Annotated in this window: 46 protein-coding genes (2 of these 46 cut by a window edge); 15 read left to right on the top strand and 31 right to left on the bottom strand. The window is 64.8% G+C overall.

What is annotated here, in order from left to right; all coding sequences use genetic code 11:
- Together NCS02_RS24660 and NCS02_RS24655 are read right to left on the bottom strand one after the other, a co-directional pair.
- On the bottom strand, positions 1-693 hold the 5' portion of the coding sequence (locus NCS02_RS24660) for a M20 aminoacylase family protein (RefSeq protein ID WP_008347674.1). It extends 501 nt beyond the left edge of the window; only the first 693 of its 1,194 coding nucleotides appear in the window; its start codon is at positions 691-693; its stop codon lies beyond the left edge, outside the window.
- A 95-nt stretch (positions 694-788) separates the two neighbouring features.
- Positions 789-1,685 carry a LysR substrate-binding domain-containing protein gene (locus NCS02_RS24655; RefSeq protein ID WP_008347672.1) on the bottom strand — a complete coding sequence of 299 codons (897 nt, stop codon included), beginning with the start codon at positions 1,683-1,685 and terminating at the stop codon, positions 789-791.
- Positions 1,686-1,865: 180 nt separating this feature from the next.
- On the opposite strand from NCS02_RS24655, the gene NCS02_RS24650 reads away from it, so the two are divergent.
- The 5 genes from NCS02_RS24650 to NCS02_RS24630 all read left to right on the top strand — a co-directional run bounded on the left by NCS02_RS24650 (position 1,866) and on the right by NCS02_RS24630 (position 9,985).
- Positions 1,866-3,182 (top strand): MFS transporter, encoded by a 1,317-nt coding sequence (locus NCS02_RS24650; protein ID WP_008347670.1) that lies wholly within the window; start codon positions 1,866-1,868, stop codon positions 3,180-3,182.
- A 657-nt stretch (positions 3,183-3,839) separates the two neighbouring features.
- Positions 3,840-4,298: a (2Fe-2S)-binding protein gene (locus NCS02_RS24645; protein ID WP_008347667.1), complete on the top strand. Its 459-nt coding sequence runs from the start codon at positions 3,840-3,842 to the stop codon at positions 4,296-4,298.
- 10 nt (positions 4,299-4,308) lie between these two features.
- Positions 4,309-5,316, top strand: coding sequence for an FAD binding domain-containing protein (locus NCS02_RS24640; protein ID WP_284504386.1), 1,008 nt, complete (start codon positions 4,309-4,311; stop codon positions 5,314-5,316).
- A 10-nt stretch (positions 5,317-5,326) separates the two neighbouring features.
- Positions 5,327-7,558, top strand: a complete 2,232-nt coding sequence (locus NCS02_RS24635) for a xanthine dehydrogenase family protein molybdopterin-binding subunit (protein WP_250503576.1) — start codon at positions 5,327-5,329, stop codon at positions 7,556-7,558.
- 249 nt (positions 7,559-7,807) lie between these two features.
- Complete coding sequence (locus NCS02_RS24630; protein ID WP_250503575.1) at positions 7,808-9,985, top strand: malate synthase G; 2,178 nt, start codon at positions 7,808-7,810, stop codon at positions 9,983-9,985.
- Positions 9,986-10,027: 42 nt separating this feature from the next.
- Here NCS02_RS24630 and NCS02_RS24625 read toward each other — a convergent pair whose 3' ends face one another.
- The 10 genes from NCS02_RS24625 to NCS02_RS24580 form a co-directional block, all read right to left on the bottom strand.
- Positions 10,028-10,213, bottom strand: a complete 186-nt coding sequence (locus tag NCS02_RS24625) for a 4-oxalocrotonate tautomerase (RefSeq protein WP_008347661.1) — start codon at positions 10,211-10,213, stop codon at positions 10,028-10,030.
- Positions 10,214-10,240: 27 nt separating this feature from the next.
- Positions 10,241-11,017, bottom strand: coding sequence for a class II aldolase/adducin family protein (locus NCS02_RS24620; protein ID WP_250503574.1), 777 nt, complete (start codon positions 11,015-11,017; stop codon positions 10,241-10,243).
- Positions 10,995-11,906, bottom strand: coding sequence for an urea transporter (locus NCS02_RS24615; RefSeq protein WP_250440861.1), 912 nt, complete (start codon positions 11,904-11,906; stop codon positions 10,995-10,997). The genes NCS02_RS24620 and NCS02_RS24615 overlap by 23 nt, the downstream gene beginning before the upstream one ends.
- 132 nt (positions 11,907-12,038) lie before the next feature.
- The gene (locus NCS02_RS24610; RefSeq protein WP_008347655.1) at positions 12,039-12,245 is read right to left on the bottom strand and encodes a hypothetical protein; all 207 of its coding nucleotides are present in this window, start codon (positions 12,243-12,245) and stop codon (positions 12,039-12,041) included.
- Between the two features lie 112 nt (positions 12,246-12,357).
- Positions 12,358-13,497, bottom strand: coding sequence for a 4-hydroxybutyrate dehydrogenase (gene gbd, locus NCS02_RS24605; RefSeq protein ID WP_250520032.1), 1,140 nt, complete (start codon positions 13,495-13,497; stop codon positions 12,358-12,360).
- Positions 13,498-13,588: 91 nt separating this feature from the next.
- Positions 13,589-14,536, bottom strand: coding sequence for a GNAT family N-acetyltransferase (locus NCS02_RS24600; protein ID WP_250503572.1), 948 nt, complete (start codon positions 14,534-14,536; stop codon positions 13,589-13,591).
- A gap of 786 nt (positions 14,537-15,322) precedes the next feature.
- Entirely contained in the window at positions 15,323-16,183 is an 861-nt protein-coding gene (locus NCS02_RS24595; RefSeq protein ID WP_008347648.1) for a formyl transferase, read from the bottom strand.
- Positions 16,184-16,221: 38 nt separating this feature from the next.
- Complete coding sequence (locus tag NCS02_RS24590; RefSeq protein WP_250503571.1) at positions 16,222-17,568, bottom strand: lysine N(6)-hydroxylase/L-ornithine N(5)-oxygenase family protein; 1,347 nt, start codon at positions 17,566-17,568, stop codon at positions 16,222-16,224.
- A gap of 13 nt (positions 17,569-17,581) precedes the next feature.
- On the bottom strand, positions 17,582-22,543 hold the full coding sequence (locus NCS02_RS24585) for a non-ribosomal peptide synthetase (RefSeq protein ID WP_250523319.1): 4,962 nt from the start codon (positions 22,541-22,543) through the stop codon (positions 17,582-17,584).
- A gap of 25 nt (positions 22,544-22,568) precedes the next feature.
- The gene (locus NCS02_RS24580) at positions 22,569-32,111 is read right to left on the bottom strand and encodes a non-ribosomal peptide synthetase (protein ID WP_250523318.1); all 9,543 of its coding nucleotides are present in this window, start codon (positions 32,109-32,111) and stop codon (positions 22,569-22,571) included.
- A gap of 209 nt (positions 32,112-32,320) precedes the next feature.
- Here NCS02_RS24580 and NCS02_RS24575 point away from each other — a divergent pair, with 209 nt between their 5' ends.
- Complete coding sequence (locus tag NCS02_RS24575; protein WP_250520029.1) at positions 32,321-34,063, top strand: cyclic peptide export ABC transporter; 1,743 nt, start codon at positions 32,321-32,323, stop codon at positions 34,061-34,063.
- Positions 34,064-34,093: 30 nt separating this feature from the next.
- Here NCS02_RS24575 and NCS02_RS24570 read toward each other — a convergent pair whose 3' ends face one another.
- The 7 genes from NCS02_RS24570 to NCS02_RS24540 all read right to left on the bottom strand — a co-directional run bounded on the left by NCS02_RS24570 (position 34,094) and on the right by NCS02_RS24540 (position 40,763).
- Entirely contained in the window at positions 34,094-35,047 is a 954-nt protein-coding gene (locus NCS02_RS24570; RefSeq protein ID WP_502800900.1) for an ABC transporter substrate-binding protein, read from the bottom strand.
- Positions 35,044-35,802: a siderophore-iron reductase FhuF gene (fhuF, locus tag NCS02_RS24565; protein WP_250503567.1), complete on the bottom strand. Its 759-nt coding sequence runs from the start codon at positions 35,800-35,802 to the stop codon at positions 35,044-35,046. The genes NCS02_RS24570 and fhuF overlap by 4 nt, the downstream gene beginning before the upstream one ends.
- Positions 35,799-37,880 carry a Fe(3+)-hydroxamate ABC transporter permease FhuB gene (gene fhuB / locus NCS02_RS24560; RefSeq protein WP_250523317.1) on the bottom strand — a complete coding sequence of 694 codons (2,082 nt, stop codon included), beginning with the start codon at positions 37,878-37,880 and terminating at the stop codon, positions 35,799-35,801. The genes fhuF and fhuB overlap by 4 nt, the downstream gene beginning before the upstream one ends.
- Positions 37,881-37,974: 94 nt before the next feature.
- A complete protein-coding gene (locus NCS02_RS24555) occupies positions 37,975-38,790 on the bottom strand; it encodes an ABC transporter ATP-binding protein (protein WP_250437156.1) in 816 nt (271 codons plus the stop codon).
- Positions 38,787-39,785 (bottom strand): TauD/TfdA family dioxygenase, encoded by a 999-nt coding sequence (locus NCS02_RS24550; RefSeq protein WP_008347633.1) that lies wholly within the window; start codon positions 39,783-39,785, stop codon positions 38,787-38,789. Before NCS02_RS24550 ends, NCS02_RS24555 begins: the two co-directional genes overlap by 4 nt.
- A complete protein-coding gene (locus tag NCS02_RS24545; RefSeq protein ID WP_008347630.1) occupies positions 39,785-40,030 on the bottom strand; it encodes an MbtH family protein in 246 nt (81 codons plus the stop codon). The genes NCS02_RS24550 and NCS02_RS24545 overlap by 1 nt, the downstream gene beginning before the upstream one ends.
- A gap of 37 nt (positions 40,031-40,067) precedes the next feature.
- The gene (locus NCS02_RS24540) at positions 40,068-40,763 is read right to left on the bottom strand and encodes an RNA polymerase factor sigma-70 (protein WP_008347629.1); all 696 of its coding nucleotides are present in this window, start codon (positions 40,761-40,763) and stop codon (positions 40,068-40,070) included.
- Between the two features lie 297 nt (positions 40,764-41,060).
- On the opposite strand from NCS02_RS24540, the gene NCS02_RS24535 reads away from it, so the two are divergent.
- Entirely contained in the window at positions 41,061-42,206 is a 1,146-nt protein-coding gene (locus tag NCS02_RS24535; RefSeq protein WP_250523316.1) for a GGDEF domain-containing protein, read from the top strand.
- A gap of 3 nt (positions 42,207-42,209) precedes the next feature.
- On the opposite strand, the gene NCS02_RS24530 is transcribed toward NCS02_RS24535, so the two are convergent.
- The 6 genes from NCS02_RS24530 to NCS02_RS24505 form a co-directional block, all read right to left on the bottom strand.
- The gene (locus tag NCS02_RS24530; protein WP_250503565.1) at positions 42,210-43,187 is read right to left on the bottom strand and encodes a M23 family metallopeptidase; all 978 of its coding nucleotides are present in this window, start codon (positions 43,185-43,187) and stop codon (positions 42,210-42,212) included.
- 287 nt (positions 43,188-43,474) lie between these two features.
- A complete protein-coding gene (locus NCS02_RS24525; protein ID WP_250503564.1) occupies positions 43,475-44,560 on the bottom strand; it encodes a lipocalin-like domain-containing protein in 1,086 nt (361 codons plus the stop codon).
- Positions 44,560-47,103: an FtsX-like permease family protein gene (locus tag NCS02_RS24520; protein WP_250503563.1), complete on the bottom strand. Its 2,544-nt coding sequence runs from the start codon at positions 47,101-47,103 to the stop codon at positions 44,560-44,562. The genes NCS02_RS24525 and NCS02_RS24520 overlap by 1 nt, the downstream gene beginning before the upstream one ends.
- Positions 47,100-47,789: an ABC transporter ATP-binding protein gene (locus NCS02_RS24515; protein WP_008347621.1), complete on the bottom strand. Its 690-nt coding sequence runs from the start codon at positions 47,787-47,789 to the stop codon at positions 47,100-47,102. The genes NCS02_RS24520 and NCS02_RS24515 overlap by 4 nt, the downstream gene beginning before the upstream one ends.
- 54 nt (positions 47,790-47,843) lie before the next feature.
- Positions 47,844-48,419, bottom strand: coding sequence for a DUF1993 domain-containing protein (locus NCS02_RS24510; RefSeq protein WP_008347619.1), 576 nt, complete (start codon positions 48,417-48,419; stop codon positions 47,844-47,846).
- Between the two features lie 61 nt (positions 48,420-48,480).
- On the bottom strand, positions 48,481-50,001 hold the full coding sequence (locus tag NCS02_RS24505) for an outer membrane protein assembly factor BamB family protein (RefSeq protein ID WP_250503562.1): 1,521 nt from the start codon (positions 49,999-50,001) through the stop codon (positions 48,481-48,483).
- Here NCS02_RS24505 and NCS02_RS24500 point away from each other — a divergent pair.
- The gene (locus NCS02_RS24500; protein WP_250503561.1) at positions 49,988-50,335 is read left to right on the top strand and encodes a hypothetical protein; all 348 of its coding nucleotides are present in this window, start codon (positions 49,988-49,990) and stop codon (positions 50,333-50,335) included. The two genes, NCS02_RS24505 and NCS02_RS24500, sit on opposite strands and share 14 nt — an antisense overlap.
- A gap of 250 nt (positions 50,336-50,585) precedes the next feature.
- Here the strand turns inward: NCS02_RS24500 and NCS02_RS24495 are convergent, their stop codons facing one another.
- Positions 50,586-50,768 carry a hypothetical protein gene (locus NCS02_RS24495; protein ID WP_144403708.1) on the bottom strand — a complete coding sequence of 61 codons (183 nt, stop codon included), beginning with the start codon at positions 50,766-50,768 and terminating at the stop codon, positions 50,586-50,588.
- Positions 50,769-50,899: 131 nt separating this feature from the next.
- Between NCS02_RS24495 and NCS02_RS24490 the strand changes: the two genes are divergently transcribed.
- The 6 genes from NCS02_RS24490 to fnr all read left to right on the top strand — a co-directional run bounded on the left by NCS02_RS24490 (position 50,900) and on the right by fnr (position 54,663).
- A complete protein-coding gene (locus NCS02_RS24490) occupies positions 50,900-51,127 on the top strand; it encodes a hypothetical protein (protein WP_008347615.1) in 228 nt (75 codons plus the stop codon).
- A gap of 84 nt (positions 51,128-51,211) precedes the next feature.
- The gene (locus NCS02_RS24485) at positions 51,212-51,442 is read left to right on the top strand and encodes a hypothetical protein (protein WP_008347614.1); all 231 of its coding nucleotides are present in this window, start codon (positions 51,212-51,214) and stop codon (positions 51,440-51,442) included.
- A gap of 45 nt (positions 51,443-51,487) precedes the next feature.
- Complete coding sequence (locus tag NCS02_RS24480; protein ID WP_250458650.1) at positions 51,488-52,570, top strand: PAS domain-containing sensor histidine kinase; 1,083 nt, start codon at positions 51,488-51,490, stop codon at positions 52,568-52,570.
- Positions 52,571-52,654: 84 nt separating this feature from the next.
- Positions 52,655-53,122, top strand: a complete 468-nt coding sequence (locus NCS02_RS24475; protein WP_008347612.1) for a universal stress protein — start codon at positions 52,655-52,657, stop codon at positions 53,120-53,122.
- Positions 53,119-53,766 carry a response regulator gene (locus tag NCS02_RS24470; RefSeq protein WP_008347611.1) on the top strand — a complete coding sequence of 216 codons (648 nt, stop codon included), beginning with the start codon at positions 53,119-53,121 and terminating at the stop codon, positions 53,764-53,766. The genes NCS02_RS24475 and NCS02_RS24470 overlap by 4 nt, the downstream gene beginning before the upstream one ends.
- 162 nt (positions 53,767-53,928) lie before the next feature.
- Positions 53,929-54,663 (top strand): fumarate/nitrate reduction transcriptional regulator Fnr, encoded by a 735-nt coding sequence (fnr, locus tag NCS02_RS24465; protein WP_051078981.1) that lies wholly within the window; start codon positions 53,929-53,931, stop codon positions 54,661-54,663.
- Here the strand turns inward: fnr and NCS02_RS24460 are convergent.
- The 4 genes from NCS02_RS24460 to NCS02_RS24445 form a co-directional block, all read right to left on the bottom strand.
- Positions 54,639-54,944: a DUF1488 family protein gene (locus tag NCS02_RS24460; RefSeq protein WP_008347608.1), complete on the bottom strand. Its 306-nt coding sequence runs from the start codon at positions 54,942-54,944 to the stop codon at positions 54,639-54,641. The two genes, fnr and NCS02_RS24460, sit on opposite strands and share 25 nt — an antisense overlap.
- A 94-nt stretch (positions 54,945-55,038) precedes the next feature.
- Complete coding sequence (locus tag NCS02_RS24455) at positions 55,039-55,350, bottom strand: hypothetical protein (protein ID WP_250503560.1); 312 nt, start codon at positions 55,348-55,350, stop codon at positions 55,039-55,041.
- 52 nt (positions 55,351-55,402) lie between these two features.
- Positions 55,403-55,849, bottom strand: a complete 447-nt coding sequence (locus NCS02_RS24450; RefSeq protein WP_008347606.1) for a universal stress protein — start codon at positions 55,847-55,849, stop codon at positions 55,403-55,405.
- A 42-nt stretch (positions 55,850-55,891) separates the two neighbouring features.
- Positions 55,892-56,929 (bottom strand): zinc-dependent alcohol dehydrogenase family protein, encoded by a 1,038-nt coding sequence (locus tag NCS02_RS24445; protein ID WP_250503559.1) that lies wholly within the window; start codon positions 56,927-56,929, stop codon positions 55,892-55,894.
- A 153-nt stretch (positions 56,930-57,082) separates the two neighbouring features.
- On the opposite strand from NCS02_RS24445, the gene NCS02_RS24440 reads away from it, so the two are divergent.
- Positions 57,083-57,277 carry a hypothetical protein gene (locus NCS02_RS24440; RefSeq protein WP_008347602.1) on the top strand — a complete coding sequence of 65 codons (195 nt, stop codon included), beginning with the start codon at positions 57,083-57,085 and terminating at the stop codon, positions 57,275-57,277.
- Between the two features lie 19 nt (positions 57,278-57,296).
- Here NCS02_RS24440 and NCS02_RS24435 read toward each other — a convergent pair whose 3' ends face one another.
- Positions 57,297-57,671: the 3' end of an MFS transporter gene (locus NCS02_RS24435; RefSeq protein ID WP_008347599.1), read on the bottom strand. 966 nt of this gene lie beyond the right edge of the window; only the last 375 of its 1,341 coding nucleotides appear in the window; the start codon falls outside the window, past its right edge — the gene reads right to left on this strand; it ends in the stop codon at positions 57,297-57,299.

Genomic DNA, 57,671 nt, shown 5'->3' with positions numbered 1-57,671 from the left:
GGCGGCGTCGATCGGCCGCTTGTTGCGCGTCACGATGCTCTGCAGGCCCGTGCCGATCTGCAGCGCGGTGAACACGGGATCGACGCCATCGTGCGGAATCGCCGCATGCGCGCCCACGCCTTCGATACGAATCTCGAACTCGTTGCTCGATGCCTGCGTCGCGCCGACGCGCGCACCGAATCCGCCCGCCGGCATGCCCGGCCAGTTGTGCAGCGCGAACACGGCATCGACCGGAAAGCGCTCGAACAAGCCATCTTCGATCATCGCTTTCGCGCCGCCGCCGCCTTCTTCGGCAGGCTGAAAGATGAAGACGACGGTGCCGTCGAAGTCGCGATGCTTCGCGAGATATTGCGCCGCGCCGAGCAGCATCGCGGTGTGTCCGTCGTGACCGCACGCATGCATCTTGTTCTCGTGGCGCGATGCGTGCGCGAACGTGTTCAGCTCGGGAATGGGCAACGCGTCCATGTCGGCGCGCAGGCCGATCGCACGTTTGCTCGCGCCTTTCCTCAACACGCCGACGACGCCCGTCTTGCCGAGTCCGCACGTCACTTCGATATCCCAGCTTTCGAGCTTCCGAGCGACGAGTTCCGCCGTGCGCGCTTCTTCATAGCAGAGTTCGGGATGCGCGTGGATATCGCGGCGAATGGCCTGAATCTCGTCGCGCGACTGCGCGATCTCGGGAATGATCGACATGCTTTCCTCTTGCGTTGTTGAGTGACCGAAGCATTGTCGATGGCCGCAATTCACAGGGAAAGCTGATATTCCTTGTCCGTGACTTAAGGAAAGCTTTAGCTTTCACTCGGCTCGATCGCGCCGTGCGAACGCATCCGTATGCGTTCCTGCACGATGCTCATCACCGCGTGACGATCGTGGATCTTGCGCTCCAGCATGCCGACGACACGGCGCGGCGTGTTCTTCGCAAGCGATATCACGCGCAATGCGGGATCGCTCGCCCACGAGCCGTATTCGAGCAACGGCACGACCGAGACGCCCGCATCCTGCCGCACGAGCTCGACGATCACTTCGAGGGAATTGAGTTCGAGGAACTCGTTCACCGCGAGGCGATTGTGCTTCAACGCGCGATCGATCAGCGCGCCGGTGCGCTGCGCGCGATCGAAGCGCAGAAACGGACGGCTCGCCAGCATCTCGGCGGCATTCGCGGCCACGGCGCCCGGCGAACCGATCGCGACGAGCGGTTCCGAATAGAGCGGCGTCCAGTTGAGGCTCGCCGGCGTCTTGCCCGCCATCTCGACGATCACCGCCGCATCGATCTCGCCCGCCTCGACTTGCGGCGCGAGCGCGAGCGCCTTGCCGGTGAAGAGCCGCACATCGAGCCGTGGATACTGACCTTTCAATTCGGTGACGACGGATGCGAGCGCGCCCATCGCCGAATCGACCGCGCCGATGGAAACCGATCCGGCGATTTCATCATCGAGACCGGTGAGACGCATGCTGTCGTACAGCGCGACGATGCGCTCCGCTTGCGGCAACACCTGCTTGCCGATGCTCGTCAGCCGGTTCGTGCGCCCGACGCGATCGAACAGCGGCCGCTTCAGATCGTCTTCGAGCGACTGCATCTGCATGCTGACGGCGGCCTGCGTGAGCGCGACTTTTTCCGCGGCGGCGGCGAAAGAACCGTAACGCGCGACAGCGATAAACGTGCGCAAAAAGCGGATATTGCTCATCGTGCGTGAGGGTTATCCCGGATCGTTCGATCAGGTTTGCTTGTGTGTCAGTTCAGAAATTCTATATTTTCTTATTTCAACTCGGCGTAATGTTTGCGTGTTGCAGCGGCTCGCTCCGTTCGAAGCGAGTCATCCGAGAAGCGGATGTCGTCAACGAGAAAACCTCATGGAGTACATTCGATGAGCACCGTACTACCTGCAGCGCACGCGGCCGAACAAAACGCCGCATCGAATCTTTCCGGCCGACGAGCGATCGTCGTATCGACCATCGGCAACGCGCTCGAATGGTTCGACTTCATGGTTTACGGCTTCTTCGCCGTCATCATCGCCAAGCTGTACTTTCCCGCAACGAATCCCACTATTTCGCTACTCGCGACTTGGGCGACTTTCGGCGTCGGCTTTCTGACGCGTCCGCTCGGCGGCATCGTCTTGGGCGCGGTCGCGGATCGCGTCGGACGCAAATCAGCGCTCACGCTCACGATTTCGCTGATGGCGGTCGGCATCGCGATCATCGCGTTCGCGCCGACTTATGCGGCAATCGGCATCGCCGCGCCCTTGCTGATGCTGCTCGGCCGCCTGATTCAGGGCTTCTCCGCAGGCGGCGAAGTCGGCTGCGCGACGGCGTTTCTCGTCGAATACGCGCCCGCCAACAAGCGCGGTTATTTCGGCAGCTTCCAGATGGTCGCGCAGGCCGCCGCGAGTCTCGCCGGCTCGTTTTTCGGCGCCGTGCTCACGCGCACGCTGAGTCCCGAACATCTGAATAGCTGGGGCTGGCGCATTCCGTTCGTGATCGGTCTTCTGATCGTGCCCGTCGGCCTGTATCTGCGCTCGAAGCTCGATGAATCGCCGGTCTTCGTCGAGAAGGCGCAAAAGAACGAACTGAGCACACGCCCGATCCGCGATACCGCCACGAAACACTGGATGTCCGTGCTCGCTGGCTTCGGCCTGACGGTGTTCGGCACCATCGGCACGTACATCTTCCTGCTGTATCTGCCGACGCACGCTACGCGCGTGCTGCACATGGCGCTCACCGACGGCCTCATCAGCTCGACGATCGGCGCGCTCGTCTATCTCGTCTGCTGTCCGATATTCGGCCGGCTCTCGGACCGTATCGGCCGCAAGAAGCTGATGGCGACCGCGCTCACGCTGTCGCTCGTCACCGCATATCCGATCTTCGCCGTGCTCACCGCGCATCCGAGCCTGCCGATGCTGATCGTGTGTCAGGCGCTTTTGATGACTTATCTCGGCATCTTTCAGGGCTGCTATCCCGCGTTCATCTCCGAGTTGCTTCCTTCGAGCGTGCGTTCGACCGGCATCTCGGTGAGCTACAACGTCGCGGTGATGATCTTCGGCGGCTTCGCGCCCGCGATCGTGCAATGGCTCACGATGACCACGGGCGATCCGCTGTCGATCTGCTACTACGTGATCTTCGGCAGCGCGGTCGCGCTCGTGACGATCTTCCCGCTGCGCGACCGATACAGCGAGGCGCTGCGGTAAGTTCGCTGCATCCCGTTCCCAAAGGAAGGAGAATGGACGGCCCGCATGGAAGTCGCGCACGCTTAAGTCTGATTTAAGGAAGCGCGCTTAATCTGAAGTCTGACCGACCCACCCTCCTTCCGGCCGCGCAAGCGGCCATTTTTTTTGGAGCGACGCGATGCAGATGATTCTCCGCATGATCGTGATCCTCGTCGTGCTCGTTCTCTTCACGACGGTCGGCGTGTCCATCCTTTCCGTTTTCGCGCGCGGCCTGATTTCGCACTGAAGGCTTTCATCGGCTGCGGGCATGCTTCGTGCCCCTTCAGAATCTCGCGGCCCGCGCGGGCTTTCGATCGAGAAAGTTTCGCGGCGGATGCCTATACTGGCTGAGTGTCGTCTTTCGCCGCATTGCCGGCGCACGAAAGTCCTGCGCCGCCGCGCAGACCCTTTTCGCCGCCGTTCCTCCGCGCCACCGGCGCGCGACACGCTTCGCCGCATCTTCGCCTCTCTCATGTTCCGCCGCTTCATCGCCGCATTCGTGCAGCAGCTTGCTGCGCAATTCCAGGAGATTGCCCGATGCCACAACGTCCCATCCCCCAATCGAAAACCACGCACGCCGATACACCGAACAAGACGCTTCAAGCCGCACCCGCAGGCGACTCGACCGTCAGCTTCACCATGACCGTCAACGGCCGCAGCGAAACGCTTTCCCTCGACCCCCGCACCACGCTTTTAGATGCATTGCGCGAGCATCTTCATTTGACCGGCACGAAGAAAGGCTGCGATCACGGCCAATGCGGCGCATGCACCGTTCATGTGAACGGACGCCGCGTGAACTCGTGTCTGTGCTTCGCCGCCGCGTGCGAGGGCGACACCGTCACGACCATCGAAGGCATCGGCGAAATCGAGGCACTGCATCCGTTGCAGGCCGCGTTCGTCGAATGCGACGGCTATCAGTGCGGCTACTGCACGGCCGGCCAGTTGATGTCGGCGGTCGCGCTGCTCGATGAACCGATCGGCCCGAGCGACGACGACGTGCGCGAAGCGATGAGCGGCAACCTGTGCCGCTGCGGCGCGTATCAGAACATCGTCAGCGCGATCCAGTCGGTGCGCGCGAACAAGCCGTCGTCGAAATAAGGAGAGCGACATGGATATGTTCCAGCTCTCTCGCGCGCGCGACATGCGCGACGCGATTAATGCGGGCGCGCTCGCGCATACCGCGCAGCAAGGCGCCGAAGTGCGCTTTCTCGCGGGCGGCACGACGCTGCTCGATCTCATGAAGCTCAACGTCGAGCGGCCGATGCGCGTCGTCGATATCAGCCGTTTGCCGCTCGACAAGATCGAGGAAACGAAGGACGGCGGCGTGCGTATCGGCGCGACTTCGCGCAACTCCGATCTCGCGCATCACCCGCTGATCCGCGATCGTTATGCGGTGCTGTCGCAAGCGGTGCTCGCGGGCGCGTCGGTGCAGTTGCGCAACATGGCGACGACGGGCGGCAACATCCTGCAGCGCACGCGTTGCGTGTACTTCCGCGATACGACCTCGCCGTGCAACAAGCGCGAGCCCGGCAGCGGCTGCTCCGCGATTCAGGGCTTCAATCGCATGATGGCGATCATGGGCACGAGCGAATCGTGCATCGCGAGCAATCCGTCGGACATGTGCGTCGCGTTGCAGGCGCTCGAAGCGACGATCCACGTCGAAGGCACGGGCGGCAAGCGCGCGATCCCCATCGACGAGTTCTTCCTGTTGCCGGGCACGACGCCCGATCGCGAGAACGTGCTCGATGCCGGCGATCTCGTCACGCATGTCACGTTGCCGCCGCCGGTCGACGGCGCGCGCTCGGCTTATCTGAAGCTGCGCGATCGCGCATCGTACGAGTTCGCGCTGGCGTCGGCGGGTGTCGTGATCGGCGTGAAGGACGGGCGCATCGAGCATGCGCGCGTCGCGCTCGGCGGCGTCGGCACGAAGCCGTGGCGCTCGCGCGAAGCGGAGAAGGAGCTGATGAACGCGACGCCCGATGAAGCCACGTTCAAACGCGCTGCCGATGCTGCGCTCGCCGATGCGAAGCCGCAAAGCGAGAACGGCTTCAAGGTCGAGTTGTCCAGGCGCTGCATCGTTCATACGCTCAAGCTCGTTACCACGCAAACTTCCTGAGGATCGCGACATGTCCACGGCGCCCGATATCAAACCGTCCGCATTCATCGGACGGCCTCAGTCGCGCATCGACGGACCGCAGAAGGTTTGCGGCCGCGCGACCTATACGACCGACGTCGATCTGCCCGGCATGCTCCATGCCGTGCCGGTCGGCAGCACCATCGCGAGCGGCAGGATCACGTCGCTCGAATTCGCCGCCGCGCAAGCGATGCCCGGCGTGAAGCTGATTCTTCATCGCGGCAATATCGGCCGCTTCTATCGCATCGCCGGCAACTCGATCGATACCGGTTACGTCGATGAAAACCGTCCGCCTTTCGAAGACGACATCATTCGCTATTACGGGCAGTATGTCGCGCTCGTCGTTGCGGAGACGTTCGAAGCGGCAAGCGCCGCGGCTGCCGCGGTCAAGGTCAGTTACGACAAGACGCCGCACGATGTGAGCGCAAAGCTCGATGCCGGCGACAAGCTCGACACACACAGCGAACGCGGCGATCCCGACAAGGCGTTCGACGATGCGCCCGTGAAGATCGATGAAACGTACGTGACGCCCGTCGAAACGCATAATCCGATCGAGCTGCACGCGACCATCGCGCACTGGAACGGCGAGAGCTACACGTTCTACGAAACGAGCCAGGCGGTCGCGAATCATCAGGGCACGCTGATGCAGATGATGGGCCTGCCGAAAGAGAAAGTGCGCGTGATTTCGCGCTATCTCGGCTCGGGCTTCGGCGGCAAGCTGTGGATGTGGCCGCATTCGCTGCTCGCCGCGGCCGCGACGCGCCAACTGGAGCGCCCGGTCAAGCTCGTGCTCTCGCGCAAGATGATGTTCCAGAACGTCGGGCACAGGCCGACCACGCAGCAGCGCGTGCGGCTCGCGGCGACGCAGGACGGCAAGCTCGTGTCGCTACGGCATGACTTCGTGAATCACGCGGCCATCGCCGACGATTACACGGAAGATTGCGGCGAAGCGACGCCTTCGATGTACAGTACGCCCAATCTGCGCGTGACGGGCGGCACGGTGAAACGCAATGTCGGCTCGCCGACGTCGATGCGCGGACCCGGCGCGGTGCCCGGCCTCTTCGCGCTCGAATCGGCGATGGACGAGCTGGCCATTGCGTTGAAGATGGATCCGGTCGAACTGCGCCTGCGCAACGAGCCCGAAGTGGATGAAAGCAGCGGCTTGCCGTTTTCGTCGCGGCATTTCGTCGAATGCCTGAAGACCGGTGCGGAGAAATTCGGCTGGTCGAAGCGCACGCCGGACGTAGGCTCGATGAAGCGCGACGGCCTCACGCTCGGCTGGGGCGTGGGCGCGTGCAGTTGGCCGGGGCTGCGCTTCTCGGCGGACGCGACGGTCGATCTTCGTGCGGACGGCACCGCGCGCGTCGCGTGCGGCACGCAGGATATCGGCACGGGCACGTACACGATCCTCGCGCAGATCGTCGCGGAACATACGGGCATCCCGCTCGACAAGATCGAAGTCGGCCTCGGCGATACGGCGCTGCCGCTCGGTCCTGTTTCGGGCGGATCGGCGGCGACGGCATCGGTGATTCCGGCGGTATCGGATGCGGTGCGCGAGGCGATCAAGACGCTGCTGGCGCGCGCCGCGAAGATCGAGGGATCGCCATTCGCGGGCGCGAAGGCCGACGAGCTTGCGATGAGCAACGGACATGTGCATCGCAAGAACGAAGCGCCGGAAAGCGGCGTGCCGTTCGCGCGCATTCTCGACGCGGCGAAACTGCATGCGGCATCGGGCAGCGGCAGCGCGAAAGGCGGCTTCGACGATCCGCTCAAGAAGGACTGGTCGATCCATTCGTATGGCGCGCATTTCGCCGAGGTGACGTGGGAGCCGGCGACCGCGCGTCTGCGCGTGAGCCGCGTCGTGACCGTGATCGATGCGGGCAAGATCCTGAATCCGCGCGCGGGGCGTAATCAGATCGAAGGCGCGGTCGTGATGGGCGTCGGCATGGCGCTTTTCGAGCACACGGTATACGACGAGCGAAGCGGCGCGCCGGTGAACAGCAGCCTCGCGGATTACGTCGTCGCGACCAATGCGGATACGCCGAAGATGGACGTCACGTTTCTCGATTATCCCGATACGGTCTTCAACGAGCTGGGCGCGCGCGGCATCGCGGAGATCGGGCTGGCGGGCATCGCGGCGGCGATTACGGGTGCCGTGTATCACGCGACGGGCGTGCGTGTGCGAAAGCTGCCGGTGATGATCGAGGATTTGTTGAAGGCGTAGCGTCGGTCTCGTCGCGCTGTTCGAGCGGCCCGGTTTTTCGCGCGGTTTGTTTGCGCGAGGCCGGGCCGATGCACTGAGAACGCTATCCGTCGACGGCTACCCCGCCCTCACGGGACGCTAAACGGGCGGCCCGTCCAGGCACGCGCATTGCACCTCCCCCACGCTTCGCCCCTCCCCCAAGACGCGCTACCATAGGCACCAGCCCATTCCCCAAACCCCTGTGTAGCAGCCATCTCAGCCGGAGTGCCCATGAACGACATGATCAAACAACACGGCCTGCAGGTCGACGCGAATCTCGCGAAGTTCGTCGACGAAGAAGCCATCCCCGGCACGGGCGTCGATAGCGCGTCCTTCTGGAAGGGATTCGATGCCATCGTTCACGATCTCGCGCCGAAGAACCGCGCACTGCTCGCCGAACGCGACCGCCTCCAGACCGAGCTCGACAACTGGCATCGCAGCAACCCCGGCCCCGTGCGCGATCTACGCGCCTATCGCAAGTTTCTCGAAGAGATCGGCTATATCGTGCCCGCGCCCGCGCATGTGAAGGCCAGCACCGCCAATGTCGATCGCGAAATCGCCGAGCAGGCTGGCCCGCAACTCGTCGTGCCGCTCTCGAATCTGCGCTATGCGCTCAACGCGACCAACGCGCGTTGGGGCAGCCTCTACGATGCGCTCTACGGCACGGATGCCATCGACGAAAACGACGGCGCCGAGCGCGCGGCGCAGTTCAATCCGAAGCGCGGCGCGAAAGTGATCGCCTATGCGCGCGCGTTCCTCGACGACAACGCCCCGCTCGATCACGGCTCGCACGCCGACGCGACCAAATACAGCGTCGAGCAAGGCAAGCTCGTCGTCACGCTGAAGGACGGCGGCAAGACCGGCCTTGCGAACGCCGAGCAGTTCGCGGGCTTTCAGGGCGACGCGAAAGACCCGTCCGCGATTCTGCTCAAGCACAACGACCTGCACTTCGAGATTCAGATCGACGCGGACAACTTCATCGGCAAGACCGATGCGGCGCACGTGAAGGACGTGCTGATGGAAGCGGCCGTGAGCACGATCATCGATTGCGAAGATTCGGTCGCGGCCGTCGATGCCGCCGACAAGACGCAGCTCTATCGCAACTGGCTCGGCCTGATGCAAGGCAATCTCGCCGAGCAGGTCACGAAGAACGGCAAGACCTTCACGCGCGCGATGAACCCGGACCGCGAGTACGCCGCGCCGAACGGCGGAACCGTCAAGCTGCACGGACGTTCGCTGCTGTTCGTGCGCAACGTCGGCCATCTGATGACGAATCCCGCGGTGCTCGACCGAGATGGCAACGAGATTCCCGAAGGCATCCTCGATGCGGTGATGACCGTGCTCGGCTCGATGCACGATCTCAAGAACAAGATGAACTCGCGCACGGGGTCGATCTATATCGTGAAGCCGAAGATGCACGGCCCCGCCGAAGTGGCGTTCGCGGACGAGCTCTTCACGCGCGTCGAAGACCTGCTCGGCCTGCCGCGTCACACGATCAAGATGGGCATCATGGACGAGGAGCGACGCACGAGCGTGAACCTCAAGGCGTGTATCGCGGCGGCGGGCGCGCGCGTCGCATTCATCAATACGGGCTTCCTCGACCGCACCGGCGACGAAATGCATTCGTCGATGGAAGCCGGCCCGATGATGCGCAAGGGCGACATGAAGTCGTCGAAGTGGATTGCCGCGTACGAACGCAGCAATGTGCTCGTCGGCCTGAACACTGGCTTGCGCGGTCGCGCGCAGATCGGCAAGGGCATGTGGGCGATGCCCGATCTGATGCACGCGATGCTCGAACAGAAGATCGCGCATCCGAAGGCAGGCGCCAACACCGCATGGGTGCCCTCGCCCACCGCGGCCACGCTGCACGCGCTGCACTATCACATGGTCGACGTGCAACAGGTTCAGCAGGAACTCGAAAGCGTCGACTACGAAAGTCAGAAGAACGAGTTGCTCGATGGCTTGCTGACGATTCCCGTCGTCGACAAGCCGTCATGGTCGGAAGACGACATCAGGAACGAAATCGAAAACAACGCGCAGGGCATTCTGGGTTATGTGGTGCGCTGGGTCGATCAGGGCGTCGGTTGCTCGAAGGTGCCGGACATTCACGATGTCGGCCTGATGGAAGACCGCGCGACGCTGCGCATTTCGAGCCAGCATATCGCGAACTGGCTGCGTCACGGCATCGTCACGGAAGAGCAGGTTCGCGCGACGCTCGAACGCATGGCCGCCGTCGTCGACAAGCAGAATGAAGCCGATCCGTATTATCGCCCGATGTCGCCCGCGTTCGACAGTTCGTTCGCATTCAAGGCCGCGTGCGCGCTCGTCTTCGAAGGACGCACGCAACCGAGCGGCTATACGGAACCGCTGCTGCACAAGTTCCGTCTCGCCGCGAAGGAATCGATGTAACGGTCAAAGCGCGCGCACGAATCGGCGTGCGCGCGCTGTCTTTCACTGCTCCGACCAGAGTTTGCCCGCGGTCGCCCAGTTCTCGCGTTTCACGTCCGTCAGAATGATGTCCACCGAGCCCGGCTCGCAGCCGAGCGTTTCGCACGTCGTGCGCGTGATCGCTTCGACGAACTTGCGCTTCTCTTCCACCGTGCGGCCTTCGAACAGTTGAATGTTGAATGTCGGCATTGCGTTGATCTCCTTTTGAAAGCGGTATTAGTCGCGATACGACGCGTCGATGCGATCGAGCTTGCGCAATAGCGCCGGCCATTCGAGCGCGCCTTCGACGGCGTCATCGTCATGCAGTTGCGCCGCGGTGCGCGTGACGACTTCCGGCGTCGGCACGATCATCTTGCCCACGCCCGCAAGCGCGCGAAGCTGAATATCGCATGCCTTGACGAGCATATCCATCAGCACATAAGCCTCGGCGATCGTGCGCCCGAGCGTGAGCGGTCCATGATTGCGCAGCAACATCGCACGATGCGCGCCGAGACTTTTTACGAGCCGCTCGCCTTCCGCCGGCGAGAACGCGAGCCCTTCGTAATCGTGATACGCGAGATGTCTATGAAAGCGCATCGCGTGTTGCGATGCGGGCAGCAGGCCGTGCGGTTGCGTCGATACCGCGATCGCCTCGCGCACGTGAAGATGCATCACGCACACGGCGTCCTCCCGCGCGGCATGGACGGCGCCGTGCAGCGCGAAGCCCGTCGCGTTCACCGGATGCGCGCTCTCGCCGATTACGTTGCCGTCGATATCGATCTTCACGAGATTGCTCGCCGTGACTTCATCGAACGAAAGCCCGAACGGATTGATGAGAAAGCGCCCCGGCTCGCCCGGCACGCTCGCGGAAATGTGCGTGTAGACGACATCGTCCCAGCCGTTGAGCGCGACGAGCCGATACGCTGCCGCGAGATCGACGCGCGTGGCCTGTTCGGCTGCCGATCGCGGCCCGCTTTCCGCGATCCTGCGCTCAGGCGTGTGGGTGAACGACATGCGAGTCTCCTTGTTTGGATGATCCGGACAGACGCCGCTCGAGCAGAATCACCGCCCAGGACGCAAGCACGAACGGCGCGGTCAACGCAGCGATGCCGATGCAATCGATCACGCGCTCGATCAGCACCGCCGCGACGATCGCGACGAGCGCATAACGCGTGCCGAGCTTCGCGGCCGCGAGCGCCGCAAGCGCCGCATTGAAGCCGCACGCGCCCGAGAGCACGACGGCATCACTTGCACCGCCGAGTGCGTGCAACATGGCGCCGAGCGCACTGCCCGCGAGCGCCCAGCCCGCCTGCGCGGGCCGCGACGCGAACAATCCCGCCGCGATCAGCGCGCCGGCGAGCGCGCCGGTCGCGAAGGTGATCGGCGCGAGACCCGCGAACGCGGCCTGAAGCATTGGAATGAAACCGGCGGCGACTTGGGGAATCGCGCCCGTGTCGCCGCGCTCGCTCAAAAGCGGCAGCCAGCACCACGTCACGATGATGGCGGGGCTGGAGAAGATCGGCAACCGGTAGCGCGAGAGCACGCGCGAAAGCACGTTGGCGAGGAAAGTGGCGAACATCGCCGCGACGATCGCGACGGCCGCGGCGCGCGATGCATCGTCGAGAAACGTGAATGCGGCGAGCGCCGCAAGCGCGCCGTTGAAACCGTAGAGATCGTCGCGGAACGCGGGTGCGTCGTCGTTTTCGACGATCACGCTGATGACATTGCCCGTCAGCGTGCCGATCAGAAGCCCGCACGCGAGGCGCGGACTCGCGCTCAGCACCGCGAGGAACAGCAGCGCGCCGGTCGCGGCGTTGCGCTGAAGGACGATCTGTCCCATCGCGCGAGCGAAGCTGCGGAGTTGATCGCCGAAGGCGGCGTTCGATTGGAGAGCGGTGGACATGCTGGACGGCGACGGCATGGAAAGCCGCCAGCATAAAGCAGCCGGCGCGCGCCGTGCGGCGGCGGGCCGAATAACCTGTATGTGGCTTGACGCAGAAGGCGCGACGAGTGTCGCGCCGGGTAAAACCGAAACTTAGTTGAACGCCATCGGGACGAGCGGCGTCGAATCGCCTACACCCGGGTTCGCCAAAGACAGATCGGCGCTGATCTTCACGATCTCCGTGACGTTTTCGCGGAAATTCGGATGTTTTTCCCAGGTGATGTAGCTGGCGTCCATGACAGCGGAAAGTGTAAGCAAGGCGAAAGCGATTTTTTCGAGCACTTCGTAGCGGCGGCGCATGATTTGTTCCTCAAACTTTGCGACATTGTAACAGACTTAAGGGTTTTCCCCTATCTCACTGTTGCAATGCCGCAAATCACGCGCCGTTACTGTCGTTGCGCTCCGGCCCTTTTCACATCGACGTTTCGAGCATCGCCTCGTAATCCGCGCTCGACGCCTCGCGCGGATTCGTCTTATGACTGTGATCCTTGAGCGCGCCCGCGATGATGCGCGGAAACATCTCGCGCGTCACGCCGAGTTCAGCGAGGCCACGTGGCAGGCCGAGCGTCGCGGTCATCGAGCGCAGCGCACCGCCGACTTCATCGCCGGACTTCAGGCCCATTGCCTGCGCGATGCGGTCGAGCTTGCCTTCTTCGCGCATCGTCGGCGCGCTGCTGTTGAACGCGATCACCGCCGGCAAAAAGATTGCGTTGAGCGTGCCGTGATGCAGTTTCGGATTGATGCCGCCGAGCGAGTGGCTCAGGCTATGCACGCAACCGAGGCCCTTCTGGAACGCGAGCGCGCCCTGCATCGATGCGCTCATCATGTTCCAGCGCGCGGTGCGATCGGAGCCGTCCCGCGTCGCGCGCTCGATGTGCCGCCACGCGCGCCACAATCCGTCGAGCGCGATGCCATCGGCGGGTGCGTTGAACGCGGGCGCCATGAACGTTTCGAGGCAATGCGCGATGGCATCCATGCCGGTCGCGGCGGTAAGCATCGGCGGCAGGCCGAGCGTCAGTTCCGGATCGCAGATCGCGACCTTCGGCACGACGTGCGGCGAGATCACGCCGACCTTGCGGCCATCGTCGAGAATCAGGATCGCGCCGCGGCCCACTTCGCTGCCGGTGCCCGCGGTCGTCGGAATGGCGATGACGGGCGCTGTCTTCGCCGTGATGCGCGCGAGGCCGCCTTCGATGACCGCGAAGCCTTGTAGCGGACCGTCGTGCGTCGCGCACACGGCCACGCCCTTCGCGAGATCGATCGATGAACCGCCGCCCGCCGCGATCACGCCGTCGCATTGATTCTCCTTGTACATCGCGACGGCTTCGCGCACGGCGGCTTCGTTCGGATTGGGCGGCGTCGAATCGAACACGGGTACGGCCGACGATGAACCGAGCGCGTCGAGCACCTTGTCGAGCAGGCCGGCCGCGCGGATGCCGGCATCGGTCACGATCAGCGGACGATGAATGCCGATGCGTTCGCACTCGCCCGCAAGCAGGCGCACCGCGCCGAAATCGAATTGAATCTGCGTGATGTAGTTGATGAGGGGCATGGGTGTCTGAGGGAAAGTTAGGGTCGGAGGCAGCGCGGTGACGTCAGTATAAGAGCGCGCTGTTACCGGTACAACTTTCCCTCGACGCCGGTCAAAAGCGAAAATCGTCGAAGAACTTTTCGCGTTCCATCACGGTGAGCGCGGCGCGCTTGTGCGGAAAGTCGAATTCCTTCAGCGTATAAAAGCCCATGCGATGCATGTAAGCGATATGTCGCACATGATCGACGCGCGGTTCACCAACGAGGCGTTCCGTGCGCGGATCGTCGATGAACATGTAGTGCAGCACGCCGCTCCACCATGCCTTGAGCTTGCCTGCGCTCTGGAACTGCGCATCGCCGATCAGCAGATGCAGTCCGCGATCGAAGTCGCCTGCATCATAGAACGGGCCCAGGCGATCTTCTTTCGCCCAATAGAACTCGAAGTAGCCGAAGGGCTTGTCGTCGAAATAGCCGATCATCGGATGCATGTGCGGATCTTCGCGGCGTTCCGCGAGATAAGCGGCGTGTTCGGCGCGCGTGCCGCGCTGATCCCAGAAGTATGCGACGCGATCGAGATTCATCCATTCGCTGAAGACTTCGGAATCGGCGTCGGGGTCAGCTGTGCGCAGGCTGAAGGTCATGTCGATCTGCGGGAAGTGACGTTCGTAGATCGTGCCTTCGGCGTTCGTTGGTCTTTGCGGATGTGAGACGCCGTTGGTTTGTGTATAGCGCAGCAGCGTGTCGCTCGATGCGGGCGCCTTGAGCCATGGGCGCGCGATTTGCCAGAACGTTTTGCGTGATGTCGTCAGGAGAAGGTGATCTTCGTGCTGCTGTGCGATGTCGATCAGGTTCTCGTTTCGCGCTTGCGCGATGAAGGTTCTTGTGCGGTGGGCTTCGTTGGAAACGTGTGGAAGTGCGATCGTTGCCGTGCGGCGCTCAGGGTCGTTGCAGTAGATTTCGCATAGGGCCGTCAGTAACGCGTCGGTGTGACACGCTGTCAGCGTGCGGTCAGGCGATTGTTCGACAGTCGCCGCTACTTCGGGATCGAAACGTATGTTCATCGGTGAGTCTCCGGATTTGCTTCAAGTATTCGGCTTTCGCTTCTGGTTTCGCTTCTGGTTTCGCTTCTGGCTTCGCTTCTGGTTTCGCTTCTGGCTTCGCTTCTGCTTTCGTGGAATCCTGTAATCGCGTCGGTCTATTAGCACTGCCCCTGTGCGGGGCGGCACTCACTTTCTTTGCTGCTGCAAAGAAAGTAAGCAAAGAAAGCAGCTACTGATACGCCCGCGGTCACACGCAATTTGGGTAGTCCTCTCGTCCATCGTGGGCTGCCTAAAGAGTGCCCTCAAACACCTAATCGGGCTTGGCTCGCGCACGGTCCGTCTCATCGCACCACACACCAAACTGGTTCAGCACCAAATAGCTCCAGCCCGCTTCGCGGCCGACCGGTCAATCGGGTCTGCGTGTGCTTCGCTACTAACGTCTCAATCTCACTGCAATCGCCGCCCTTTGGTGTCCCTTGCATACCCGGCGGCAGCGCGTAGCGCTGTGCCGAAGCTCTTTCGTGCTGAACCAGCGCCCTCGAAGTTATTGGGCGGCAGACCGTGCGCGAGCCAAGCCCGATTAGGTGTTTGAGGGCACTCTTTAGGCGAGTGCCGCCTAGGACGAGAGGACTACCCAAATTGCGTGTGACCGCGGGCTTGAAAAGCTGCTTTCTTTGCCTACTTTCTTTGCAGCAGCAAAGAAAGTAGGTGCCGCCCCGCACAGGGGCAACGCTAATAGACCGACGCGAATACGGGATCCGGCGACTACAGCAAAGAAAGTAGGTGCCGCCCCGCAAAGGGGCAACGCTAACAAACCGACACGTAATCGGGATCCGGCGCCAACACCCCGGCCATAGCAAGCAGCCCGCCGTCCAAAGCAGGAAACAGACTCCGCTGAAAATTATTCCAGCGCAGTTCGAGAATGGAATCTAAAGGATCGATGCTAGTGCCAAGCACATCAAAGATGACTTCACCAGAATCGATCCCGTTATCGACGTAATGAAACGAAGCGCCTGTCCGGTCGATCACCGGCGCCGGTTCAACGCGCATCGCGTTCCAATCGACTACGCGCTCGCCACGCGCCCCATGCAAGGCATCGAGCGTCGCATAAGCCCCTCGCCGTTCAAACGGCGAACCAAGCCGCGTAATCCCAGGATGAATATTCGCAATACGCCGGCAAAATTCCGCACCGGGCCGAACGAGTTCATCGAGAATCACGAGCAGCCCGTCGAGCACGACGAAGTCCGCATCGAGCGCACGCAGCTTCTCCAGCAAACGCTTCTCGAACGCGCTCTTCTGCGCCGCCCGCTCGCTCACCGCATCCAAAGCCAACCGCCGATAAGAAGAAGGAATCGCATGAAGAAGACTCGTCACCGGCACGCCCCGCACCGCGAGCTCCGGCGGATGAATCCACTGCCCTCCCGGCGCATAACGAAAACCATATCCAGCCAGTTTTTCGCGATCCCGCGGCGAGCCTTCGTCATCGTCGTAGATCACGCCTTCGAGCGAATAGAGATCGCCCAACGGCGATCCATTGAGTTGCTCGACGAGATACTCCAGCGGCGACTTCATATACCGCGTGCCGCCCTTGTATTCGATATGCTGTCCCGCGCGATCCGCCGCCGCGTTGCGCAAGGACATGATGTAGACCAGTTTTAGCTTCGTCATTGATTGCCGCTCGTTTCAAACATCGCCAGTAATAGTTTTCAAAGCGCCACGGCCATGCGGCTGCCGCTCGTCTCCGCCGCTTGCTTCACGGCGTGTTCCTGTCCGGCATCGGCAAGCGATGCCGCGATCTCATCCGAGCGCACAGCCAACACCGAAAGCAAGGTATCGGAAAGACCGTGGCTGTCTTCGCAGCAGCCTTGCAAATAGATGCGCGGCCTGAAGTTCGAAGGCGTGACAAGCCGATAATCGCGGCCCACATTGCGCTGCGCGAGCGCGTCGCCCAGATGCGGCGCAAGGCCGTCGAGCAGCGCGAGATGCGTGTCGCGCCGATAACCCGTCGCGAGCACGAGCGCATCGAAGCGCTCGGCGCGCGCGTGACCTGTCAGCACGTCGCGCATCGTCAACTCGATCTCGCCATTCGCGCGACGCGCCGCATTTTCGATGAGCGTATTCGCCAGCAAACGATGTCGCGCTTCATCGGAAACCTTCTGCAAATAGAGCATTTCGTAGATCTGCTCGATCAACGGACGATCGACGACCGCGTAATTCGTATCGCGGAAACGCTCGATCAGCGAGCGCCGCCCATCTTCCGATTGCGCAAAGACGATATCGGTGAACTCCGGACTGAAGATCTCGTTGACGAAGGGCGTATCGTCGGCCGGTTTGAGCGCGCTCGCGCGAATCACGAGCGTCGCATCGACATGCGGAAAACGCCGCGTGACATCGGCGAAAACTTCGGCCGCGCTCTGCCCCGCACCGATGATCGCGATGCGCTTCTTGCCGTTGCGACCATCGCCCGCGACGCGCTCGATCGAACTCAGATACGCCGACGAATGAATCACGTTATGCGGCCCGAGCGATGCGAACGGCTCAGGCACACGCGCCGCGCCGCCGACGCCGACCGACAATGCCTTCGTCACGCGACGCCACTCGCGCCCATCCGCTTCCTGCGATACGACGCGCAGCGCGCTCACATCGCCATTCGCTTCGAGCACGGGTTCGATCGCCGTCACGCTCTGCCCGTAATGCACGCGATCATCGAAGGCTTGCGCGACCCAGCTCAGATAGTCGTGAAACTCGACGCGCGTCGGATAGAAGTTCTTCAGGTTCACGAATTCGTTCAGACGCCCGCGCTCGAACAAATAGTTGATGAACGTGAAGCGGCTCGTCGGATCGCGCTGCGTGACGAGATCCTTCAGGAAGGAAATCTGCATACGGCAATCGTCGAGCAGCATGTCGCGATGCCAGCCGAATTCCGCTTGCCGTTCGATATAGCAATGCGTCATGTTCGACGCGCCGCGCTCTTCGGCAAGACGCACGGCAAGCGACAGATTCGACGGCCCAAAGCCCACGCCGATCAGATCGAATACGGTTTCTTTTTTCATTTCCCTGTGTCTCTCAGATGTCATTGATCGATGCAAGCGAGACGCGGCGTGCGAGCGTCGCGCCGAGGCCTGCGAAATGCGGCGTGGCGAAAACGTCATGAATAACGATGTCGAAGCCCGCTTTGCGCGCCGCATCGACGAAGCGCACGACCGCGAACGACGTCGCGCCCGCCGCGAAGAGATCGTCGTGCAGCGCGGGCGTCTGGCCGTCGAAGAGTTCGCTCCATAGGCTCGCGAGCGCTCGCGCTTCATCGGTCTCTTCATCCGATGCCATCGATGCCGCGAGTCCTTCAGCCTTTTCGAACGCGGCGTCGCATGAGTCGAATACATCATGCGGCGCGTGCGCAAACAGCTCTACAGTCGCGAGAAAACGAGTACCGAGCGTTTCGACGAACGCCCCATCCACGCGCTCGTTCGCATAAGAGAACGCGCAACTCACGCGGCCATCCGGATACTCCGTCACGTCCAGTTCGAGGTCGAACACGACGCGATGACGCACATCGTCGAAACCTTCGATCGCGAGGCCGGCCCAGTCGCGCGTCGCCATCGCAGCGGGGCGCAGATAGTTGAACATCACCTGGAATAGCGGATTGCCCGCGCCGGAACGCTGCGCGTTCAACGCGGACACGACATCGGCGAACGGCACGTCGGCGTGTGCGTAGGCGGCGAGCGCCGCATCGCGCACGGTCGCGAGCAAGGTCGCGGGCGTATCGTCATGCGTCATGCGGGTGCGCACGACGACTGCGTTGATGAAGAGTCCGAGTGCATCGCGCGCGCTGTCGCCCGTCGATTCGCGTGTCGATGCGAGCACGCCGACCGGCTGATCGCGCACGCCGGTCACGCGATGCAACGCCGCGTTGAGTGCGGCGTGCAGCAGCATCGGCAGCGTGGCATGGCATTCCACGGCGAGCGCGCGGGCGCGTTCGATGAGCGCATCATCGAGATCGAATCCGATGCGGCTCGCGAGCCATTGCGGATTCTCGATACGGCCCGCTGACGGCGCGGGCAATGCAATCGCCGTCAGATCCTTCAGCGCATCGCGCCAGTACGCGAGCCGCGCGCCCGTCGCCGATGAAGGCAACACCAGCGCATTCGATGCGCGCTTTGCAACCGATGCGCCCTTGCGCAAAGCGACATACGTTGCGCGGATATCGTCGAGCCAGATATCGATCGAAGTGCCATCGGAGACGATGTGATGCACGACGAGCGAGAGCACATGATCGTCATCGGCGAGACGCACGAGACGCGCGCGCCAGAGTTGCTTCGCACTGGCGAGATCGAACGGCGTGAGCGCGTCTTCATCGGTGATGCGCTTCGCTTTGTCGATGCTGCCGGCAACATCGATCACAGGCAACTCGAAGCGCCACATCGGCACGATGCGCTGACCCGGCAACGCGCCATCGCGTTCGACCAGTCGTGTGCGCAACGCCGGATGACGCGCGGCGGCTTGCGCAAGCGCTTCGCGCAACGCATCGGAATCGAGCGATCCGTGCAGCCGCAACGCGACCGGAATGTTGTATGCGGCGCTTTTCGGCTGCGCGCGCCATAAGAACCAGAGGCCGAGTTGCGCCGCGGAAAGCGGCCACACGCCGTGTTCGTCGGCCTCGAATACGCTCTGGCCTGCATCGGATGCGCCCTCGCACAGCCCCGCCTGCAACACGCGTTTTGCGTACTGCGACAACACCGGCGTTTCGAACAATGCGCGCACGGGCACATCGCGCCCGAGCATTTCGGCGATGCGCGTCACCACACGCACGGCCGCGAGCGAATGCCCGCCCAGTTCGAAGAAGTGATCGCCGCGGCCCACGCGTTCGACATCGAGCACGTCGCGCCAGATCTTCGCGAGCGCGGCTTCCGTGCCCGCAGCGGGCGCTTCGTGGATGCGCTCCTTCTTCGGCGGTTCGGGAAGCACCGCACGATCGACCTTGCTGTTTGCGTTGCGCGGCAACGCATCGAGCACGACAATATGCGCCGGCACCATGTAATCGGGCAGCGTGCGGCGCAGATGCGCATCGAGTTCGGCGGCATCGGCGGCGCGGCCCAGCGCGGCGCGTTCGCGTGCATCGGCTTTCAATTCGACATAGGCAACGAGCGCGGTGTGCGCGCCCTTGCCACGCACGACCGCGCACGCTTCGCGCACATCGTCGTGTGCGGCGAGTTGCGCTTCGATCTCGCCGAGTTCGATACGCAAGCCGCGCAGCTTCACCTGATGATCGACGCGGCCGATGAAATCGAACACGCCATCGGCGCGACGCCGCACGAGATCGCCGGTGCGATACAGACGCGCGCCCGGCTCGCCATACGGATCGGGCACGAAGCGCTCGGCAGTCAATGCAGGACGATCGAGATAGCCGCGCGCGACGCCCACGCCTTCGCCGCCGAGATACAGTTCGCCGATCACGCCGACGGGCAGCGGATTCAAGCGCTCATCAAGCACATGCGCGGTGCGCGCGCCGACAAGCGTGCCGATCGGAAGATAGGCGCAATCCGCGAGCTTCGCGGGATCGTCGCCGGGATTGAACATCCACAGCATCGGCGTGATGACGGTCTCCGTCGGACCATATCCGTTGACGATGCGCGCATTAGGAAACGCGCGGCGCATCAACGCGAAGGCTTCACGCGATGTCGCTTCGCCGCCCACCGTGATCGACTTCAACGTCGGCGGCGCGCCGTGCACGAGCGCCCATTCCGCAAGCTGCGTCGCGCAACCGGGCGGCACGTAGGTCATCGTCACGCCCTCTCTGCGCATGAGCTTGCAGGTCAGCGCGGGTGGCCATAGCGTATCGGTGGTGATCGCGACCCCCGCGCCGCTGATGTACTGCGAGAACCAGCCTTCGTGCGCGCCGTCGAAATTAACCGACTGGAACAGCATGAACGTGTCGCGCTCGGTCGCGCCATAACGTTGCGCGATGGCGACGCAATGGCGCGCGAACGATCCGTGATCGACGATCACGCCCTTGGGCTTGCCCGTCGAACCCGATGTGTAGATCGCATACGCCGCTTGCTCCGCGACGACATCGGGCAATGCGATGCGCGATGTTGCATCGTCGGCGTAGAGGGTTTCATCGTCGAGAAGCAGGACGCGTGCGCTCGCTGGAAGGGGCAACGCATCGATGCTCGCGCGCTCGGTGATGATGTGCTCGATGCGCGCATCGTCGAGAATCTGCGCGAGACGTTCGCGCGGATGACTCGGATCGAGCGGCACGAATGCGCCGCCCGACTTGAGCGCCGCGATCAGGCCGACGAGCAGATCGACCGAACGGCTCAACGCGACGCCCACGCGCATTTCAGCGCGCACGCCCGCATCGATGAGACGCTGCGCGATGCGCGTCGCGCGTGCGTCGACTTCGCTACGCGTGAAGGCGCGCTCCATATCCGCGACGCCGCGCGCATCCGGTCGCGCACGCGCATGGCGTGCGATACGTTCATGCACCGAGACGAATTCGGGCGCATGTTCAGGCGCATGGCGATTCCATGCGTCGAGCTGCATGCGTTCGTCTTGCGGCAACCATTGCAGATCGCCGACGAGCGTTGGCGGTGCGTCGAGTGCATTGCTCAACAACTCGACGAAGCGGCGCGCGAGGCGTTCAATGGCATCCGCTTCGAAGAGATCGAGCGTATAGACGAAAGCGGCCGCAAGCGATCCGTCCGCGCGTTCCTCGAAGTTCGCGGTCAGATCGAACTTCGCGAACGGCGCGCCGGAAGGCAATTCGGTCACGCGCACATCGGCGAACGAAGGCAACATGCGGCGCGCGCCATATGCCGCCATGACCTGAAACAACGGATGATGACTCGCACTGCGCACGACGCCGAGCGCTTCCACGACCTGCTCGAACGGCACATCCTGATGCGACTGCGCATCGACGAGCGCGGCTTGCGTTGTATCGACGAGCATCGAGAACGACTGCGTTGCATCGACGCGCGAAGCGAGCGTCAGCGTGTTGACGAAGAAGCCGACCAGTCCTGCCGTTTCAGCACGCTCGCGGTTCGCCGCGGGCACGCCGATTTGTATATGCGCCTCGCCCGATGCGCGCGCGAAGAGCGCGCTCAACGCGGCGAGCAAAACGGCGAAAGGCGTCGCGCGATATTCGCTTGCGATGACGCGCAATCGCGCCGCAAGCGCTGCATCGAGCGTGAAAAGATGGCGCGCACCGCGCGCGCTGCGCTCGCCGGGACGCGCTGCCGCGCCGGGCAGCATCAATACGTCGCGCGATGGATCGAGCCGTGCGCGCCAGAAGTCCAGTTGACGTTCGCGCTCGCCCGCATCGAGCCAGCGACGCTGCCAAAGCGCGAAATCCGCGTATTGAATGGGCAACGGCGCAACTGACACCGCTTCGCCGCACGCATACGCGCGATAGAACGAAGCAAGCTCGGCAAGCGCGATATCGGCGGACCACCCGTCCGACACGATGTGATGCGTCGTCAGAGAAAGCCAGTGCGTGTTCGCATCGAGTCTGATCAGATGCGCGCGCACGAGCGGGGCGTGAGCGAGATCGAAGGGACGCGATTCATCGGTGAGCGCGAGCGCCGTGGCGCGTGCCTCACGCTCGGCGACCGGAAGATGCTCGAGGTTCACCGAATGCCACGGACAGCGCATGGGCGCGTGCACGGTTTGCAGCACGCCGTCCGCGCCCTCGCTGAACGTAGTACGCAGCGCTTCGTGACGCGCGATCAACGCATCGCATGAAAGGCGCAGCGCATTCGCATCGAGTGCGCCATCGAGCTGAAGGCGCTCGGTGATGTGATACGCCGCGGGCTCGTCGATCATGCGCGCATGCAGCCACAGACGCGTCTGCGCGAACGATGCCGGCACGCTCGCTTCGCACGCATCGCCTCGCGTGCGCGGCGGAATCGGCAGCGTGCGAAAGTCGATGCCTGCATCAGCGAGTCGCGCGACGAACACCTTGCGCTGCGCATCGGGCAACTGCGCGAAGCGCGTCGCGAGCGAAAGCAGATCGGGTTTGGCCTGCGTCATGCGTGTCCTCTTTGACTTGCGGTTTTCATTGCGTCTCCAGTTCATCGAGCAAGGCATCGATGACGCTCGCGGCTTCATGCGCGCCGCCCTTTTCATCGCGTGAAGCCAGCGCGGCGTCGATCGCGGCGGCGCAGCGCGCAAGCGTGCGTTCATCGAACAGCGTGCGCAGCGGCAACGTGAGCGACCAGTGCAGATTGGCCTGAGCGTTCGCTTGCGTCGCGAGCAGCGAGTGGCCGCCGAGCGTGAAGAAATCGTCGTCGCGGCCGATGGCCTCCACTCGCAGCACGCGCTGCCAGATTGCGGCGAGTTCGCGTTCCGTCTGCGTTCGCGCCGCCGTCACGATGCGTTGCGTTCGCGCCGGGGCCGGCAGCGCGTTGCGGTCGCATTTGCCATTCGGCGTGACCGGCAACGCGTCGAGTGCCATCACACGCGCGGGCACCATGTACGCAGGTAGTTGCGAACGCAACGAATTCAGCACGGCGCTTTCATCGAAGGTCTCCGATGCCGCGCATGAGACGTAGCCGATCAACTGCTCGTCGCGCACGATCACGACCGCATCGCGCACATCCGGCTCGGCGCGCAGCAGCGCTTCGATCTCGCCCGGCTCGATTCGTTGTCCGCGCAGCTTCACTTGCGTGTCGATGCGGCCGAGATAGTCGAGCGCGCCATCGTCGCGGCGGCGCGCAAGATCGCCCGTGCGATACAGTCGCGCGCCCGCGACGAACGGGTCGGGCACGAAGCGCTCCGCTGTCAGCGACGGCCGTCCGAGATAGCCGCGCGCGAGTCCCGCACCGCCGAGATAGAGTTCGCCGATGCCGCCCGCGGCCACCGGATGAAGCGCTGCATCGAGCACATGCAGTTGCAGGTTCGCGATCGGATGACCGATAGGTACGGAAGCGGATTCGATATCGTCCGCGCTGCACGTCCAGTGCGATACGTCGATGGCGGCTTCGGTCGGACCATAGAGGTTGTGGAGCCGCGCGTTCGGCAAGAGCCTCGCGACGCGCGCGACGAGCTCGGGCGCAAGCGCTTCACCGCTCGCGACGATTCGCTCGATGCTCGCGCAGCGCTTCGCATCGCCGAACTCGTCGATATGCGCGACGAACGCCGCGAGCATCGACGGCACGAAATGCAGCGTGCTCACGCGATGCGCCTCAATGGCTGCGACGAGCCGCGCCGGATCGCGATGATCGCCGGGCGCGGCGATAGCGAGCTTCGCGCCCGTCGCGAGCGGCCATACGAACTCCCATACGGAAACGTCGAAACCGAACGGCGTCTTGTGAAGCACGACGTCGTCGCGCGTCAGGCGATAGGCGTCCTGCATCCACGCAATACGGTTCGCCAGCGCGCCATGCGTGTTGCCCGCGCCTTTGGGCTTGCCGGTCGAGCCGGACGTGTAGATGAGATACGCGAGATGCGCATCGGTGACGTCGATGGACGCAGTGAGCGTCGCGTCGCCTTGCATGAGCGCATCGACATCGAACACGCGCGCCGTCGAAGCAACCGACTCCACGCGCGCACGCAAGTGCGTTTGCGTCAACACGACAGCGGGTTTTGCATCGTCGAGCAGATAGGCGATGCGATCCGCCGGGTAATCCGGATCGATCGGCAGATACGCCGCGCCCGCCTTCAACACGCCGAACAGTGCAACGACCATGTCGAACGAACGCTCGACGCACAGCGCGACCGCCGTGTCGTGCGCGACGCCCGCTGCAAGCAACGCAGCGGCAACGCGATTCGCGCGCTCGTTCAACTGCGCATACGTGATGCGATTCACAATGCCGTCGACCGCGATCATCTCAAGCGCGATGGCATCGGGCGCGGCGTTCGCCATGCGTTCGAATTGCCGATGCAGTGGCAGGCTTTCGATATCGCTCCATGCGCGCGCTGTCGCATTGAAACGCGCGACGTCATCCGCGAGCGCGATCGTGCCGAGCGGCACATCGGGGTTCGTCGCAAATGCGTCGAGACATGTGGATAGCGCGCGATGCAGTGCCGCCACACGCGATTCATCCAGACGCGCCGCGTCGTATCCATAGTCGATGACGATAGCTTCGCCCGCCTCCACGACGAGCGTCAACGCGAAGTCGGTCGCTTCGATGTTGCGCAACGCGCGCATTTTTAGCGCGCGTTCGTCGCGGCCGGCCCATGCTTCATCGACGGGATAGTTCTCGAATACGACGAGCGTGTCGAACAACGCACCGCCGCCTTGACCTGCCCAGCGTTGAATATCCGCGAGCGGCGTGTGAGCGTGTTCGTGGGCTGCGGCGTTATCCGCTTGCAATTCGCGCAGCCATGCGGACGCGGCGCGTTGCGGCAGCGGCTCGGCGATCACCGGCAACGTGTTGATGAAGAGTCCCAGTACGCCGTCGATATCGGCGAGCGAGTCCGGGCGGCCTGCGACCGTCGCGCCGTACGCCACGCTCGCCTGATGCGTCATGCGCTGCAACACTAGCGCCCACGCGCCTTGCACGAGCGTGTTGAGCGTCACGCGCAGACGGCGCGCGGCGTCGGTGAGACGCGCGGTCATCGCAGGGTCGAGCGACGCGCGCCACGAGCGATGATCGTCGAGTGTCGGCGCCTTGCTCGCTTCGCGCTGCGCGATGCGCGTCGGTTCGCCGAGGCGTGCGAGACGGTCGGTCCAGAACGCTTGGTCGGCTTGCGCATCGCGTGTCGCGAGCCATTCGATGAAGTCGCGATAACGCGTCTTCGCGTGCGCGACGAACGGCTGCGCGCGCGGCGGCTCGATGTAGTCGCGCAGGACATCCGCGAACATGCGGGCCGTGCTCCAGCCATCGAGCAGCAGATGATGACGCGTCCACACGATGCGCCATTCATCGTCGGTGACGCGAATCAGCGTGACGCGCATCAGGGGCGGCGCGGCAAGATCGAAGCCGCGCGCGCGATCGTCGGCGAGCCACGTTTCGAAGGCGGCCGATGCATCGCTACGTTCGCGCCAGTCGATCACATCGAAAGGCAAGCGCGCCTGGCGATGCACGATCTGCATCGGTGCGGCTTCATCGGCGGTAAAGCCTGTGCGCAGGATGTCGTGACGCGGCACGGAAGCCTCGAAGGCCGCGCGCAGGCGGTCTACATCGGGCGCGATCAACGTTGCGGCAAACTGATTCACATACGTCGACTGCTCAGGCGCGAACAGCGAGTGGAACAGGATGCCCTGCTGCATCGGCGAGAGGGGATAGATATCGGCGATGCTGCGCAGATCCACAGGCAGGCGTTCGAGCGCCGCTTGCGTCAAACCGCCGTCGCGGGCGAGCGGGAAATCGCCCGGCGTCGCGCCTGCGCCTTTCATCGCGATGCGCCCGGCGCATGCAGCGACGATATCGGCGAGCGTGCCCTCGAATCGCTGCGCAAGCGCCTCGATCGTCGCGCGTTCGAATTGCGTCGCGCCGTAAACCCAATGCAGCCTGAGCGTGCGCTCCGCTCCATCGGCGACATAAGCGTGAATCGCGAGCGCGTTGCCGAGCGGACCGGAAGGATCGCGCTCGCAACCCGCGCCGCCGAAGCGCGGCGTGAACGCTGCGTCGCGCGAATCGAGCGAATCGAACTGACCGAGGTAGTTGAAGGTCACGCGCGGCCGCGGCAATGCTTCGAGCGAAGCGCGCGTCGCATCGTCGCCGAAATGGCGCAGCACGCCGAAGCCGAGACCTTTGTTCGGCACTGCGCGCAGCGTGTCTTTCGCGGCTGCGAGCGTTTCGATCGGCGATGCCAGCACCGGAATCGAAACCGGATAGTGACTCGTCAGCCATCCGAGCGTGCGGCTTGCGTCGATATCGTCGAAGAGCGGTTCGCGGCCATGTCCTTCCAGCTCCATGCGGCACGTCGCGCCGGTCGCATGAGCAAGCGCCGCGATCAGCAGTTCGATCGTCTGCGTGCGATAGGCGAGGTTGGCATCGGCGAGCACGGCACGCGTGAGATCGACTTCGAGCGTCTGTTCGATGACCGCGGCGTCTGCGTTCGTTGCCTTCGCTTGCGGATGATCGAGACGCAGGTCATCGCCCGCAGCGAGTGTGGTGATCCAGTATTTCGCCTCGTCTGCGAAGGGAGAGTGTGTGTCACGCGCCGCTGCCGCAAGGCGCGCGGCCCATTGCGACGCCGTCGCGCCGGTACGCGCAAGACTCGCGGTGCCGCGCGACTGCGCCGCTTGATATGCGCTCGACAGATCGTCGAGCAGGATGCGCCACGACACGCCATCGACGATCAGATGATGAATTGCCAGATAGAGCTTCGTGCGTCCGTCCGCAAGCGATGCAACGAGCGCGCATGCGAGCGGCCCGTGCGAAATGTCGAGCGTGCGCTGAATCGCATCGAACTGCGCAAGCGCATCCGTTTCATCGTTCGCGGCGACGGCTGCGAGCGGCAGCGTATCGAATGCCTTCGATGCCCGCACGATGCGCCATGCGTTAGTCGTGCCATCGCGCTCGAAGCGTTGCCTGAAGATAGCGTGATGCGTAAGCAGCGCATCCAACGCGCGCGCAAAGGCGTCGAGATCGAACGATGCATTCGCGTCGAATTCCACCGATTGATTCCAATGCCCGCGCTGCGGAATGTCGAGTGCGAAGAAGCGCAATTGCGCGGGCGTCAACGCTGCGCTTCCATCCGCCTGTTTCGTCGCGACGACAGGCGCTTTCGCTTCGTTCGTGTCGACAGGCTTCGCGACTAGCGCGAGTTGCGCGACTGTCGCGTTATCGAAAACCTGTTTCGGCGTGACGCGAAGGCCTCGCTTGCGCAGACGCGCGATTACTTGCAGCACGAGAATCGAATCGCCGCCAAGCTCGAAGAAGTTGTCATCGCGCCCGACGTGCTTCGCCTTCAACACGTCCTGCCATACCGAGGCGATGGCTTCCTCGGTGTCGCCGCGCGGCGTATCGCTCGTTACGACGGATTCGACCGGCTTCGATGCGATGCTGCGCAATGCTGCACGATCGATCTTGCCGTTGGCGGTCATCGGCAACGCGCGGAGCATGACGATCGTCGCGGGCACCATGTAGTCGGGCAGGCGCGCGCCGAGCGCATCGCGCAACGTCGAATCGTCTTGCGCGGAACCGGTCACGAACGAGACAAGCTGAAGACGCCCATCGCGATCGACGGGCAATGTTTCGGCCTGAGCCACGCCTTCGATCGCGCCCAATGCCGCGCTCACTTCGCCCGGCTCGACACGATAGCCGCGAATTTTCACCTGATCGTCAAGACGGCCGAGGAAGGCGATACGTCCATCCGCGAGCAGACGAACGCGATCGCCGGTCCGATAAAGGCGTTCGCCGCGCACGAACGGATGCGGCATGAAGCGCTCCGCTGTCGCCGCGGCGCGTCCGAGATAACCGAGCGCAACGCCCGGCCCGCCGATATGCAACTCGCCGATGCCGCCCGGCGGCACGCACGCGCCGGATGTATCGAGAACATAAGCCTCGGCATTGGGCATTGGGCGTCCGAGCGGCACGCTCTGCGCATTGCGTTCATCGTCGGCGAATGCAGACGCTTCGCACGCAATGGCGCCGACAGTCGCTTCCGTCGGACCATAGTGATTGATGACGCGGCACGAAGGCTTCAACGCCTTCACGCGATCGACCAGCGCCCACGGCAACGACTCGCCGCCCGTCACGAGCGCATGCGACGGCAACACATCGGCAGGATGCTGCGCTTCGAGCAGCGCGTGCAGATGACTCGGCACGATCTTCAGCACGCCCACTTCGCGCACGCGCATTTCTGCGGCAAAGCGATCCGGATCGAACGCGCATCGAGCAGGCAACAGATGCAGCGTGCGTCCCGAACACAATGCGCCGAAGAGCGTCGTATGACCGAGATCGGCGGCGACCGTCGAGACCATCGCCATCGATGCGCCAGGCGCGAACGCGAGTTCATCGAGCATGCCTTGCACGTAGTCGGCGAGCGCGCGATGCGGCACCGCTACGCCCTTCGGCGCGCCCGTCGAGCCCGACGTGAAGATGACATAAGCGGTCTGCGCAGGCGCAAGCTGCACGCGCGGCACGGCGGCATTCGCGAGCGATGCATCGTGCGCGAGCGTATCGACATCGAGCAGTTGAGCATTGCCGAGCGCGCGCGGCGCGTTGTCGTCGTTCATCGCGACGAGCGCGAAACGCGCGCCGCATGCGTCGATCGCGGCATCGATGCGCGCGTGCGGCATCGACGGATCGAGCGGCACCGCATAGGCACCCGACTTCATCGCGCCGATCAACGCAACGACGAAGCGCACCGAACGTTCGATGCACACCGCGACCGCCTGCTCCGCCTTCGCGCCTTTATGACGCAACGCGAGCGCGATGCGGTTCGATGCGTCGTCGAGTTCGGCGTAACTGATCTGCGTATGCGCGTCCGCAAGCGCGATGCGATGAGGCGTCGCGCTCGCGTGATGCGCGATCAACGCGAGGATATCGTCGGCTTCGAAGTTCAGTGCGCGGCCTCGTTGCACGTCGCGCTGGGGCATGCAATCGAGCGATGCGATCGGGCGCGACGGATCGCGCACCGCATCCGCGACGAGCGTCGCGAAGCTCGCAAGCCATGCGCGCGCGGTGGCTTCATCGATGCAATCGCACGCGTAAGCCGCGACGAGTTCGATGCCGCGAACATCGTCGGTGAAGTCGAGCGCGAAATCGAAACGCGCCGCGAGATCGGGGCCGGGCGTTGCAATCGCCGATGCGTTCGGCAACGTCGATGTCAACGCTGCATCGAACTGCTGCGCGAGCTTCACGCGCAGCCACTCGTCGCCACGCGCGACGGGCGGCTTCACTGCATCGAGCACGCGATCGAACGGCACGTCCTGATGCGCGAACGCATCGAGCGCATGAATGCGCGTCGCTTCCATCAGATCGGAAAACGTTTGAGCCGCATCGACGCGCGCACGCAACGCCAGCGTGTTCAGGCACAGGCCGATGAGCGCCGCCGTCTCGGGCCGCTGCCGATGCGCGACCGGCGTCGCAACAACGAAATCGTTTGCGCCCGTAAGCCGATGAAGCCACGCGTCGAACGCGCTCAGCAACACGACGAACGGCGACGCGTGCTTCGTGCGTGCAAGCTGACGCAATGCGTTCGACGTTTCGGCGGACAAGCGCAACGTTACGCGTTGCCCGCGATGATCGCGTTCGGCTGGACGCGCGCGATCCAAAGGAAGCGCGAGCGGTTCAGGCGCGGCATCGAGCGCCTTGCGCCAGAAGCGAAGCTGACGCGCGCCCTCTTCACCCGCGACGAGTTCGCGCTGCCACTGCGCGTAATCCGCGTATTGAATCGGCAACGCGGCAAGCGAAGGCGTTTGGCCTTGCGCGTACGCGCTATAAACATGCGCGAGTTCATCGAAGACGATGCGCGAGCTATAGCCATCCGTGATCGCGTGGTGCGCCGCCAGCATCAGCCGGTGCGATTCATCGCCGGACGATACGAGCGTCGCGCGCAACAGCGGACCATTCGACAAGTCGAACGCTTCGCTCGCGTGACGTTCTTCATCAGCATTCGAACTGTGATTCACACGCTGAATCGTCACCGGTAAGGACTTGTGAATGCGCTGCATGACGACGCCGTCTTCGTTCTCGACGAGCGTCGTGCGCCATGCCTCGTGGCGTTCGATCAAATGATCCAGCGCGCGTTGCAATGCGTTTACATCGAGCCTGCCGCTGATGTCCCAACGACCCGCGACGTGATACGCCGCGCCCGCGTCGCGCGTTTGCGCGAGCACCCAGAAGCGCTGCTGCGCGAACGATGCCGCGCGATCGACATAAGGCGCATCCGACGAAACCACGCTTCTCACGATGACCGGGTCGCTCGCCTCCTTCTCGCTCGCATCGATCGATGCGGCCAGTGCTTGCAGCGGCGGATCGTCGAAGATCGTATCGAGCCGCAGATTCACGCGCCAGTCGATGCGGATCGCCGCCTGCAACTGCATCGCCGCGAGCGAATCGCCGCCGCGTTCGAAGAAGCGATCAGCACGTCCGATGGGCGCGGCATGGTCGAGAATGCGCTGCCAAGTTTGCGCGAGACGGCGTTCGGTATCGGTCGCCGGCTCGATGTAATCCGCGTCGCGCGACATCGACGTTGCGCGATCCGCCTGCTTCTTCAACGCATCGCGATCGAGCTTGCCGTTCAACGTATAGGGCAGGCGCGCGAGCCTCACATACCGATGCGGCTGCCAGGCTGCGGGCAAATGTTCCGCGAGATATGCCTTCAACGCGGCATCGCTTACAGCTTCATGTGCGGGCGTGAAACAGGCGGTTAGTTGCACGCGTCCGTTCGTCGAATCGGCGAGCACGGCTGCGTCGCGAATGGATGGATGCGCGCGCAAACACGCGGCGATTTCCGCAGGCTCGACGCGCACGCCGCGAATCTGCACTTGGTCATCGATGCGGCCGAGATAGTCGTAGGCGCCATCGGCACGTTCGCGCGCGAGGTCGCCCGTGCGATAGATGCGCGCGCCCGGCTCGCCCGAAGCATCGGGCACGAAACGCTCCGCCGTGAGCGCAGCGCGACCGTGATAGCCGCGCGCGATGCACGCGCCGCCGAGCAGCAACTCGCCATCGTCGATGCGCGCGACACGCGGACCGATCACGCGTCCGATGGGCAGCGACGCATACGCATCGGCATCGTCGAGATCGGGCGTGACGTGCGGCTCGACGGGCCAGAGCATCGGCGAGATGACGGCTTCCGTCGGACCATATCCGTTGATGAGGCGCTGCGCCGCGAATACACGACGCACGCGCGCGAACGCTTCACGCGACAGCGCCTCGCCGCCGAACGCGAGCACGCGCAACGAGGCCGGCACGCCTTTGCGCTCGGCAACGGAAGCGAATTCGCGCAGATAAGCAGGCGGAAACGCGGCCACATTCACGCGTTCACGTTCGATCAACGTATGCGCTGCTTCGGGCGCGAACGGCGGCGGCGCCGTGATGACGACGCGCGCCCCCACGGCCAGCGGCGCGAGCCAGCATTCGTGCGCCGCATCGAAGTTCACCGATGCGAAGTGCAGCAAGCTGTCGCCCTCGCCGATGCCGAGCGCCGCCACAAGTGCATCGCAATGCGCGGCGAGCGGGCCATGTTCGACGACGACGGCCTTCGGCGTGCCCGTCGATCCCGACGTGTAGATCATGTACGCGGCTGCGCGCGGATGCGCGGGCGCAGCGTCGTTGAGCGTGGGCGCATCGGCGATGTCTTGCTCTACGTCGAAGCATCGCGTGAAGCGCGCGCGCATCGCATCGTCGGCGTGTCGATCGACGATGCCGTGCGCGAGGCGCGCATCGTCCGCGATCCAGTCGAGACGCGCGGCAGGATGATGCGGATCGAGCGGCACGAATACGCCGCCCGCCTTCAACACGGCAAGCAGCGCGACGAACAATTCACAAGAACGCTCGACGCATACGCCGACGCGCACTTCAGCGCCGACGCCCGCAGCGCGCAGGCGCGCCGCGAGCCGCGACGCGCGGGCATCCAGTTCGCCGCGTGTGAGACGTGCGTCGTCATGTGCATTGAATGCGAGGGCGGGCGCATCCGGTTGAAGGCGCGCGAGTGCCTTGATACGAAGATGCAGCGCGGTCGGAAAACTCGTCATCGGCATGAATTCCTTCGGGTTCCGGCCGCATCGGGAAAAGCTGCGGCACGAACGTGGGCCGCTGAAAATGCGGCTTCATTCGGGATGACGATTCGCGCGAAAAAATTTTTACCGCTTTTCATGCGCTAAAGATTCGTCGTGCTGAAACGTCTCTATGTAGAGGTGCGTTCAGCGCCGCTTTCCGACTTCAGTTCAGTGATGCCCTGCCAATGACTGCTATCCACGAGCCTTTAGATTCTTCCGCCACGCAGAAGCCCGCTGCGCGCCTCATCCTCGCGTTGCTCAAGCGCTCGCGCGGCGCATTCGCGGTGGCGCTCGTCGCCTGCGTGATGAACGGCATCGCGAGCGTGATGCTCGTCGCGACGCTCAATCGCGCGCTATCGACGCCTTCATCCGCCGATGGCGCGCTCGCCTGGCGCTTTGCGTTGTGCGCGGTCATCGCGCTCTTCACGCGCGTCGTATCGGGCGTGCTGTTCGCGCGGCTCTCGCAGGACACGATGGCGCAACTGCGCGAGCATGTCGCGCGGCGCGTGGCGGCGGCGGAGTTGCGCGATGTCGAGCGCATCGGCGCGGCGCCCGTTCAGTCCGTATTGACCGACGACGCCACCAATGTCTCCATGCTCTTCTTCGCGTTGCCGAACATCGTGATGCACGGATCGATCGTGTTCGGCTGCCTCGGCTATCTCGCGTGGCTGTCGTGGCCGGTTTGCCTGCTCGCGCTCGCGGCGATCATCACGGGATCGCTCGGCTATCACCTCGGCGACAAGCGCGCGATCGCTTCGCTCGAAGCGGCCGGGCAATCGCAGGACAAGCTGTTCGGCTATCTCGGCGCGCTCTTTGCGGGCGCGAAGGAATTGAAGCTGCATCGCGCGCGCTCGCAGCAGTTCGTCGATGGACAACTCGGCGCGGCAATCGGCGAAGTGCGCGATCATCGGCGGCGCGCGTTCAGCGCCTATGCGATCGGCGTGGGCTGGATCATCTTTCTGTTCTACGGCTTTCTCGGTGCTGCGGCGTTCTGGCCATCGCTCGGCGTGCGCGCGGATGCGGGCGCGACAGCAGGCTACGTTGTCGTGTTTCTGTTCATGCTGGTGCCGCTCGATGGTCTGCTCAACAACATTCCCACGCTGAACGCGGCGCGCGTTTCGCTGGCGCGCATCGAGAACGTGATGGCGGAGTTCGGCAGTCTGCGCCTATCTTCTGTTTCTGTTTCCTCCGCCGATGATGCGGGCTTTCACACGCTCACCATGCGCGGCGTCGCGCACTCGTATTTCCATGAACGCGACGAGCGCATGTTCCGCATCGGTCCCGTCGATCTGACGTTCAGGCCGGGTGAACTCGTGTTCATCGTCGGCGGAAACGGCAGCGGCAAGACCACGCTTGCGAAAGTGCTTACAGGGCTTTATGAGCCTGAATCGGGCGTGATCGAAGTCGATGGCGTCGCGGTCGATGCAACGAATCGCGCTGCATATCGCGAGCGTTTCACTGCCGTGTTCAACGACTTCCATCTGTTCGATGCGCTGCTCGGCATCGTCGATCCGAACGATGCGTCGCGCGCGGCCGCGGATGCCCGCGCGAATGCGCTCGTCGCGAAGCTGTCGCTGGATCACAAGGTGAAGGTCGTCGATGGCGCGTTCTCGACGCGCTCGCTTTCCACAGGTCAGCGCAAACGGCTTGCGCTGGTGGTCGCGTATCTCGAAGACCGTCCGCTCTATCTCTTCGATGAATGGGCCGCCGATCAGGACCCGGCATTCAAAGCGGTGTTCTACGAGCAGTTGTTGCCGGAGTTGCGTGCGCGTGGCAAGACTGTCATCGTCGTGACGCATGACGACCGCTATTTCTCCATCGCGGATCGCGTGCTGAAGCTGGAGAACGGAATGGTCGTGAACGAGACGCGCGGCGGCGGCGTGAGAGCGGCAACGCTCGACGTTCAGGCGAATGGCACATCGGGTTGAACGATGAACGGGGCGCAAGGCCCCGTTTTTTCAATGCTTCGGCAACGCAAGCAGCTTTTCGGTAATCATGTCGCCGAGCTTCAACGCCGACATCGGCCCGCCGAATCCCCAGATATTCGGTTCGACGAGCGTCACGCGCTGTGCCTTCTTCGCGGGCACGAAGCGCCATATCGGCGAATCGAGTGTGGCATCGACGGACGTCGCCGCATTCGATGTCGTCACGAACAGCACGGCCACATCCGGCCGCTTCAGGAAGTCCGCCGACGTCACATACACCGTGCCTTCGCGCGTGGGCTTTTCAGGCCACAGATGAACGCCGAGCGCACGCGCGACGCCCGCCGCCGTGCTGTTACCCGTATAAGCCCAGTATCGGTCGGGCAGGCCGAGGTCTTGCAACAGCGCGAAGCGCGTGCCCGTCAAACCCGCTTCCTTCAGACGCGCGGCATCGCGAGCCAGTCCCGCATCGAGCTTGGCATCGGCGATGCGCGCCTGCTCTTCGCGTCCTGTCATGCACGCGATCGTGTGAAAGATGCTGCGCGTCCATTCGAGCTGCGTGCGCGCGCCATCGGCTTTGCCGTTCTGCACATCCGGGCTGAATTGAAACAGCACCGTCGGCGCGATGCGATCCAGCGCCGCGAAAATCGGCGCATGTCGATAACCCACGCCGATGATCAGATCCGGCCGCGTCGATGCGATCGCTTCCAGACTCGGTTCCTGACGCGTGCCGACCGTCGGCACGCCTTCGAAGCGCGCGCTGTCGTAGCCGATCCAGCCGTCGTAATACTCGGGATCGACGACACCGACGGGCGTCATTTCGATCGCGGCCACGTCTTCGGCGAACATGAATTCGAGCACGACGATGCGCAACGGGCGCGCAGGCATCGTCTTGCTGAATTGCGACACGGTCGGATTGCCGGCGAGCGGCGCGCAGGCGAGCGCGCGCTGACCGCAGAACGCGATGCACAGACACGCTCCAAGCGCTATCGAGAGATGGCGTCTTGCAAAGCGAGTTCTTCGTCGCGCATCGTCAAAAGCAGCGGGCAGCTTGCGCACAGTTGCGTCTCTCCGGGAATCTCATAGCGCACGCAGCATACGCGGCGCGCGCGAAACGGGTTGGGCAGAACCGTCGATCGCGGCGTCGCATCGCGGATCGGCGTGCGCAGCGGATTCGCATCGCCGGCGCGAAAGAGCCAGGCCGCGTCGATATCGGCATCGCTGAAAATCGACCGGCAATTCGCGAGCAAATAGTCCAGCACGTTGCCCGCGTTGCTCCACAGCACGCGCGGTGCGATCTTCGTCATGCCCGCGATCATGCCGATCACGCTGTCCAGATGCGCGACGAGACTCGCATAGCGGCGCGCGGGATCGGCATCGGGTGCGCGCAATGCATCGGCATCGAAATGAAGCGCGGCGGGCATGCCCTCTTTCAGCACGAGATGCGTGCGTTCGGGCGACATATCGAGCGGACGCCCGAGCAGCCTCGCCGCCGCCACGCCCGCGGGCGCCGCGAGGCCGAAGTAGTACTTGCTCCATTGCGACAGCAGCGCGCGCGCATGAAGCGCGGCATCGCCGCCATAGAGCGCGATCATCGCGGCGAGCAATGCATCGCGATGATCGGCGAGCGATGTCAGCGCGATGCGTTGTGCATCGTCGTCCGGCTTGCCGAGCCACACGTTCTGCAGATACGGCGCAAGCTCGGGCGGCGCGAATTCAGCGAAGGAACGCGCTTGCTCTGTCATCGCGCGCGGCCCTTCTCGCGACGCGTTTCGATGACGAGCAGCGCCAGCATGTAAGGCGCGCCGATCAGCGCGGTCAGAACGCCCGCCGGAATCTCACGCGGCGCGAGCAGGGTGCGCGCGGCGAGATCGGCGGCGGCGAGCACGAGCGCGCCCAGCAATGCCGCGAGCCAGAGCCGCGTGCCGTGCGTGCGCGCGCCGAGCATCGTCGCGAGATGCGGCGCCATCAGGCCGATGAAGCCGACCGGCCCGACCGCCGCCACCGCCGCGCACGCGGCGAGCGTCGCGACCGTGAGCACGAGCGGACGCAAGAGCGCGATCGGCAGGCCGAGCGCCAGCGCCTGTTCGTCGCCGAGCGCGAGCAGATCGAGCGGACGCGCGAGCAACGCCAGCACCGGCAGCGCGAGCGCGCACCACGGCAGAATCGTCGCGACTTCGCCCCAGCTCCGCCCATACGTGCCGCCGACGAGCCACACGACAAAACGCGCCGGCTGCACGCTCTGCTGCGTGATGAGCCATTGCGCGAGCGTCGTGCATAACGTGCCGATGACGATGCCCGTCAGCGCCACCGCGAGCGGCGCGTATCGATGCCGCCGATTGAAAAGCAGCGTGATGCCGAGCGTCGCGCCGCCGGTCAACGCGGCCGCCGCGAGAAAGAGATGCCCGGCGAGCGGCCAGATCATCAGCGCGGCGAGCGTCGCGAGACCCGCGCCTTGCGTCACGCCGAGCACTTCCGGTCCGGCGAGCGGATTGCGCACGATGCTCTGCATCAGCACGCCGCTCGATGCGAGCAGCGCGCCCGCGAGCAACGCGCACAAAAGACGCGGCACGCGCAGTTCGAGCAGCATGCGGGCGATGTCGTCGCGGTGCGCGAGCGCATCGATCCAGCGTGCGGGGCCGAGCATCGTCGGACCGATGGATGCGCCGATCGCGAGCACCGCGCATCCGATGGCGAGGAGCAAAGCGGCGAGCGCAGGCGACGGCCACGCGGACAACGCCCGCACCGCGCCCATGCCGCGCCGCGCCGATTCGCGCGCCTGGCCCGCGTGCAGCGCGCCGGACCACGCCGCGCCGCTCCTGATCATCGCGAGCATCAGCGGCGTGCCGACGAATGCGATCGCGACGCCCGTCGACAAGGTCGAATCGAGATCGAGCGCGAGCACGGCGCTGTCGGTCGCGAGTACGAGCGCGCCGCCCGCGAGCGCGGAGAGCGGCACGAGCGCCGCGAGCTTCGACGCTTTCGCGCCGCGCAGATGACGCAGCAGATTCGGCGCGATCAGCCCGACGTACGACAGCGGGCCCGCGATCGCCACCGCGACGCTCGCGAAGCCGACCGCGACCGTCATCGCGAAGAGACGCGTCGCATCGACGTTCACGCCGGCGGCGACAGCGGCATCGTCGCCGAGCGCGAACGGATCGAGCGGGCGCATCACGAACGGCAGCGCGAGAAGCGGCAACACGAGCCAGCGCAGCGCCGACATCAATCCCGTCGCGCCGGGCTGATACAGACTGCCGCTCGCCCACAGCGACGCGCCGACGACCGTCTGCTCGAAGAACGCGAGCAAGAGCGTCGAGACCGCGGAAAAAAGCAGCATGCACACGCTGCCCGCGAGCACGAGGCGCAAGGGCGTCGCGCGCCAGCCGCCCGCCGCGGCCGCGACGCAACCCGCCGCCGCGAGCCCGCAGACGAACAGCAACGGCACCGACGCCGCGCCGACGACCTCCGGCGCGATCATCGCCGCGAGCAGCCCGAGCTGCGCGCCGCCGGTGATGCCGAGCAGATCGGGCGCGGCGAGCGGGTTGCGCGTCAGCGCCTGAAAGAGCGTGCCCGCGACCGCGAGACAGCCGCCCGCGACGAGCGCGGCGGCCACGCGCGGCGCGCCCAGATCGAAGAGAAAGACATGCGCGAGACGCGCGGCATCCGTGCCCGATGGCGCATCGAGCCACGCGCGCAGTTCGGGATAGAGACGCAGCGCGGCCAGCGCGAGAATCAGCGCGATCAACGCACACGCGATCGCGCCCGCGCGATTCGGCGCGGCCACGCGATCCCGCGATGCGTTTGCCGTGGCGAGCGTCGTCATGTCGTTCGGCGTCCGGCGATCAGATCGATGACGAGCGACACGCGCGCCCAGAACGAATGCGCGCGATGCAGGCGGCGGCGAGTCGCGAGCGTCGTCATGCGGCGATGCTCCGTTCTTCGACGCCATCGTAAGCGGGCACGCACATCGGCGCGCCCGTCTGCGGATGCGTGACGCGCAGCATGCGAACGCCGAAAGTCTCCAGCAAATGACGCGGATCGATCATCGCTTCGGGCGAGCCTTGCGCGACGATACGCCCCGCGCGCATCAGCACGATTTCGTCGGAGAACGCCGCCGCCTGATTCAGGTCGTGCAGCACCCAGACGATCGTGAGTCCGCGCTCGCGATTGAGCCGCCGCAATTCCCGCAGGATGTCGAGCTGATGATGGATGTCGAGGTACGTCGTCGGCTCGTCGAGCAGCACGATCGGCGCTTCCTGCGCGAGCGCCATCGCGATCCACGCACGCTGACGCTCGCCGCCGGAAAGCGCGGCGACATCGCGCGCGGCATCGTCGACGAGTCCGCTCGCGTCGAGCGCCGCATCGATCGCCGCGTGGTCCGCGCGCGTGAGACCGCGCATCCAGCCGCCGTGCGCGTAGCGTCCGTAGGCGACGAGTTCGCGCACCGTGAGTCCCGCCGGAATCTGATTGAACTGCGCGAGCATGGTGAGCGTGCGGGCGAGCGCGCGGCGGCGCATCGATGCGAGCGGCTTGCCGTTCACGTCGACCGATCCCGCGCGCGCCGCCTGCAAACCGGCGAGCGTGCGCAACAACGTGCTCTTGCCGCAGCCGTTCGGTCCGCATAACGCGGTGACGCGCCCTTCGGCGATATCGATGTCGAGGTTTTCCAGCACGACGTCGTCGCGATAGGCGACCGTCAACGAACGCGCGCGCAGCGCCACGGGCAATGTCATCGCGCCTCGCGGTAACTCTGCGCCATCGCCACGACGACGCGGCGCGGTCCTTCGAACGGATCGCGCGCGTGCGCGGTCAGCATGTTGTCGAGCATCAGCACGTCGCCGGTGAGCCACGGAAATGCGATGCGCTTTTCGTCGAGCACCGCGCGGATCTCGGCGAGCGCATCGGCTTCGAGCGGCGCGCCGTCGCCGTAAAAGACGTTGCGCGGCACGTTTTCCAATCCGACGGCATCGACGAGCGCTTCCTGCATGTCGTCGTCGAGCGCGGAAAGATGAAAGAGATTCGCCTGATTGAACCAGACCATGTCGCCCGTGCGCGGATGCCGCGCGACCGCCTGACAACGCTCTTCCGTGCGCAGCAGCAGTTCGCCGTCGTCGCTGTCGCGCCACGCGCAGGCAATCCCGCGCGCCGCGCAGATGCGCTCGACCTCGCGCGGATCGTCCGTGCCGAACGCGTTCTGCCACGGCAGATCGAGTCCTTGCCCGAAGTTGCGCACGTACAGCAGCTCGCGCTTCGCGAAGCGTTCGACGAGCGCCGGACCGAGCGCGCGATACACCGCGCGGCTGTCGGCGATCGGCGTCGCGCCGCCCGCACGCGCCGCGAGCGCGCAGTGGAACCAGATGCGCATCGGCCATTCGCGCGTGTACGATTGCTCGTTGTGCAGCGGAATCGAGCGATGCGGCGGATATTCCGTCGACGTGTACACCGCGCCCTCGACCTGGCTGCGCGGCGTCGAGGCGAATTCGTAGCCGATCAGCGGATCGCCGAACGACGCGGCGAATTGCTGGAACGCCTCGATCGACTCGACGCGAAAGCCGGTGAAGCGCACGCCGCCCGCGCGTTCGAGCGATTCCGCGACGATCGAATGCAGCAGCGGCGCGGCATCGGCGAGCGACAGATCGACGCCCGCGCGCGGCGATACGACGACCGGCAAGCCCGGCTCGATCCGCAGATCGGCGAGCGCGGGCGCGGTCACGGAGAGCGCGCTCATCAGTTCAGGCTCGCGCGGGCTTGTGTGGCGATGGCGTCCATGTGACGGCGCAGGCTCGCGGGGCGCATGTCGGTCCAGACCTGTTCGATGTACGCGAGGCAATCGGCCTTCGCGCCGCGCTTGCCGGCTTCGCGCCATCCCGCGGGCACGTCGCGGAACGTCGGCCAGATCGAATACTGCTCTTCGTCGTTGATGACGACCGTGTAGACGAGATCGTCGGCTGCGTGGTTCTGCTGTTGCGACATGGTGATGTCTCTCTCTCTGCGAGTTGGCCTATATCGACTAGACGGATGAGCGGCGCGCTTTTTTACCGCCGACGAACGCCGGACACGCGACATTGCGTTCGCGCGCGTCGAGGCAAGCGGCGCAATGCTGCTGGGCGTCGCGCACCATGAAGTGCACGAGCGTCTGCGAGACGTTCAGCGCGCGCGCCGCGCTTTGCAGCGTCTCGTCGCGCAGCCGCACCATTTCGAAGGCGGCGCGATTGCGCTCGGGCAACTGCGCGAGCGCATCGCAGACGCGGTGCAGCGTGTCGCGGGCCTGCGCGCGCGCTTCGGGCGAGAGTTCGTGCGAGGGCACGTCGAGGCCGTCCTCCTCGTCCGCGCGATAGATGTTTTCGAGGCTTTGCCGCCTGCACGCGTCGATCGACGCATTGCGCACCATGCGCGCGATGTAGCCCATCGGCTGACGCACGGCGTCCTGCTGCGGCAAGTCGATGAGACTGACGAAGACGTCATGCACCACGTCCTCGGCACGGCTCGCGCAACCGACGACGCCGCGCGCCATGTTCACGAGCATCTGCCGGTTGGCGATGGCGAGATCGAGCAGGCTGCGCCCGGTGGCTTCGCGCTCGGGCGGCGCCGGACGCGCGACGGCGGGTTCGCGCCGATGCCAGTAAGCATCGAGAGGCAGATTCGAAGGCGGCGGCGAGGTCGAAGAACGCTTCGACGATGCCGGCTGTATGTGCATGTAAGCCATAAATCGTGCTCCACTTCCGTAGGAGTCGCGAAGCTAACGTAAACGCGAATCGTTCTCAATAAAGCCCTACATGACAGCAGGTCGTAAGGTTTCGCGCGATTCGGACGGATTCCCCGAGCGGATATGGGCGCGCGCGAAGCGGACAAAAAGTCAAGAACACGCCGCGAATAACTATTTTTTATCGCCTGTTCCCAACCGATTGCACGCCGTTGTTAAGCGGCGGCCTACTAAAGTTTCGATGCGAACGACCGTTATCCGCAGTGTGGTCCGGCCCGACCGTGACGCGAAAAGCCCGATATGGAACAACAAACTGAGGTGTTCACCCTGCCGCGCGGACGTGCGGCGACGTGGTTGCTGCACGCGGGAGCCGACATTCCCCGCGCGATCCGCGTCGCCCTCGTCGGAAGCCTGTTCGGCACGCTGCCGATATTCGCGGGCGGCGTGCTGAACACGGTCGCCGTCGCGTGGGTGCTGGACGGCCGCCATCCGACGCCCGCTTTCCACATCTGGCTCGCGCTCGAAATCGCCGTGTGTCTCGTGCGGCTCGTCGTGCTCGTCGTCGCGCGACGCCGCGCGCGCGAGCGCAAATCGACGCTGACGGATACCTACGTGCTTCTCGCGCCGCTTTGGGGCGCAACCGTCGGCTACGGCGCGCTGGTCTCCGTGCTGTCGGGCGACTGGGTCGCCGCGACGCTGTCGTTTCTGTCCGCCGCCGCGATGGTCGGCGGCATCTGCTTCCGCAATTTCGGCGCGCCGCGTCTCGTCGCGGTGATGATCTTTTTGTCGCTCGGGCCGTGCTGCATCGGCGCGGTGCTCTCGGGCGAGCCGACGCTCTGGCTCACGCTTTTGCAAATCCCGTTTAATCTTTTTGCGATGAGCGCCGCCGCGTGGCGTCTGAACGGCATGCTCGTCTCCACGATGAAAGCCGAACAGGAAAACGATCGCCGCGCGCGCCACGACGAACTGACCGGGCTCCTCAACCGCGCGGGTCTTTTCCGGGCGGTCCGGTCGAGCGCGCCAGAGCACACCGCCCTGCTCTATCTCGATCTCGACGGCTTCAAGGCCATCAACGACGCCCACGGCCACGAAATCGGCGATACGCTGCTCGCGCTGGTCGCGCGCCGTTTGCGGCATCTGTCGGGCGAAGGATCGCTGGTCGCGCGGCTCGGCGGCGACGAGTTCGTGATCGTCACGCCGCCGCAGGCCGATCCGCTCGCGCTCGCGGATGTCATCGTGCGCGAGTTGTCGAAGCCCTTCGTCACCGATGCCGGCGCGATGCTGGAGATCGGCGTGAGCATCGGCGTCGCGATGTTCGATCATCATCACGACGAACTCGACGGCGTGCTGCGCGACGCCGACAACGCGCTCTACGAAGCCAAGCGCGCAGGCAAGAGCCGCCGCGTTCTGGCGGCCGTGCGGGAATCGGCCGGTCTCGCCGTCTGAACGTCAGCCGTTGAGCTCGGCGCTCAGCGCTTCCGCTTCCCTCGCGAATCGCTGGCGTTCTTCGCCGTGCAGACGATCGTCGCCGGGAAGATCGACGGTGAGCGGGTCCATCGCGACGTCATCCACGTGCACTTCGTAGTGCAGATGCGGTCCGGTCGCCCAACCCGTTTCGCCGACATAGCCGATCACCTGCCCGCGCTGCACCGTTCCGCCAGTCCTGATGCCTTTCGCGAAACGCGAAAGATGCGCGTAGACGGTCGAATACGGCGGCGGATTTTCCAGCATGACGACCTTGCCGTAACCCGTCTGCCTGCCGACAAACGTCACCTTGCCCTGCGCCGTCGCGTGCACCGGCGTCCCGATGGGCGCGGCGAGATCGACGCCGTCGTGACTTTGCCAGCGATGCACGACCGGATCGAACCTTCGCAGCGAGAAGTCCGACGATACCCGCGTGAACGCAACCGGATAGCGCGATAACGCGGGTTTTGTGCTCTTGCCGTCCTTCGCGTAATAGCGCGTTTCGCCGTTCGGATCGCGATAAAGGAACACGTCGTGCGATGACGATCCGGTCGTCAGACGCACGGCGAGCGGCGGGTCATCGGCGGTTGCGCTGCCTTGCGGACGGTCATAGACCACGCTGAGCGTGTCGCCCTTTCTGAGATCGCGCCGCATGTCGACGTTGCTCGCGAACGCTTCGGTGAGCGTCGCGATCGTCCCTTGGTCGATGCCGAGGCTTTGCGCGGCATCGGAGAACGTCTCGTCGACGGTCGCGCTTTCAGTGGTGCGTGTCGGCGCGGGCGGCGTTTTCGGCGCGGCGCGCTGGGGCAGCGATACGGCGGGCGTGTAGTCCTCATCGGCCGAAGGCGCGGTCGGACGATGCAGCGCGTTGCAGACCACGACCGTACAGATAGAACCGATCGCGCAAGTGAAAAGCAGTCGGCCTGCCTTGCCGGGCAAGGCGTTGGAAGAAGATAAAGGCATCGGCGGGAGGCGGATCGAGCGACGCGCGCTTAGGGCGCATCGGTCGAAGGATCAGAAGGCGCGGCGCGGGCCGCGAGTGTCGGGAAAACGCGCGTGTCATTCGATCTGCCGCGAAAGCGGGCAAATCGTCGGGGAACTTCGGACAAAAAGGCGCGCTGACATGGAAAGGCGAGACGGCGGAGGCGTGTCGAGCGAGACTATGAGACTTTTCTTAAACGAAGCTTAAGCTGCCCCTTTTTACGCTTTTGTACGAAGTTTCGCTGCAGTTGCACGAGGATGCCGCCACTTCACCGCTTTTCGATCTCGATCGTCTTTGCGTATCCCGTCAGTTCGAGATATCCGCGTCCTTTTCCGCCGTCGCCGTCGAGCGTGACCGCGCCTTCCCAGTACAGCGCGCCGGTCGAATCGCGCGAGTCGAGTTCCTGATCGTCCATGAGCGGAGTCAGCCGCCAGCGCATTCCGCCGACGCGCAGGTTCATCGCCACCGGATACGTCGTGTTCGTGCGTGGCGAGCGCCACTCGCGCTCGGGCGTGAATTCCACATCGCCGGGGCCGAATTGTCGGGTGCGGCCGTCGCGATCGCGCAAAGCGGCGTGCGCCCAGACCGAATGGCCGTCGCGGGCGCGGACCTTGAAGGCCATCAGCGCGGAGCCGTCGTCGAGATTCGCGCCGAGCCAGTCCCAGCCGGCCGCATCGGATGGCAGCAACGTGCTCGACCATTCGTGGTCGAGCCAGGCACGGCCCGTCACGGCGACGCCCGCGCTCTCCTTCCCCGATGCCGATGGCCGCACGACGCTGCCCGTCACCTTGAGCTGCGGCTCGCTGTAGTAATAGCTCGCCTGCTCCGGCGACGGCCCTTTGCGCGAGTAGCCGCCTTCGCCCTGGAACATCGGCGGCTGCGTCGGCGTGAAGGTGAGATGGAGCGCGAATCCGGCGGCATCGGCGATGACCGTGTAGCTGCCGTGCGCCGCGCGCGACATGCGCCATGCGTCGAGCTTGACGTCGGTGTTGCCTTCCTTCGCGTACGCCAGACCGAAGCCCTGCCGCGCGATGTTCTGATCGTGCGCGAGCCGCCCGTACGCGGGATCGGACAACGCCGCATGCGCGATGACGAGTTGCGACGGATCGAACGCGCTCTTGCCGTGCTTCTTGCCGGTGTTCGAGCGAAAGAACGTGATCTGAAACCCGAGCGGCTGGTGCTCCGCCGTCTCGAGCCAGCCGGTCGCGTACCACCATTCCGTGCGATACGGCGGATGCGCGCCGCTGTCCTTCGGCCAGTCGATGACGTGGCCGGGCGCGACGGGCGCGAACTTCGGCTCGCCGGCGAATGCGGTCATCGACATGAGCATCAACGCGAAAAGCAGCGCGCGCATCACCAGTCCTCCCGCACGGCGCGCACCGCATCGACCGACACGGCGCGCCGGCCCGACAGCACCGCCGTCGCGCACGACGACACCATCATCACGCACGCGATCGCCGCGATCATCGTCGACGGAATGTGCAGCGACATGCTCCAGTGAAACGACTGCGGATTCACGACGAACACGAGAATCAGGCTGATCGCGAAGCCGAGCACGCAGCCCATCGCGATGCCGAGCAGCGTGAGCCAGCCCGCCTCCGAAGCGAGCAGCCCGAGAATCTGCGCGCGCGTCACGCCGACGTGCCGCAGCATGCCGAATTCGCGCGAGCGCGCGAGCGTCTGCATCGAAAACGTCGCGCCGACGCCGAACAGCCCGATGACGATCGCGACCGCTTCGAGCAGATACGTCACGGCGAAACTGCGGTCGAAAATGGTCAGCGTGCGCGCGCGGATCTCGCCCGGTTGCGAGAATTCGAGCGCGCCGCCGAAGGGCAGCTTTTTGATCGCGTCGATGACCTGCGCCGCGCCCGAACCCGCGCGCAAGGTAATGGCGATGTCGGTGGCGGCCGTGTCGCCGGTCAGCCGCCGATAGTCCGCGATACGCATTTGCAGCGCGCCCGTCTGCCGCACGTAGTCGCGCCATATGCCCGCGACGACGAAACGCTCGCCCGCGCCGCCGACGGGCAAGCTCACGCGCTCGCCCACGCGATAGCCATACAGATCGGCCATCGCTTCCGAGGCCCAGACCGGCGTTTCGCCCGCGCGCCACGCGGATGGCGGCAACGCATCGCCGGTCATCTGCAACGTCGCGCCGGGATCGGCGGCGTCGAGCTCGCGCGCGATCAGCGCGACCGGCGGCTTCGCGGGATCGAGCGTCAGCTTCGTCGCGCGCGTGAACGCCGCGTGCGCGACGCCATCGACTGCTGCGATCTGCGTTTGCTGATCGGGCTGCAAGCCGCCCGTGTCGCCGCTCGATGCGATCCGCACATAAAGATCCGCCGACAGCAGATGCGCGAGCCAGTCTTCGACGGACACGCGAAAGCTCGTCACCATGATCGCCATCGCGACGATCAGCGTGAAGCTCGACAGCACGCCGCCCATCGCGATCGATGCCTGCCCGGGCGCATTCGCGAGACGCGCGAGCGCGAGCGTCGCGACGGCGTTGCGCGGTTTCATCGCGCGGCGGAACACGAATGCGGTGACACGCGGCATCAGCGCGATGCCGCCGACGAGCAGCAGCGCGACGGCGAGATAACCGCCGATGGGCGCATCGAAAACGGGCGGCGCCTGCGTCAGCGCCGCGCCTGCCGCGAGGCACGCGAGCGCGGGCCACGGCGTGCCGAGCGGTGCGAGCGCGGCTTCTTCGCTGCCCGCCTTCAACGCGGGCGCGGGCCGGGCGCGCGCCGCTTCGAGCGCGGGAACGAGCGTGCCCGCGAGCGCGACGCCGATGCCCAGCGCGAGAAAGATCGCGCTCGCTAGCGGATCGAAGACGACGCGCGGCTCGACGCCCGGAAAATATCCGCCGCCGAGATCGCTGCCGAAAAAGCGCAACGCGAGCGCCGCGACCGTGAAGCCGAGCGCGATGCCGAGCACGCCGCCCACCACGCCGAGCAGCGCGCCTTCGAGCATGATCTGCCGCACGAGCGATGCGCGCGTCATGCCGAGCACGCGCAGCATCGCGAATTGCGCGCGACGGCGCACGACGCCCGCGGCTTGCGTCGAGAACACGAGAAACGCGCCGGTAAACAGCGCGACGAGCGCGAGCACGTTCATATTGATGCGATACGCGCGCGACAGCCGGTCCGTCCGGCTCTCGATATCCTGCGTGCCGGTCACGACGAGCCGCGCGCCGAGTTCGCGTTGCAGCGTCTCGCGGAACGCATCGCGATCGACGCCGCGCGCGAGTTGCACATCCACGCGCGATAGCTTGCCCGCCATGGCGAAGCGGTTCTGCACGGCGGCGATATCCATCACCGCGATGCGCTGGCCGGGACGCGTTCGCGCGATGCCGCCCGCGACGCGCAACGTCACCGGCGACGTGCCGCTTTGCAATTCGATGCGTCCGCCATCGCGCGCGCCGAGCCAGGCGAGCGCGGCGGGCGAAAGAAAGATCGCGTCATCGGCGAGAACATCGAACGATGCTTCCGGCGAGGGCACGCCGGTCAGGTCCGGCGCGATGCGCTTCGCGCGGAACACGTCGATGCCGAGCACCTTGAGCGGCGCGTTCTTGCCGGGCACGGCGACATCGAGTTCGAGCACCGGACTCGCGGCGGACACGCCCGCGCGCGTCGCGAGCCGCGGATAAACGCTCTCGTCGATGAAAGGCTGCGCGCCGCGCACTTGCAAGTCGGCTTGACCGGAAAGGCTGCGCGCGGCGGCGGAAAACTCGTTGAACGCCGCGCCGTTGATGAGTTGCACCGCATAACCGAGCCCGACGCCGAGCGCGATCGTCAGCATGGCGACGAGCGCGCGTCCGCGATGGCTGCGCCATTGCGCGCCGAGCAGCCAGCGCGTGAGCGTGTCGACGAATCCGCTTCCGGCGGCGATATCGCTCATCGGGCGAGCGTCGCGGCGTGCAAGGCGCCGTCGCGCAGAATCACGACGCGATCCGCGAACGCGGCCGCCGCTTCGGAATGCGTGACCATCACCGTCGCGGCGCGCGTCGCCTTGGTTTCGGCGCGCAGCAATTCGAGCACTTCGTGCGCGGTCTGCGGATCGAGATTGCCGGTGGGTTCATCGGCGAGAATGAGGCGCGGCCGATGCACCAGCGCGCGCGCAATCGCCACGCGCTGCAACTCGCCGCCGGAAAGCTGGCGCGGCATGTCGTCGCCGCGTCCGTCGAGGCCGACCGCCGCGAGCATGGCGCGCGCGGGCGCGGGCGGCATGCCGTTCAGCAGCAGCGGCACCGCGACGTTCTGATACAGCGTCAGATGCGGCAGGACGTGAAACGCCTGGAACACGAAGCCGAGCTTTTGCCGGCGTAGGCGCGTGGCGGCGTCGTCGGGAAGCGTCGAGATCGATGCGCCGTCGATCAGCACGTCGCCGCTATCGGCGGTGTCGAGGCCCGCGATCAGATTGAGCAGCGTCGATTTGCCGACGCCCGAGTCGCCCATGATCGCGACGAACTCGCCCGCGCCGAGCGCGAAGTCGAGCGCGTCGAGCACGATGCGGCCGCTGCCGTAGGTTTTCGTCAGGCGGCGGCATTCGAGGGCGGGAGAAACGTTCGGGTCGGCGGGTCGCATGGCGCAAGGTCGTAGTTCGTGTCTGCGCAAGCATTGTGCCGAAGTCGCGCGGATTCAGCCCGATTGGGGCAGCGTGCCGGGCCGGATATACGAGAACATGTGCGCCACGTAATCCGGCTTGCCGAGCGGCACGCCGTGGTTGCGCAGGATCGCGTAAGCGGTCATCGCGTGGAAATAGAACTGCGGCAGCGACCAGTCGCGCGCGTATTGCTCGCCGGTCATGTCGAAGACGATGCCGTTTGGCAAATCGAGCGCGATCGGCTCGCCGGTTCCGGCGTCGAGCGCATCGGAAGTGAGGTTCGAGAGCAATGCGATCGCATCGGCGATGCAGGCTTGCGCATCGGCGAACGTGCCCGGCGCTTCGTTCGAATGCGCGCCTTCTTTCCGCACGCGCAGCACTGTCTGCGGCAGGTCTTCGCCGCGCAGCCGGTACACCGGTTCCTGTGCCTGAAAGCACACGAAGCGCACTTGCGCGGCGAGCGGAAACATGTCGGGCGCGAGACGCAAGGTCATCAGCGCGTCGGGATTCGCGCCTTTCTCGTGCTGAAATGCAGCGGCTTTATCGAGCCACGCCGACAGGTTCTTCAACGTCTGCACGAACGTCGGAACAAGAAGACGGGTCAGTTGCATCGGAAGCTCCATGGGTCGAGGTAACGCGATCTTATATCGATGCGGCCCCGACCCGCGCGAGTCATCCGCCGAGCAGACCGAACACCATCACGCCTGTCTTCGTGCCGACGTAGACCTTGCCGTTCGCGACCGTCGGCGAGATGAACTTGTTGTTGCCGAACTGATCGCGCGTGCCCGCCTGATTGCTGTTGTAAAGCTCGATCGCGAGATTGCTCGCGTCGTAGGCATGCAGCACGGCGGTCGGCGTGGTGTTCTCGACGCCCCATACGATGCCGTCGGTATTGCCATTCGCGGAAATGACCGGCGCGAGGCCCGGAAAATTCCAGTTGCCCGCGGGACTCGTCGTCTGGCTCGATGCGCTCGTCGCGACCATCGCGTTGACGACGGGCAGCGCCTTCAGATGATCGCCCGCCGGGCCGACGTAGATCGTGTTGTTGTAGAACGCCGGCGCGGTGAACATCGGACCGGTGATCGTCGAGTAAAGCGGCTGATAGATGTGATCCGCGTTCGAATCGAACTTGCCCATCGAATCGCGGTTCACGACGTAGAGGACGCGCGTCTTGCCGCCGCCTATCGCGAGATGCTGCACGTTGCCGTTGATGTCGGTGACATCGGGCAGCACGAGCACGCCGCCCGAGCCGAGATCCAGATCCTGGTTCGATTCCACCACGGTGTTCGACGGCTCGAAGTAATCGTTGACCTGAAGCGCGAACGTCGCGCTCGGCGTGACCTTGAGGAAGCCGTTGCCGAAGTTGTTCCTGATCGGCATGTCCTGCGCGTTGATGGTCGCGTCGAACGTGCCGTTGCCGTCGAGGAAATAGATCGACGTGCCGTCCGATGCCAGGCCCGCGCCGCCCATCCAGATGCCGCCCATCTCGCCGTTCGGCGTGACGTTGAGGATGCCCGTCTGCTTGAGCGTGTCCGCGCTGTAGCCGATGAGCCAGCCGGTATACGGCAGCGTGTCGCAATGCGAGCTCCACGCCGTATAGACGACGCCGTTCAGCAGCAGCAGCGACGCGCGCTCGATGTACTGGCCCGGCGTGAACGGCACGACGCCGTTCACGCTGCCCGATCCGGTGCCGGGATACGAGCCGGTGATTTCGGTCGGGCCGCCGAACAGTTCGCCGCCCGTTGCGATGTCGATGGCGTGGATGCGCTGGTGATACGCGCCGCCGCTGTCCTTCGACATGCCGACGACATAGATCACGCCGTTGGGCCCGCGCGAGCGGTCGATGACCGGCGTCGCCGTGATGCCGATTTTCGGCGTGGTCTGGTCGCAGCCGTGATCGTCGCTCGGCACTTCGCCCGCGCCGAGCGTCGAGACTTGCCAGAGCACGGCGCCGGTGTCGGCATCGAACGCGTAGAGGGTCGCGTTCTCGGTCGCGACGTACAGCACGTTATGCGTGCCGCCCGCGATCGGCACGTTGGCGAGAAAGAGCGGTTGCGCATCGACGGCGCCATCGACGGCATAGAAGCCGAGCTTGCCGAACGTGGACGACTTCACGCTGGCGAGCGTGAGCCGGGTCTCGGCGAGCTGCCGCGCGGTGCGGCGGATGTCGTTGTGATACGTGGTGACATCCATCGGAGTCGATGCGGACGGCGAGTTCGTCGCGGGAGCGCTTGCGCTCGCGGGCGCGCTCGCGCCGTTTGCCGACGATGCGGCCGAAGGACTGGATGCCGACGCTGGGCTCGACGCCGACGCGGGACCGGATGCCGACGCGGAGCCGTCGGATGTCGAGGACGGATCGGAGGAGCTTCCTCCGCTGCATCCACCGATGATTGCTGCGATAGCGACTGCGATCACGCCAACCGATAAATGCCCTTTCATCTGCGATCTCCGTTCAGGAGGGGCCGGCCCCGGTGCAGTCGCGATTATTGTCTGCAACGGCTTAAAAAAGTGGACGACGGTCGGCTGAACGCTAGGCTTTGGCGGAACGGTCGGCGGGCTGTATGTATGCGTCTCACGAATTCGCAGACAGCGGAAAAAAAAAAACCCGGACGATCGGGCAGCCAGCGCGGACGTGCGGGCAGGACTGCAAGCGGACGTTAAAGGCACAGTAAGGCTCAGGACGGGACCCGATTCGTATCGCTATCGCAGCACTGTGCGGTCTTGCCCGATTTCGACAGATGTTTTCGAGGTGAGACGCAGATGAAACGCTTGACCGCTCAGGTGATGTGCCACCCGCTCGTCGCGATCGCGGCGCTTTTCGCAGCCGATCTGCTGATGCGCTCCGATTCGGGGCTCTCCGGCGCGATGTACGTCGTCGCGGCGAAGTCGGTATCGAGACTGTTCAACGCGATGCGCAGAGGCGCGACCCGATGCCCGCCCGATTGGTCGGACTTAAGCATTTGCATGGGAAAAGTAAAAAAGCTTAAATCGGATTAAGCGACAAAAATTGAACGGTTAGGCTTACTGCTTACGGAATGTAGGCAAACGTCAGAATTGCCACGCCGGCAAAACATTAAAACCTGAGAGAGCAATGAATCGACCCGACGACGTGATCTACAAAGGGCACGTACTGAGCGCGACCGCCGTCCCGGAGCAGGACAGATACGCGGCGATGCTCATCGTGCGAGAACCGGACGGCACGCGCCGTTCGAGCGGAATGCTCGGCGAATTCGCCAGCGAAACGGGCGCGGTGCGCTACGCGTTCGCTTACGGCATGGCCGAGATCGACTATCGACAGTCAGTGCAGAACCCGCGCTGATCCGCGCTGATCCGCGCGCATTCGCTCTCACGCCGCGGCATGCCTGCCGCATAAGCCTTTCGATCATCTCCACCGGTCAAATCTATGATCATCTATCATCGGGGAGCGGCTTTTAAGCCCTCCGCCACTCGTGTAGGCAACGCGTTCGTCGCGACCGCGTCGATTCTCGAAGAGGACGGCCATGCCACCTCGCTCGGCAATCTCGGCGCATTCGCAAGCAAGGACGGCGCGCTCGGCTTCGCGGTGCGCTGCGCGACCGCGTTTCTCGACGGCGACGAGCTGCCCTTGCCGCCCTTTCAGATGATGAAGCAATAGCGCCGCAACGCGTCGACGTTGCAAGCGCATCCGCCCATTGCAACGATGATCGACTGCTCCGCGACCGAACCCGGCAACACGCCTTCGCTGCTGACGGACGCACCTTTCCGTCTGCTGGTCGAAGCGGTCGAGGACTACGCGATCTTCCTGCTCGACGCGCACGGCCACGTCGCGACCTGGAACAACGGCGCGCGGCGGATCAAGGGCTATGACGCGAGCGATATCGTCGGCCGTCATTTTTCCGTCTTCTATCCGGGCGACGATATCGCCGCGCGCAAGCCGCACAACGCCCTCTCGACGGCGGCGCGCGTGGGCCGCGTCGAGGACGAAGGCTGGCGCATCCGCAAAGACGGCAGCCGCTTCTGGGCGAACGTCGTCATCACCGCGTTGCACGATCCGTCGGGTAGTCTGATCGGCTTCGCCAAAGTCACGCGCGACATGACCGACCGCTTGCGGCTCACGGAACTGCAGCATGCGCGCGAGCTCTCCGCGCACGTACAGACGGCGCTGGAAAACGAGCGCGCGTCGATTGCCCGCGAGTTGCACGACGATCTCGGCCAGCAGCTTGCCGCGCTCAAAATGCAGTTGTCGATTCTCGACAGCACCGCGCCGAACGCGCGCTTCAAACAGCAAGCGCTCACGCAAATCGACACGATCATCGGTTCGCTGCGACGCATCGCGGCGGGCCTGCGTCCGCCCGTGCTCGACGATCTCGGCCTTTTCGCCGCAATCGACTGGCTCGTTTGCGATTACCGCCGCCGCTACGATCTGACGATCCATCTGGATATCGAAGGCGACGAGGACGGCTTCGAGGCGACTGCGTCCACGTCGCTCTTCCGGCTCGTGCAGGAAGCGCTGACGAACGTCGTGCGCCACGCGCGGGCATCGGAAGTTCGCATCGCGATCGGCTGCGCGTATGCGCGCTGCACGCTGACGATCGAGGATGACGGCCGCGGCGCGGAGATCGAACGGCCGCGCGCGGCGGGCACGTTCGGCCTGCTCGGCATGGGCGAGCGCGTGCGGCAACTGGGCGGCGTCATCGAGTTTCGCAGCGCGCCGGGCGAAGGCTTTCGCGTCGTCGTGGACATTCCGCTTCATCGCCCCGCCGATGACCGGTCCGTTCCTTGACTTGCGTCAACCGTTTTGCATACGCCGTCCGTAGACTCGATCGCACACCCGCGACGCGCCAACACACCGGATCAGGAGATCGTCATGTACAACCGCATTCTCGTGCCCATCGACGGCAGCCCGACTTCCCTCCACGCCCTCGATGAGGCGATCAGGATCGCAAGCGCGAGCGCGGCGCAAATTCAGCCGCTCTTCGTCGTCGACATGCAGCCCGTTTCCTACGACGCCACGAGCGCGTTCTATCCTGGCCTGCGCGACGCATTGCTGGAGGAAGGCCGGCGGCTCGCTGCGACGGCCACGGAGCGCATGACGCAAGCGGGCGTGAAGGGCACACCGCGCGTGTGCGAAGTCGAGTATCTCGGCGATGACATCCCGCAGCGCATCCGTCATTGCGCCGACGATTTCCGCGCCGATCTCGTCGTCATGGGCACGCACGGGCGGCGCGGCTTGCGGCGGATCGTGCTCGGCAGCGTCGCGGAAGGTTTCGCGCGGCTGTCGCGGTGTCCCGTTCTGCTGGTGCCGGGCCGCGAAACGGAAGAACCGAATCCATGACGACGAAAGTCCTGATCGCCGATGACCACGCGCTCGTGCGCGACGGCCTGCGCCATATCCTCGCGAACGCGCACGGCTTCGAGGTCGCCGGCGAAGCGAGCGACGGGCCGGGCACGCTCGCGCTCGTGCGCGCAACGGAGGCAGACGTGCTCGTGCTCGATCTGTCGATGCCCGGCCGCAGCGGCCTCGACCTGCTCAAGCAGATCAAGGACGAAAAGCCCGCGCTGCGCATTCTCGTGCTCACGATGCACGCCGAGCAGCAATACGCCGCGCGCGCGTTCAAGGCCGGCGCGTCGGGCTATCTGACGAAGGAAAGCGCGAGCGCGGAGCTGGTCGCGGCGGTCGCCAAGGTCGCGTCGGGCGGCGCGTACGTGAGCCTCGCGATGGCCGAACGCTTCGCGCAAAGCCTCACCGAACCTGACGATGCGCTACCGCATCAGCGATTGTCGAACCGCGAGTTCGAAGTGTTCCGGCGGCTGTGCGCGGGCGAATCCATCAGCGATATCGGCGAGGCGTTGTGCGTGAGCGCGAAGACCATCAGCACCTACAAAGCGCGCATCCTCGAAAAAATGCAGATTCCCCACGAAGCCGCGCTCGTGCGCTACGCGGTGCGCCATCAGCTTTTCGACGACGACAGCGCCTGAATCGAAGCGGCGCGTGTCGGCATTTCCCTACACGTCTTCCCGAATGCCTACGGCACGATCAGCCAGCACCGACATTTTTTCGACACAGCGCACTCCATAATTGGACACGTGACATGCGGGATCGCGCGTCGATGCGCGATCCGGTTCGACAGGAGGCGCAGCATGATTTCCGCGAGCGCAGACAGTCCCGGCATGCACGTCGACGCGAAGCCGCCGAGCACGCGTTGCTCGACGTGTTCGATGAAGCGCATCTGCATGCCGTCCGGCTTGTCGCCGGTCGATTATCAGCGTCTCGACGCGATGATCAGCTCGACGCGCTTCGTGCGGCGCGGCGAAACGCTTTTCCGCAGCGGCGATCCCTTCCAGAGTCTCTATGCGCTGCGCAGCGGCTGCTTCAAGACCGTCGTCATGCATCGCGAAGGACACGAGCAGGTCACGGGCTTTCATCTGGCGGCCGAGCCCCTCGGGTTCGACGGCGTGAGCACCGACCGCCACGCGTGCGACGCCATCGCGCTGGAAGACAGCGTCGTCTGCATCGTTCCGTTCGATCTGCTCGAATTGCTGTGCCGCGAAGTGAAGGCGGTGCAGCATCACGTTCATCGCATGATGTGCGGCGAGATCGTGCGCGAATCCAATCTGATGATGCTGCTCGGCACGATGACGGCGGAGCAGCGCGTCGCGGCCTTCCTGCTCAATCTGTCGACGCGCATGAAGGCGCGCGGCTATTCGCCCGCGCAATTCGTGCTGCGCATGACGCGCGAGGAAATCGGCAGCTATCTCGGGCTGAAGATCGAAACGGTCAGCCGCATGTTCTCGCGGCTGCAAAAGGCCGGCGTGATCGACGCGCGCGGCAAGGACGTGCGGATCCTCGATCAGGCGCGGCTCGAAGCAGTCTGAGCGCGCGCTTCGCGAAAGCGGAAAAATCCGCTGCGCAGCATCACCGACGTGCCGCCGACGCGGCTCAGCACATGTTCGGCGGCGCCTTCTATCGACGAGCGATGGCTCTCGAACGCCTGCTGCAGATCTTCCTCACGCCACGACGCCGCGCCGAAGTGATCCTCCAGCGCTTCGGCCGAAATGGTGCACTCGATCGGCTCACCGTCCGCGAAGGCGGCGAAAGTGAGCGAAGGGACATCGCCCTGATAGACGGGCGGCTGACTCGGAAACGTAACGATCATGCCGATACCTCGTGGAACGTTGATGCGACGCGAGCCGGCGCAGCGCATATCCACTTAGTCTTGGCCACGGTTTCGGAGCGCGTATTGATCTGGATCAAATCGCATCCGGCGCGCTGCGCTGAAGCAGCAGCTGAACGGCGTCATCGAATGTATGACGCAGCGCCGCGTTCACGTCGGCGTGTGTGCTGCGTTGCACCGTGACCTGCTCGGAATCGCGCGTGAGCAGAACCAGTTGCGCGTCGAAGACGGTGCGTCCCGCGCGATCGAGCGACGCCTTGATCGTGAGCCTGCAATCGACGACGTCTTTCGCGACGCCCGCAAGCCGCACGAGTTCGACGCCCGCTTCGCGTTCGATCGCGCTCGAGCCCGCGAAGCCGAGGCAGGCGATCTGCATTCCGAGGCCCATGTCATTGTTCTCCGGTCAGGCCATCGCGCGGGCGCGCCTCACTCGTCGTGGCTCACGCGTCTTTCGCGACATGCTTCGGTGCGCGCGTGAGCAGCACCGGACACGTCGAGCGTCTGACGAACGCTTCCGCGACGCTGCCGAGCGCGAGCCTGCGCAACCCGGTCCGGCCATGCGTGCCCATCACGACGAGATCCGCGGGCATGTGCACCGCGCGGCGCTGCAGGCACTTCGCGATCGTATCGGTGACGTTGCGCGTCTCCGCGAGTTCCGTTTCGCATTCGATGCCCGCATCGATCACGCGCGCATACGCGATATCGAGCGCGTGCCCGCCTTCCTCGCGCACGTTCACGCGATACTGCGCCGGATACGACGAAAGCGCGGCCACGTCGATCACGTACACGACATTCACTCGCGCACGCGCGCCGATGCGGATCGCTTCGTCGAGCGCGCGTTGCGAGCACTCGCTGCCATCGAGCGCAACCAGGATTTTGCGGTACATCGTTTTCCGGCCCGCACGGCTTCCCGCTGAAGGCCGCCCACTTCAAATTTCGATGATGACCTTCAGCGCGTTCGTCTCCGCCGCGCGGCCAAAGGTGTCGTAAGCGTCGAGCGCGCGCGCGAGCGTGAAGCGGTGCGTGATGAGCTGCTTCGGCTGCAGCCGCCCCGCGCGCACGGTCTTGAGCAGCATCGGCGTGCTGACCGTATCGACGAGACGCGTCGTGATGCTGATGTTGCGATCCCAGAGCGATTCGAGATGCAGATCGGCCTTCACGCCATGCACGCCGACATTCGCGATGGTGCCGCCCGCCGCGACGATCTGCTGGCACAGCTCGAAGGTCGCCGGCACGCCGACCGCTTCGACGGCGCAATCGACGCCCGCGCCATCGGTCAGACGCATGATCTCGGCGACGGCCTCTGTGCGCGCGATGTCGATGCACGCGCTCGCGCCGAACGTACGCGCGATTTCGAGCCGATGCGCGTCGCGATCGATCATGACGATCTGCGCCGGCGCGTAGAACTGCGCGGTGAGCAAGGCGGCGAGACCGACCGGCCCCGCGCCGACTATCGCGACCGTGCTGCCCGGCTGCACGCGCCCGTTGAGCACGCCGCATTCTAAGCCCGTCGGAAGAATGTCGGAGAGCATGACGAGCGCCTCTTCCTCGACATCTGCCGGAATCGGATAGAGGCTCGTATCCGCGTGCGGGATGCGCACGTATTCGGCCTGCGTGCCGTCGATCTTGTGGCCGAGAATCCAGCCGCCCGTCGCGCAGTGCGAATACATGCCGCGTCGGCACGCCTCGCACTTTCCGCACGACGAAATGCACGAGATCAGCACGCGATCGCCCGGCTTGAACGTCGACACCGCCGCGCCGACGTCCTCGACGACGCCCACGCCTTCGTGACCCAACACGCGGCCGGGCTCGCAGGTGGGAACATCGCCCTTGAGAATGTGCAGATCGGTTCCGCAGATGGTCGTGCGCGTCACGCGAACGATCGCATCGGTGGCGGCGGCGAGCGCGGGTTTCGGCCGCTCGTCGAGCGACTTGATGCCGGGGCCGTGATAGACGAGTGCTTTCATCTGCGAACTCCGTTGCGTGGCGCGTGACGTGAATCGACGCTCTCACTCTATCGGGACGCCCGCGGCTCCGATTGACTTGAATCAAGCGCACGCGCATATCGCGAGTAACATGAAACCACCTGATTGACTGCGTTTTCATTTTCAGGAGGCTGCATGAAAGCGGTGTGTCCGTTGCATGGACCGACGACCATCGTCCGCACGAACGCGTACGGCTTTCCGGTCTATGCGTGCTGCTGCCACGACGTGCCTTATGTCACGCCGCCCGATGCCTGCACGCGCGCGCCGACGCAGCGCGGCGCTCCATCCGAGCCGCAGAAGGCCCGGCAACCGAAGCCCGCGAAGGAGTGATTGCCGGGCGCACGCGTCGTTACGCCGGATCGGCGGCGGCCACGGCGATGGCGTCATTGCGCGAACGACGCGCATCGATCAGACAAACGGCAAGCATCGCGATGACGCCGGGCACCGCGATGGCGACGAAGTTCTGCTGCAGCGGCAACGCCTTGCTCACGAGAAAGCCGATCACGATAGGCGCGAGAATCGCCCCGCTGCGCCCGATGCCAGACGCCCAGCCGATGCCCGTCGAGCGGATCGCTGTCGGATAGAACTGACCGGCGAACGCATACGTGACGATCTGCGTGCCGATCGTCGATGCGCCCGCGAGACCCACCAGGAAAAACAGCACGCCGACCGGCACCTTCACGCCCAACAGGCTGATGGAAATCGCGGCGAGCGCGTACATGGC

Origin of the sequence: Caballeronia sp. NCF2, from assembly GCF_023631205.1 — a bacterium.
GTDB classification, from domain to species: Bacteria; Pseudomonadota; Gammaproteobacteria; order Burkholderiales; family Burkholderiaceae; genus Caballeronia; species Caballeronia zhejiangensis.
This window is presented reverse-complemented; position numbering and strand designations above follow the sequence as displayed.

What these genes read in the sequence shown, in the direction of transcription:
- NCS02_RS24655 (WP_008347672.1), bottom strand. Translation starts at nt 1,685, where the DNA reads ATGAGCAATATCCGCTTTTTGCGCACGTTTATCGCTGTCGCGCGTTAC.
- NCS02_RS24650 (WP_008347670.1), top strand. Translation starts at nt 1,866, where the DNA reads ATGAGCACCGTACTACCTGCAGCGCACGCGGCCGAACAAAACGCCGCA.
- NCS02_RS24645 (WP_008347667.1), top strand. Translation starts at nt 3,840, where the DNA reads ATGACCGTCAACGGCCGCAGCGAAACGCTTTCCCTCGACCCCCGCACC.
- NCS02_RS24640 (WP_284504386.1), top strand. Translation starts at nt 4,309, where the DNA reads ATGGATATGTTCCAGCTCTCTCGCGCGCGCGACATGCGCGACGCGATT.
- NCS02_RS24635 (WP_250503576.1), top strand. Translation starts at nt 5,327, where the DNA reads ATGTCCACGGCGCCCGATATCAAACCGTCCGCATTCATCGGACGGCCT.
- NCS02_RS24630 (WP_250503575.1), top strand. Translation starts at nt 7,808, where the DNA reads ATGAACGACATGATCAAACAACACGGCCTGCAGGTCGACGCGAATCTC.
- NCS02_RS24625 (WP_008347661.1), bottom strand. Translation starts at nt 10,213, where the DNA reads ATGCCGACATTCAACATTCAACTGTTCGAAGGCCGCACGGTGGAAGAG.
- NCS02_RS24620 (WP_250503574.1), bottom strand. Translation starts at nt 11,017, where the DNA reads ATGTCGTTCACCCACACGCCTGAGCGCAGGATCGCGGAAAGCGGGCCG.
- NCS02_RS24615 (WP_250440861.1), bottom strand. Translation starts at nt 11,906, where the DNA reads ATGTCCACCGCTCTCCAATCGAACGCCGCCTTCGGCGATCAACTCCGC.
- NCS02_RS24610 (WP_008347655.1), bottom strand. Translation starts at nt 12,245, where the DNA reads ATGCGCCGCCGCTACGAAGTGCTCGAAAAAATCGCTTTCGCCTTGCTT.
- gbd (WP_250520032.1), bottom strand. Translation starts at nt 13,497, where the DNA reads ATGCCCCTCATCAACTACATCACGCAGATTCAATTCGATTTCGGCGCG.
- NCS02_RS24600 (WP_250503572.1), bottom strand. Translation starts at nt 14,536, where the DNA reads ATGAACATACGTTTCGATCCCGAAGTAGCGGCGACTGTCGAACAATCG.
- NCS02_RS24595 (WP_008347648.1), bottom strand. Translation starts at nt 16,183, where the DNA reads ATGACGAAGCTAAAACTGGTCTACATCATGTCCTTGCGCAACGCGGCG.
- NCS02_RS24590 (WP_250503571.1), bottom strand. Translation starts at nt 17,568, where the DNA reads ATGAAAAAAGAAACCGTATTCGATCTGATCGGCGTGGGCTTTGGGCCG.
- NCS02_RS24585 (WP_250523319.1), bottom strand. Translation starts at nt 22,543, where the DNA reads ATGACGCAGGCCAAACCCGATCTGCTTTCGCTCGCGACGCGCTTCGCG.
- NCS02_RS24580 (WP_250523318.1), bottom strand. Translation starts at nt 32,111, where the DNA reads ATGACGAGTTTTCCGACCGCGCTGCATCTTCGTATCAAGGCACTCGCG.
- NCS02_RS24575 (WP_250520029.1), top strand. Translation starts at nt 32,321, where the DNA reads ATGACTGCTATCCACGAGCCTTTAGATTCTTCCGCCACGCAGAAGCCC.
- fhuF (WP_250503567.1), bottom strand. Translation starts at nt 35,802, where the DNA reads ATGACAGAGCAAGCGCGTTCCTTCGCTGAATTCGCGCCGCCCGAGCTT.
- fhuB (WP_250523317.1), bottom strand. Translation starts at nt 37,880, where the DNA reads ATGACGACGCTCGCCACGGCAAACGCATCGCGGGATCGCGTGGCCGCG.
- NCS02_RS24555 (WP_250437156.1), bottom strand. Translation starts at nt 38,790, where the DNA reads ATGACATTGCCCGTGGCGCTGCGCGCGCGTTCGTTGACGGTCGCCTAT.
- NCS02_RS24550 (WP_008347633.1), bottom strand. Translation starts at nt 39,785, where the DNA reads ATGAGCGCGCTCTCCGTGACCGCGCCCGCGCTCGCCGATCTGCGGATC.
- NCS02_RS24545 (WP_008347630.1), bottom strand. Translation starts at nt 40,030, where the DNA reads ATGTCGCAACAGCAGAACCACGCAGCCGACGATCTCGTCTACACGGTC.
- NCS02_RS24540 (WP_008347629.1), bottom strand. Translation starts at nt 40,763, where the DNA reads ATGGCTTACATGCACATACAGCCGGCATCGTCGAAGCGTTCTTCGACC.
- NCS02_RS24535 (WP_250523316.1), top strand. Translation starts at nt 41,061, where the DNA reads ATGGAACAACAAACTGAGGTGTTCACCCTGCCGCGCGGACGTGCGGCG.
- NCS02_RS24530 (WP_250503565.1), bottom strand. Translation starts at nt 43,187, where the DNA reads ATGCCTTTATCTTCTTCCAACGCCTTGCCCGGCAAGGCAGGCCGACTG.
- NCS02_RS24525 (WP_250503564.1), bottom strand. Translation starts at nt 44,560, where the DNA reads ATGCGCGCGCTGCTTTTCGCGTTGATGCTCATGTCGATGACCGCATTC.
- NCS02_RS24520 (WP_250503563.1), bottom strand. Translation starts at nt 47,103, where the DNA reads ATGAGCGATATCGCCGCCGGAAGCGGATTCGTCGACACGCTCACGCGC.
- NCS02_RS24515 (WP_008347621.1), bottom strand. Translation starts at nt 47,789, where the DNA reads ATGCGACCCGCCGACCCGAACGTTTCTCCCGCCCTCGAATGCCGCCGC.
- NCS02_RS24510 (WP_008347619.1), bottom strand. Translation starts at nt 48,419, where the DNA reads ATGCAACTGACCCGTCTTCTTGTTCCGACGTTCGTGCAGACGTTGAAG.
- NCS02_RS24505 (WP_250503562.1), bottom strand. Translation starts at nt 50,001, where the DNA reads ATGGATGTCACCACGTATCACAACGACATCCGCCGCACCGCGCGGCAG.
- NCS02_RS24495 (WP_144403708.1), bottom strand. Translation starts at nt 50,768, where the DNA reads ATGCTTAAGTCCGACCAATCGGGCGGGCATCGGGTCGCGCCTCTGCGC.
- NCS02_RS24490 (WP_008347615.1), top strand. Translation starts at nt 50,900, where the DNA reads ATGAATCGACCCGACGACGTGATCTACAAAGGGCACGTACTGAGCGCG.
- NCS02_RS24485 (WP_008347614.1), top strand. Translation starts at nt 51,212, where the DNA reads ATGATCATCTATCATCGGGGAGCGGCTTTTAAGCCCTCCGCCACTCGT.
- NCS02_RS24480 (WP_250458650.1), top strand. Translation starts at nt 51,488, where the DNA reads ATGATCGACTGCTCCGCGACCGAACCCGGCAACACGCCTTCGCTGCTG.
- NCS02_RS24475 (WP_008347612.1), top strand. Translation starts at nt 52,655, where the DNA reads ATGTACAACCGCATTCTCGTGCCCATCGACGGCAGCCCGACTTCCCTC.
- NCS02_RS24470 (WP_008347611.1), top strand. Translation starts at nt 53,119, where the DNA reads ATGACGACGAAAGTCCTGATCGCCGATGACCACGCGCTCGTGCGCGAC.
- fnr (WP_051078981.1), top strand. Translation starts at nt 53,929, where the DNA reads ATGATTTCCGCGAGCGCAGACAGTCCCGGCATGCACGTCGACGCGAAG.
- NCS02_RS24460 (WP_008347608.1), bottom strand. Translation starts at nt 54,944, where the DNA reads ATGATCGTTACGTTTCCGAGTCAGCCGCCCGTCTATCAGGGCGATGTC.
- NCS02_RS24455 (WP_250503560.1), bottom strand. Translation starts at nt 55,350, where the DNA reads ATGGGCCTCGGAATGCAGATCGCCTGCCTCGGCTTCGCGGGCTCGAGC.
- NCS02_RS24450 (WP_008347606.1), bottom strand. Translation starts at nt 55,849, where the DNA reads ATGTACCGCAAAATCCTGGTTGCGCTCGATGGCAGCGAGTGCTCGCAA.
- NCS02_RS24445 (WP_250503559.1), bottom strand. Translation starts at nt 56,929, where the DNA reads ATGAAAGCACTCGTCTATCACGGCCCCGGCATCAAGTCGCTCGACGAG.
- NCS02_RS24440 (WP_008347602.1), top strand. Translation starts at nt 57,083, where the DNA reads ATGAAAGCGGTGTGTCCGTTGCATGGACCGACGACCATCGTCCGCACG.